Here is a 56,662-nt window from a genome sequence, read left to right on the forward strand (position 1 = left end):
CCGAGGGGGGAGCCGCGATAGCCGGAGATAAAGCCTGCGGTGTCGAGGCCGCTGTCGAGGTCGCGCTGGCGTTGCATCAATGGTAGCCGGACCAGTGCCTGGATCCCTGTCATCAGGGCCTTTCCGGTCTGCTGGACGTACTTGTCTTCCAAGGAGAGTGGTGTGCTCACGGCTAACCTCCAATTGTTCTTGTCGTTGCGACCGCGCCAGGACGTCTCGCATTTTGTTGAACGAATTATTGGTTAGTGTTCATTTTTTGTTGAGTGATAAAAATTACTTATAGGTATCTGAAAATCTAATGCCTTGGTTTTCGCCTGTGCTTTTCGGCAATAGATTTCTGTGTTTCGGCGATACCCCGATTCGTTGTTTCCGGCCCCGCCCTTCCCGTCTACTAGTACTGCGGTCGTGCCGAGAGACCGTCAGCACCGGCTGAAAATAACAACGAGCAAGACGGAGACTGCTGATGTCGAGTGCCAACCTGATCTGGGGCCATTTGCTGCTGGGTATGCTGGCGGCTCTGGCGTGTGGGGGCATGGTCCAGGCGCAGGAGTTCGAAACTGCCAACCCGGACCTGAAGCTGCGCAGGGACAATACTCTGCGCTACAACCTTGGGGTCCGGACTGAAGGGCGTGATAGTGCCCTGGCCAATAACGCCACCTACGATGAGTCCGATTCGAAGTTTGATCGTGGGGGCGTGGTGACCAACCGCGTTGACCTGATGAGCGAATTCGAACTGACCTGCCGGGAGTACCATGGCTTCCGCGTCAGCGGTGCAGCCTGGTATGACCAGGCCTATGCCGATACGGATGTCGAGACGGCCTCCGGTAACGTCTACTACGCCGGCGCGGGGGCTGGCTCGAGTACCTCCAGTTACAGCGGCAGGCACTGCTCCGGATTCACAAAGCGCTATCACCGAGGCTTGAGCGGCGAGCTGCTTGATGCTTTTGCCTTCACCCGCTTCAACCTCGGCGACGTACCGATCAGCGTACGTGCAGGTCGTCATACGGTGTATTGGGGCAATGGGGTGCTGATCGCCGGCCATGCAGTGTCCTATTCGCAGGCCCCGTTGGATGGACGCAAGGCGGTTAGCAGCCCGGGGACCGAGACACGCGAGATATTTCTGCCCCTGGGCAGTTATCCGCCCAGGCCCAGTTCACCGAGAACCTGTCCGTCGCCGCCCAGTATTTCCTCGAGTGGGAGTCGACCCGCGCGCCGGAGAGTGGCACCTATCTCGCTTCTGCCGGCGTCGCTCTTGAGGGCCCTGACCGGATGCCGTTGTTCACCGGCGTCGCCCGACCGATCAACGATCCGGTGACGCCGCGAAACCGCAGCAACTGGGGGGGATGGGCACCTATAGCCTGGATTTCCTGCACTCGGACCTCAGTCTGTTCTACCGCCGGTTCGACGACTACAACCCGTGGGGGCTGCAGGTCGGCAGTGACTTCGCACGCTACGTCTACGCCAGGGACGTTCGACTTTACGGCCTGGGGTGGTCGGTGGGACCGGTATAAGGTGGCGGGTCGGTTGGTGTCGACCTTTCCTATCGGCAAAACGCCCCGCTGGTATCGAGCAACTTCAGTATGGCCGACAACGCGGGAGGCCGTGGTGACACCTGAACATCCCCAATGCACTGGACATGCCCTTGCCCCAGGCCGAAGACATTGTCGCCTTGGCTCTGCAGGAGCTGCCTAACGGTCCGACCCTGGTCCATCCCCAATACGTCGACATTACTGGCTCCGGGCAGGCGCCGGGCCGGGTGCGACGCGAGCACGTGATCGCCAAGAGTGCCGAGGCCGCGGTTTTCATCGGCAACGACTGACACACTTACCACGAGAGTGAACGAGGCCTGCTCATGAAAGGTTTCAACAACGCGGAATTAAAGCGGGGCTGGCACGTGATAATTCTGGTAGTCGTCGGAGTGGCGACAAGCTCTAGTTCGCTGCTGCTGTACAGCTTTGGCGCCATGGTTATACCGCTGGAACGGGCCATGGGGTGGGCGCGCACTGACCTGCAGGCGGCGATCACTGCCCTGTCACTGGGCACCATCGTCGGCGTGCAACTGGCCGGCTGGCTCAACCTGCGCTATGACCTGCGCGCCGTCACGCTGGTTTCGCTGGTCGCGCTAGCCCTGAGTGTCTGCACGCTAGCGCGCATCGGTGGTTTTATCTGGACGCTCTACTTGGGGTTCTTCCTAGTGCCGCTAGCCGGGCTGGGTACCTTGCAGATCACTTGGTCGCATCTGGTCAATCTATGGTTCGAAGAAAATCGCGGGCTTGCCCTGGCAATCATCCTCAGCGGCTCCGGTCTTGCCGCAATCGGTTTGGCTTCTGCTTCGTCTGCTTTCTGGTCGGCCCGTTATTGCTGCTGACGCTGGGGGTGTATCCGCGCTTCAGGCAGGAGTCGGCGGTAGTGCATGGATAATTTTCTGGACAAATTATTAAAATGTGCTCAATTAATTGGCTTCTGAAATCGTGTAGAAAAAATAAGAAGGAGGCTGTATGCGCGCTGCTGTGATTTCCGAACGCAATGTTCCGCCGCTGGTGGGCGATTTCTGTGAACCCGAGCTGCAGGACGGTGCGGTCCTGATCGACGTCGACACTGCCGGTCTCGGCGGCTGGGATGTGCTCGGTGCCTATCGCCTAGGGGTGGAGTACCCCTGCGTGATCCGTGGAGAGGGTGTGGGGCACACCACCGATGGCCGCCGCGTGTATTTTGGTGAGCGCTCGGTAGCGCCGTTTGGTGCCTGGGCCGAGCGTACCCTGGTACCTGCTCCCGAGGTGTGGGAGGTACCGGATGACGTCGACGACAAGACCGCCATCAGTATGGGCATCGCCGCTACCGGGGCCATAGTGCCGTTGGAGAAAGCCGAGATCCAGAAGGGCGAGAAGGTGCTCATCCTTGGTGCCACTGGTACCCTCGGCCAAATAGCTCTACAACTGGCTCGTGGTATGGGGGCGGGTAAGGTGGTGGGTGCCGCACGCGCGGAGCAAGCCCTGTTGGGCCTGAAAACGCGTGGTATCGCTGATGAGGTGGTGACTTTGGGGGAGCGGACGACGTGGCCGCCCTAAAGGACGCCGCCGACGGTGGGTTCGACGTGGTCCTCGATCTGGTCTGTGGCCAACCGATGCTCACCGCCCTGAAGGCCACCAACTGGGGAGCGCGGATCATGACTATCGGTACCGGGGCGGGGCGGCAAGTCAACCTGGACATTGCCGACCTGCTGTTCCGCTCGTTGTCTTGTATCGGCACCGGTCAGCGTCCACCGGCTGAGCGCGAGCAGATCTGGCGGCGTCTTCTGAAGATTGCCAAGGAACAGAATATTTGGATCGACTATATGGACTACACCCTGGACCAGGCCACCGAGGCCTGGGCTGCACAAGTGGCCGGCCCGCACGCGAAGATCACTGCAAGCATCAAACGCTGAGTCGCTTGGGAGCCCGCGGCCTGCATCCCGGCGGTTAAGAAGTCTAATGCTTGCCGGGGTGCGGAGCGGAATGTACTGCTGGTCCGCTAAGAGGGACTGTAATTGCTGCGCTGATGACGGAATTCCTCTGGTGTCATTCCAACCTCCTTGCGAAAGGCTGCGGTGAAAGCAGCAGCATTCTGGAAACCGGCACCATGGGCGACCTGCTTGATCAGCAGATGCCTGTCGGCTAGCAGCACCATGGCTTTGCGGATACGGATTTCCGCCGCGTAACAGCGTAGAGTCTTGCCGGTGGTGTGCTTGAAATACGCCGATAGCTTTCTCACTGGCAGTGAGCAGGCATCTGCTAGGCGATGCAAGGAAGCGTCCTCGGCAGATCCATACTCTAGCATTTCACGTAGTAGTTTCAGCTGACGGGGCGTTAGTTTGCCGCATGCCTCATCGTCGCGATGGCTGCCTAGGAACTCCCGGCGCAGATCCAAGGCGATGCTGGTTAGCAAGCATTCGGTATGCAGCTCACTGGCGAAGCCCGGTGCGACAACTTCTTCGGCCAGGCGTTGCAGTGTGCTTTGCAGGTAGTGACTCTGTAGGTCGAGCATGTTCTCGTCGGTGCGGCCTGCCCAATCCCAACGGTAGGCTGCCAGGTCACCGAGGTCTGCCGGATCGAATAGGCAGATCACGGCTTTTTGCTGGCAGGCGTCATGTTTGAGATGGAACTCGGTACCATGGGGAATGAATAGAAGTTGGCCGAGTGGTTTGAATTCGTGCTGAATGTGGCCGCGGAAGCTACCGAGGTTGTGCGCTTTTTCGTTGCACCCGAAGCCCGAAGGGGTGAGTAGCATGCGTATCAGACAGCCCTTGCGGGTCTCGATCAGTGCAGTTCCGGCGCTAGGCCAGAAGGCATGTTCCTGGCGCACGTCAAAGCCTTTCTTGCAAAGCGATGCTTCTGTCACGAAAGCCCCCGATTGCTCGGATTCGTACTCGCAGTAATTGATCGCGTTCATCTTCAACCTTCAGCAATTCTTGTTATTGGCGCTGAAATGCGAACGGTCGCAGGAGCACCGAGCGCAGGCTCGCTCGGTGGTGCTTTCGTCTAAGCCCGAGTCTACCCAGGGAGATCACGAAGGCGATTCATAAAAATAAGAGGCAGGTATCGGAAAAGCAGATGGCGAGAGGTAAGGACATTTCCATGCGGCAACTCCGTTACTTTGTAGCGGCAGCTGACGCCGGCCAGTTCTCCCAGGCCGCACTCAAGGTGCATGTGTCGCAATCGGCAATCACTGCGGCCGTCCTGCAGCTTGAGGAAACGTTGGGGGCTAGTCTGTTCGAGCGCTTACCTTATGGAGTGGCACTGACTGCCGAGGGGCACAAGTTTGCCCTGCATGCCCGACATATTCTGGATACCCTGCAGGATGCCCTTAGTGAGCCGCTGTTACTCGGTCATTCGATGCAGGGAGTCGTGAGGGTCGGTGCGTCTTACACGGTGCTCGGCTACTTCCTACCGGCACTTCTGGCGCGTTTCAAACGCAGTTACCCTCAGGTGGAAATCGACCTCATTGACATGGACCGTTCGAGCATCGAGGCTGCAGTGGCCGACGGTTGCCTTGACCTGGGTTTGGTGATCACCTCCAATAGTCAGGACCTGTCTCGCTTCGAGCATCATGTACTGATCCGTTCTCGGCGCCAGCTCTGGCTTGCTAGTCAGCATCCTCTAATGACGGCGAGCTCGGTCACTCTCGAGGATGTCGCCGGGCACGCCTATATTCTGGCAACAGTGGACGAGGGTGACGTCTCCACTAACCGTTACTGGGAGGCGCAGGGGCTAGCGCCACAGGTGGCGTTCCGTACCTCTTCGATGGAAGCTCTGCGTGGTCTGGTGGCGCACGGTTTTGGCGTCGCCATCCTGTCCGACATGCTTTATCGCGCCTGGTCCCTGGAGGGCAAGAAAATCGAGGCACGTCCATTGGCCGATGCCATTCCGCCCATGGAACTCGGATTGGTTTGGCGTCCCGACGCCGACCTACCGGAGCCCGCCCAGGCATTCCGGCAGTTCCTGATCATGGCATGTGCTTCCTAAACGCGCTGATAGGCATCGGCCGAGAGGGAATGCACAGCCCACCCCGGCTCGATGAGATCAGGGGCGGTTTCTAGTGCTTGTCCAGTTCGATTTCGATGGCCTGAAGTAGACGCGAATCGTCCGTCGCCACATCCGGGGCGAAGCGGCCAACCACCTGTCCGTCACGGCTGACCAGGAACTTCTCGAAGTTCCACAGTACCGCGGGAATCGGTCCCGCTTCTATGCCATAGCCTTTGAGGCGTTCGCGCATCGGACCTTCGCCTACGGTGTGTGGTTGCGCCTCCGTCAGCAGTCGGTACAGGGGATGGCGGTATTCGCCGGTCACCGCGATCTTGGAGAACAGGGGGAACCGGACGGCGTAGTTCAGTTCGCAGAATGCCTTGATTTCCTCGTCGCTGCCGGGCTCTTGTTCCCTGAAGTCATTGGCTGGGAAGCCCAGGATCTCGAGCCCGGCCGGCCCCTTGTCCTCGTAGAGCTTTTCCAGACCGGCATACTGGGGGGTGAGCCCGCACTTCGAAGCAACGTTCACCACCAGAAGTACCTTGCCCTTGAAGCGCTCGAGCGTCAGGGCATCGCCTTCGATGCTCTTGAGTGGGATGTCGTAGATCGTCTGGGTCATGTTGTTCTGCTCCTTTCGTTTGGGACGGGGAGTCGACTCTTTCAGGCTTGTTCGTTGCGCTTCCGGGCTGTTTCGACGAAATCGCGTTTGAGGGTAGGGAAATAGGCTATCTGCCCACCCATGCCACCGCTGATGTCAATGGACGCGGCGCTGATGAACGAAGCGTACTCGCTGGCCAGGAACAGAGCCATGCCGGCGACGTCCTCGGGCTTGCCGAAGCGACCGAGTGGAACCACCTTGAGCACCATCTCGTTGAACTCCTCGCGGCTTACGCCGGGCGGCATCTCTTTGTAATGGCGCTCCCACTGCCCGGTGTCGATCCAGCCCATGTTCAGACTGTTGACGAGGATGTTGTCTTGCGCCAGGGACATGCCTAATGAGCGCGAGAGGGCGATGCAGGAGGCTCGGTTGATCACCGAGGGGATGCCGTCCGGGGTGGGCACGCTCCCGCGAGAGCGTTGATTTCTATGATCCGTCCCCAGCGTTGAGCACGCATGTATGGAACCACTGCCTGGACGAAACGATAGTGACCCAGCTGCAGGATATTGGCGTGTTCGAGAATGGCCTCTGGTGTCAGGGTGTCCAGGTTGCCGCCCTTGCCCTGACCTGCATTGTTGACCAGGACGTCCACGCCACCCCAGGTCTCGGCGACCTCGGTGACAAATGCTTTGACCCCTGTTGTATTGGTGACATCGACGGCACGAGCAATGACTGCCTGCGCGGTGCTTTCCAGTTCCTGGCCAGCGGTCGTCACAGCTTCCAGGGTACGGGCGCAAATAGCCACTTTCGCGCCTTCGTTGGCAAATGCCTGGGCGATTGCCTTGCCAATGCCTCGTGACGCGCCGGTTATGATGACTCGTTTACCTCTGAGATCGATGTGCATGGAGCCTCCTGCTGTGGCCGATGGCCGGGGGTATCCGATGGATGCCGGCCTGTTGCGCCGCATTAAATCCCAGAGAGCGGGTTTTTTAAAGAAAATATTGAACAAAAAATATGTTTGTGTTTATTTTTGATTCGCCTCTCGCATTCTGCCTGACCCGGTGTCTGTGAAGGTCCCGTATGGGGCCAAACTGCGCGCATTCCGGGAGCGTGGGGCGCCTCTAAGCAGGGACCTCAGTCTGTGCACGTGATTCTGAATATAGAATTGAAATCTGCATATGGAATTATTTGCGCTGATCGGCTAGGGTGCTGATAGGTTTGATGGAACGTTTCTGCGATTGGTGTGCATAAATTGCCAAGGGGCCCCAGGCGAGGCCGATGGGAGTATTAGTACGATTCTGCTCCTAAGTGTTTGAAAATAAAAATAAAAGGATCTGAGATGAACGCGATGGCAATGAAGAGGTCTGGGCGCAAGTCCCTCGTTCTCAGTGGTCTGGCCCTGGCTGTCATGGGGCAGGTCGGTGGTGTGATGGCGATGGACATCGATGTCGGCAATCCCGACCTACGGCTGCGATGGGACAACACTGTGCGGTACAACCTCGGGGTTCGGACCGAGGGTCAGGACCACAAGATCATGAACAACCCGAACTACGACGAGTCCGACGGCAAATTCGACAAGGGCGATGTCGTCACCAATCGCCTGGATTTGCTCAGTGAACTTGACCTCTCCTTCCGCGATCAGTACGGCGCACGCCTGAGCGCCGCGGCCTGGTACGACGATGCCTACCACGATACTGATGTGAAGAGTAACGTCCCGGGCTATTCGACCAGTTACAACCGGGATCGCTACAGTTCCGAAACCAAGCGCTATGCGCTCGGACCCTCCGGTGAAATCCTCGATGCCTTTGTGTGGAGCAACTTCCAGCTGGGGCAGACGCCCATCAACGTAAAGGTCGGCCGGCACACCAATTACTGGGGGAGGGGCTGCTGTTCGGTGCCCATGCTGTGTCCTACTCCCAGGCACCAACCGATGGTATGAAGGCAGTAGTTAGCCCCGGTATCGAGACCAAGGAAGTCTTCCTGCCGATCGGGCAGATTTCCGCGAAAGCCCAGGTCACCGACAACCTTTCCATTGCCGGTCAGTACTTCTACGAGTGGGACAATACCCGCTTCCCTTATGGTGGAACTTACTTCGGCGCAGCAGATCCCTTCTTCGAAGGCCCTGATAGGTTGCCTGCGGCTCCAGGCTTCAACCTCAATCATGCGTCTTCTAAGCGTGGGCGCGATGGTGAGAACTGGGGAGTGATGGCCAAGCTAAATGTCGAGGCTATCGAAACTACCTTTGGTGCTTATTATCGCCAATTCGACGACTACCAACCCTGGCTATCGCCACAGGTTGATGCTGCCCATCGCCAATACCGACTGGTTTATCCGCGTGACGTCAAGCTGGTGGGCGTCAGCGCTTCCCGGGCCATTGGCAGCGCCGCAGTAGGTGCAGAACTGTCCTATCGCAAGGATGGGGCGCTCAATGCTACTGGCGTCAGCTTGCTGGACGATGAGGGGCCACGTGGTGACACCATCCACTTCGTGGCCAACGCCGTGTACGGCGTACCGCGCAACTTCATCGCCGATAACGCAACGCTGGTCACTGAGTTCGCCTACAGCCATCTGGACAAGGTGACGGAGCACAAGGAGCTTTACAAAGGCGAAGGCTACAACTGCGTGGATGTCCAAACCGGCGGCAAGGGTGACAAATCCGATGGCTGCTCTACCCGTGACTACTACGCCGTGGCGGTGAACTACACCCCGCAATATGTCGAGATCCTGCCGTCATGGACTCTTGATGTGCCGCTGACCATTAACTATGGCCTGCACGGTAATGCTGCCAGCGCCGGTGGTGGTAGCGAGGGCGCGCTTTCCTGGTCGGTCGGTGCGAAGATGACCTACCGTCAGGAACACGAATTCAGCCTGCGCTACGCCGACGTATCCGCGCAGGAGAAGAATTCCCTGAATGCCAATGGAGAGCGGATGGTCAATGGCAACGGTAACGTTGGCGGTACCGACCGTGGTTGGTTGGTCTTCACCTACAAAACCTCCTTTTAATAATTCCAAGAACGGAGACTGGTCATGAAACTTCGACTCGCCTTAGCCCTTGCCTTGGGTGGACTCTCTTTGCCGGTACTGGCTGCCGTGAGCCAGCAGGAGGCCGCCGAACTCGGCAAGGACCTGACGCCCTGGGGGCGATCAAAGCTGGTAATGCCGATGGTACCATCCCTGCCTATGAGGGTGGCCTGAAGAAGGCCCCGCCAGGGTTCCAGCCGGACAGCGGATTCTGGGTCGATCCCTTCAAGGATGAGAAGCCCCTGTTCCGCATCACCGCTGCGAATGCCGACAAATACGCAGACAAGCTCAGCGAGGGGCAAAAGGCCCTCCTCAAGCGCAATCCCGAGACCTGGTACATGGACGTCTACCCGAGTCATCGGACAACCGCCTATCCCGACGCCGTGGTCAACGCGACGCTACGCAATGCCACTGGTTGCCAGGTGCAAAAGGATGGCCTAGCGGTCGACCCCGCCTGTCGTGGCGGCCTGCCGTTCCCTATCCCGAAAAACGGCAACGAGGTGATGTGGAACCAGCAGCTGCGCTACAAGATCGGTCCGGGCTATTCCACTACCAGTTCTTCCAACAGTTGGGTGATCGATACCAATGGCCAGGTGACCAAGACTGCCGAGCAGGCGACCTTCGAGGAAACGCCGTTCTACCAGACCAGCCAGACCGATCGTGATCCGATGATGTACGCCAGGGTGTTCTCGCTGAACAACTTCCCGGCGCGGCGGGCGGGGGAGGTGATCGTCCTCAACGATTACCTCGACCCGGAAGCCAAGCCACGTCGTTCCTTCAGCTACACCCCAGGGCAGCGCCGGGTCAAGCTGGCTCCTGAGTTCAACTTCGACACCCCCGTTGCCAGCCAGGGCGGGGTAACTCTGTTCGACGAACTGCAGATGTTTTCCGGCAGCCAGGACCGCTTCGACTACAAGCTGGTAGGCCGCAAGGAAATGTACATTCCCTATAACGCGTACAAGTTCTACTTCGATTGCAAGCAGGACGAGCAATTCCTCAAGAACCACGCCAATCCTGCCTGCGAGCGTTGGGAACTGCACCGTGTCTGGGTGGTCGAGGCAACTCTCAAGCCTGGCATGCGCCACGTCTACAGCAAACGGACCTACTACCTCGATGAAGACACCTTCGGCATCGGCCTGTACGACGCCTGGGACAAGAGCGGTGCGCTGTACCGGGCGATCTTCCTCAGCGGCGTGCAGATTTACGACAAGAACATCCCTTACAACGTGAAGAACGTCGTGTACGACTTCAACAAGGGGATGTGGGCACTGTTGAACGATGCGCTGAAAGGTGGTTATCGCTTCACTGACGAGCCCTATTCGGAGCGTCAGATGAACCCGGAGGCGATCGTCTCCCGCGTCACCCAGCGTTGACTGTGAGCCCGCGCGACATTGCTTGCGTGGGCAGATGACAAGAAATGGGCGCGTCGGTGTGCTTGCTTTGGCCGGACGCGCCCGGTGGTTGAGGAAAATAACAATGACAAGCCCTTGCCGTGACCTGATCCATTCGATGCACTGCCTGCTGACTGGCAGATGGCAAGTTCGCCGGCAGGTGTTGTTGGCTGTGGCTTCGACTCCTCTGTTGCTGTTCGCCCCGTTGTTCGCTGGCGCGGCGACGATTGTCGGGAATGACGTCCTGAGCAAGCCTGCTCCGAAGGTAAGTCCTCATATACGCCCTCCAATTGTTGCTGTGACCCACTCTGGCGAGGCACTGCTCGGTGTCGGTCCACATGGTGTGATCCTACGCTCGGAAGACAATGGCCAGAATTGGAGCCAGGTTCCCAGTCCGGTTTCCAGCGATCTGGTGCAAGTACGCTTCACCGATACGAAGAATGGCTGGATCGTCGGCCACGACGCTTTGCTATTGCACAGTGGCGATGGCGGCCGGAGTTGGCAGATACGCCTGGATGGAAGGCAGGTACTGGTGCTCCTGCGCGAGCACTACTCGCGAGCAGAGAAAGCTGGAGATCAGCAGGCTGGCGACCTGTTGCGTGAAATCGACCTGGCAATGAAAACCTCGGCAACGTCGGATGTCTTGCCCACGCCGTTGCTCGATGTTGCCTTCGATGACAAGGGTAATGGCTTTGTAGTGGGCGCTTTCGGCCTGATGCTGCACAGCACGGATGCCGGCGCCACTTGGGAGCCCTGGATTGAGCGCTCGGATAACGAGCGGCGTATGCACCTCTATGGACTCGCCCAGGACCATGGTCAGTTCTACGCCTGTGGCGAGCAGGGACTGCTGCTGCGCCTGAACCCCGAGTCGCAGCATTTCGTCAAGGTTGAGACGCCCTATGGCGGTACCTTCTTTGGTATCGCCGCTCGTGACGGTCTTCTGCTTGCCTATGGCCTGCGCGGCAACTTGTATGCGAGCCAGGATGATGGCCGGGACTGGCGCAAGGTCGAAACCGGGTTGGACAGTAGTGTGGTGGGGTTGGTTGATGAGGCTGGTTCGCTGGTGCTGGTCAGCCAGAGCGGGCAACTGGCGGTACTGGCCCGAGTTCATTGCTGGTACGGGCCCTTGAGCCGGTACGCTCCAGCGAAGTTTATGCGGCGAGCCGAACTGGCCGAGATGGCCGCTTGCTTGTGGCTACCTACGCCGGCGCACGGGTCGTGCAGATCGCCACAGCGGAATGAGCCTGCGGCTCCCCTCCAGAGAGAACGTAGAAATGGTCGAGCAGAAATACAACAGTGGAATGCCGGTGATCCCTGACCTTCGGGACTTCGACATGACCTCCGGCGGGTTTCTCGAGCGAGTGATCTTCAACAATCGCATCTTGGTGTTGCTGGCATGCCTTGTTGCCACCCTGGTACTGGGCTTCCATGCGACTCGATTGCAGGTTAACGCCAGCTTCGAAAAGATGATTCCTAGCGCCAGCCCGTATATCAAGAATTATCTTGCCTACAAGAGCGAGTTGCCTGGGCTCGGTAACAGCGTGCGGATCGTGGTGGAGAACAAGAAGGGAGACATCTATGACCATGACTACTTGACCGCGCTGCAGAAGGTGAATGACACCCTGTACCTGATTCCCGGGGTCGATCGTTCTTGGATGAAGTCTCTGTGGATGCCGATCGTGCGCTGGAAGGAGGTTACCGAGGAAGGCATCGACGGTGGTGCGGTGATGCCCGCCGATTACAACGGTAGCCAGGCGTCCATTAACAAGCTTCGGCGCAATATCGCGCGCGCAGGCATTCTGGGAAGTTTGGTGGCCAACGACAGTCGCTCCAGCATGATCGTCGCCCCCCTCTTGGAGACCAATCCCCAGACTGGCCAGCCGCTGAACTACCGCGAGTTCTCCCGCCAGTTGGAGACCCAACTACGGTCGATGGAGAACGACTCGGTTGGTATCCATATCGTTGGTTTCAGCAAGCTGGTCGGTGATCTGATCGATGGTCTCTACGCGGTAATGCTGTTCTTCGGCGCGTCGGTGATCATCGCCGCAGTCTTCGTCTACTTCTATACCCGCTGCCTGCGCAGCACTTTGCTGTTGGTTGGCATCGCCGTGGCTGGCGTAATCTGGCTGCTCGGCCTGATGGAGCTACTCGGCTACGAACTGGATCCCTACTCGATCCTGGTGCCGTTTCTGATCTTCGCCATCGGGATTTCCCATGGCACGCAGAAGATGAACGGCATTCTCCAGGACATCGGGCGTGGTACACACAAGTACATTGCTGCCCGCTACACCTTCCGCCGTTTGTTCCTGACCGGGTTGACAGCGTTGCTGTGTAATATCGTCGGCTTCGCCGTCCTGGTGATCATCGATATCCCGGTGATCCGCGACTTGGCCTTGACCACCAGTATCGGTGTGGCTGTGCTGATCTTCACCAAACTGCTGCTGATCCCCGTAGCGCTGTCCTATCTCGGGGTCAGTCAGAAGGCCGCGCGGATCGCCATCGAGAAGGATCGCGCCGGGGAAGCCAACCGCGGTTTCCTCGGCCATATCTGGCACGGTCTTGACCGCTTCACCGAACGTCCCTGGTCGATAGGGGTGATCGCCCTGTCCGTTATCGTTACCGCTGCATGCAGTGTGGTAATGCTTCATCTCAAGGTCGGTGACCTTGACCCTGGGGCGCCGGAGTTGCGCGCTGACTCGCGCTACAATCAGGACAACGCGTTCATCACCGCCAACTATGGCCTGTCCAGCGACCAGTTCGTGGTGATCATGAAGACCAACGAGGACAACTGCCGCCTCTATCAGCCGTTGCAGACTATGGACCGGCTGGCCTGGCAATTGCGTCAGACCGAGGGCGTGCAGACCACCAGTTCGCTGGCCGAGACTGTGCGTTTCTTCACTGCGGGCATGGCCGAAGGCAGCGGCAAGTGGCTGACCATCAGTCGTGACCAGGCGATCACTAATTCCTCGGTAGACTCGGCGATGATCTCCTCGCCGGGGATCACCAACCAGAAGTGCTCGATCACACCGCTGATTGCCTATCTGGCCGATCACAAGGCCGACACGCTCAACCGCGTGCTGCGGGTTGCTGAGGAGTTCGCCAGGCAGAACAACATCAGTACCGGAGAGCAACCGGTCGAGTTCCTCCTTGCCGCCGGTAACGCCGGTATCGAGGCTGCTACAAACATCGAGGTGGAGCGGGGTATCGTCACCATGTACCTGGCGGTGTATGGCGCCACAGCATTACTTTGCCTGCTCACTTTCCGTAGCTGGCGTGCCACGCTGGTAGCGCTGATTCCGTTGCTGATGACAACCATCATCTGCAAGGCCCTGATGGTGTGGCTGGGTATTGGCTTGAAGGTGGCGACCTTGCCGGTCATCGCCGTCGGCGTCGGCGTCGGCGTCGACTATGCCCTGTACCTGCTCAGCGTGCAGTTGGCGGTGCAGGAGCGTGGTGGCAGCCTGACTGTGGCTTATCGGCGCTCCCTAGACTTCACTGGCAGAGTGGTAGCCCTGATCGGTTTGACTATGGCGGCGGGCGTCGTTACCTGGGCCTGGTCACCCATCAAGTTCCAGGCCGACATGGGCATCCTGCTGACCTTCATGTTCCTCTGGAACATGCTCGGCGCTCTTGTGCTCATACCGGCCCTGTCCCATTTCCTGCTCAACCCGAAAGCTCGTCCCGCAGAACCCTTGATGGCTGGCAACACTGTGCCCGGCCCTCTCGGGAAAGGCACGGACGTAAACGTCCACGTTGCTACCGCCCATTGATCAACCCGGCCTACAGGGGCGGATGCTCGGTGGTATGTCTCCGCGCCTGGCCGACGACTAGAGGAAAGTTGCATGTTCGAATTGTTGATGAGCGCCGACATGATGGTGCCGGACCCCGACGGGATGACCGAGAAGCTAGTGGACAAGCTCGGTGTCTATAAGCATGAGCGCTGGCGGCAGGCGTTCGATAACCACCCCTACATCGCGCATTTCCTGCGGGTGCACAAATCCTTGGCGGTGGCGCCTACGCGCATCGAGCCGCAGTGGCACCTCGACAAGCCGAACCCCGGAGACCCGTTGTTCCACGATTTCCTAGAAAGCCTCAAGGACTATCAGGGGCATCATCGGCCGATGATGACCCACTCCATTGTCCTGGCCCTGCACCGCGAGAAGTTCTCTGTGCTGGTAGATAAGTTGATGCGCCGCCGCCTGCCGTTCCGCATGGCGCAGCGCACGCCGGAGATGCCGTTTGATCGCCTATGGCTCGGTGCCACGCCGGAGCAGCCGTATTACCAGCCTTCGGTCGACGGAGGCCTATGCATCGAGATCATGGAGACCGAGCCGCTGCAGATGCCGGCGGAAACCTACGCGCTGCCGCCGGTGCAGCCCCGTGACCTGGCGCCCGGCGGTATGGTGCGGGTGACTGCCCGCGGCTTCCTGGTGCGTGATCTGGACGAGACCTTGCGCAAGGTGTCCGCCAATCTTGACTGGGAGCCCAGCGGTCCGGTGGAGCAACTGCGTGAGGAAGGTTATCGCCGAGCGCGCATGGGCTTTACTGTGGCCAACAGCGCGACTCTCGATGTGCTCGAAGCGACCCACTGGAACACCGATGCCGGTCACTATTTGAACAACTGGGGCCCGGGCCCGTACTACATCCGCATTGGTGTCAACGACTTGGCTGCGAAGGCTGAGGAGTTGCGCGCGCGGGGGACTGCCTTCCAGTGGATCGAGTCGAGCGAAGCTGTTGGTGGTCGGCCACTGATCAAGGTCGACCCGAAGGAACTGGACGGCCAGGTGTTCGAGTTCGAGGAGGTGCTTGTATGACTTCCAGTTCGGAGGTATTGGATCCGCTGGTGATCAATGGAGCTGTTCGCATCGAGCGCGATTCCACCCTGGGTTGGATCGTGCTGACCCGGCCCGGACAGATCAACGCTATTAATGACGATATCCGCATCGGCGTGCCGAAGGCTTTGGCGCAGCTGGAGACCGACCCGCAGGTGCGGGTCATCCTAATTCGCGGCGAGGGTGACCGAGGTTTTTGCGCCGGTGCGGACATCAAGGAAAAACGTGGTGATGAGTCGGCCATACAGGTTCGTCAGCGTATGGAGCATTCCCGCTGGATAGAGTCCCTGGACCGCATCTCCAAGCCAGTGATAGCCGCCATCCATGGCTACTGCATGGGGGGAGGTCTGGAGCTGGCTCTGGCTTGCGATATCCGCTTCGCCGCGCCAAGTGCGGTATTTGCCCTACCGGAAACCGGGCTCGGCCTCATTCCCGGTGGCGGCGGAACCCAGCGCTTGGCGCGAGTCGTTGCTCCGGGGCTAGCCATGGACCTCCTGTTGACTGGTGAGCGGATTAGAGCGGATGAAGCCCGCCGGGTTGGTCTGATCACCCGCCTGGCGAGCGACGAGACCAACTGGCTTGATGAGGTTGCGGCACTCGCCCGGTTGATAGCCACCAAGCCGCCTGCCGCTTCTGCTTACGTCAAACAGGCCGCGCGGGCTGCGTTGGAGCTGGACATCAAGCGCGGACTGGATCTTGAATTAGATCTGTTTGCGCTCCTGGCACCAACCAAGGACCGCCGAGAGGCCGCGCTAGCGTTTGCCGAGCGGCGTGTACCGCGCTTCACCGGTGAATGACGGGAATGAGTTGAAAGTAGTGTGGAGAACAAGGTTATGACCAGTATGGGAAAACTATCTGGACGCGTTGCGATCGTCACTGGCTCCGGTGGCGGACTGGGGGCCGAATGCGCGCGGGTTTTGGCCTCCCATGGGGCCTCCATTGCCGTAGTCGACATCAATGGAGAGGCTGCCGCGGAAGTGGCGGCCTCCTTGATATCTTCTGGTCACGAGGCGCTGGGCATCCGCACCGATGTCTCGTCGGAAGAGGACGTCCACGCCATGGTTGGCCAGGTCAAGGAGCATTTCGGTCGCATTGACGTGCTGCATAACAATGCTGCAGTGCTCAATGCCGGGCAGCGACAGCGCGATCGCGACCTGGCTAATCTCGACATGGACGCTTTCGACCGGGCCATCGCTGTCAACCTACGTGGAGCGGTGCTATGCACCAAACACGTCGTTCCGGTGATGCTGGAGCAAGGTGGCGGCTCGATTATTTTCGCCACCTCCGGTCTGGGTGTGCAGGGGGATATGTCGCTGACAGGCTACGCCACCTCCAAGGCGGCGCTGCTGATGCTGCCTAAGCTGGTTGCTGCGCAGTACGGCAAGCAGGGGGTTCGCGGCAACGCTGTACAGATCGGTCTTGCGCCGCAGCACCCATTGCCTGACGCCCTGCTGGACATCATGCGTGACAACCACTGCACGCCGGAGCTGGGCACCCCTCGGCAGATCGCCGACGTGGTGGCTTTCCTGGCCTCCGACGAGTCCTCGTTCATCACCGGCAGTACCGTGGTGGCCGATGGCGGCTTCAGTAGCCACACTCCGTCACTGGTAGCGGTGCGCAAGCTGTTCGACCAGATGGGGCGCAATAGCATGTGAGCGAAGCGGGCCGGTAGGGGCGGTCAGGCCTCACGCCTGCGTGCTGAAGCTCAATCCGCACCAATCCGAATGGACCCGGGCGAGAAGTGTGGTCGTCAGTGCCCGGAGACGCCAAGCATTCCCCCGACTGGCCACTACCTGCTGTAGCTTGGCAATTTGCTGGCCACCTGGATGAGCAGCCCTTGTAGCTGCCGATAGTCATGCCCTTGCGCCCGCATCGACCGTTCCCTTTAGAAAACTTTTATTCGTGGTCACCGATGTCGATATCGGCGAGGGCTGTGCCTTGCGCCGCAAGAGTCGCTGGAGAATTGTTTGACCGCCGGTAAAACGATGCCCAACCACTGCCGGTTGGTTGTTGCTAGCGTTGCCTTCCCGGTGAAAGGCAGGACCCTAGCCTTCTGCCAAGCAGGTAGTAGTGGTCTGGTGAGAGATTGCCAGAGCCACCAGGCACTTACTCAAAACAGCGATGAACAAGAACAATCAAGCCATGAAAAATGACAACACGGATTTCGATGTAATTATCGTGGGTGGTGGTACCAACGGCCTGTCGGCGGGTTGCTACCTAGGGATGGATGGCAAGAAGGTGTTGGTGCTTGAGGCGCTGGACAAGGTTGGCGGAATGGCCTCATCGGGCTACCTGATTCCCGAGGCGCCGCAACACCTCGTACACCCTTGCGCGATGGATATGATGTCCATGCGCGTTCATGCCCACGTACCCCACGAGCTGCAGCTCGAACGGCATGGGTTCAAGTCGATCGAGCTGTCGCCGGGCTACGTGTACTTGCACCCGGATGGCACCTCGCTGGTGTTCTGGCGTGATCGTCAAAAGACGGCCGCGGAAATCCGCCGTTACAGCACCAGGGACGCTGAGGCATTCCTTGAGTTCATGGCGGTCATCGACCTGTTCCTCGACATCGCTTTGCCGATGATGCGGATCGACCCGGCTCGGACCAACATCATGACCAAGCTGAAGGTCGTAGGTACTGCACTCAAACACCGCAAGCTCAAGCCCGAGCTGATGGCGCTGATGACCGGTTCGGCACACCAGGCCGCGCGGGAGCGCTTCGAGCACCCGGTGACCATCTCTGCCATGTGTGCGCTCACTGGCCTGGCCGGCGACATCAGTGCCGATGGTGGTGGCATCTATTACGCCCTGCTGGGTTTCCTCCATCGCTTCGGTGTTGGTCGGGTGATCGGTGGCATGCAGCAGCTCAGTAACGCCATGCGCGCGCGCCTGGAGGAGCTTGGTGGCCAGGTCCTGACCCTGGCCCGTGTCGAGGAAATCCTCGCCAGCCGGGGCAAGGTTCGGGGTGTACGGTTAGCTGATGGACGTGAGTTCACGGCCCGTGCGGTTGTTGCCGGCTGCCATCCCAAGGTCGCGCTGGAAATGGTCAGCGCCGGAGAAATGCCACGCAACCTGCTGACCCGTATCGCCATGGCACCGGCCAACGCCAGGGGCTCTGGGCCGCTTAAGGTGGACCTGGCACTTGATGGACAGATCGCAGTACCTCGTTTCGAGGCTGCCAGAGGCGATGGTGTCGACCTGCGCAAGGCCTGCCTGATGATAGGTACCGAAGAGGCGGTACTGGAGAACTTCGCCTCTAGCGCCCGGGGAGAAGTGCCGCGCCTGCCCTACATCACCATGGTAGCTCCCAACTCGGTGGATCCTTCGCAGTCGCCGGAGGGACAGGACGTGCTCTATATCTACCCGCCGGTAATGCCGGTCGCTCCTCTTGAAGGGTGGGATGCGCTCAGGGAGCGAGTGGCTGACCAAGTGGTCGAACAACTGTCCGAATACGTCGAGGGTATTCAGGGGCATGTAATTGGGCGCTGGATCGAGGCGGCGCCGGATTTCACTGCACGCTTGAATACAGTGAACGGTTGCGTGGTGCATATCGACACCACGTCCATGCGCTCCAGTGCCATGCGGCCAGCCTATGGCCTCGGTGGAGAGACTCTCCCGGTCGAAGGGTTGTACTTGGGGAGCGCCGGTATCCACCCAGGCGGTGGCGTCAACGGCATGGCCGGGCGGCTGGCGGCCGGCCGGGTGAAGCGCTACTTGGCGCAAGTCGGAAGAAAGTAGCCGATGGCCGTGTAGGTGTCCTCTGGCACGGTCGTTCTAGTGCAGGGCGATGCTGGCGAGGATGAAGTCCGCAGAATGTTGGCGCCAGGTGGTCATGCCTTCCTCTGAGGTGGTGTCCAGGCCGGCCAGCGCCGACATCGAATAGCGGTTGGTGAACCAGCCGGTAGTAACCAGCGCGGCGGTGGCGAGAAACAGCCGGGGGTTGATCCCGGCCTTGAAGTCCCCAGCCTCGGCGCCGCGTCGCAGGATGCCGTCGAGCTTGTCTATCAGCCTTGGCGTCAGCTCCAGGAAGCGGTTGCGCGGTGTCTCGTGGGTGTTGTGGTAGTGGATGCCCTCCAGGGCTAGTGCGCCGAGCAGCGGATCGTGACGATACTGGTCGAAAAAGTGGTTGAGCATTCCCTGCATGGCTTGCATCGGTGGTAGTAAGTCGACATCCAACTCCACCAGCTCGGACATGACGCGCTCGGAGCATTCGTCCAGCACGGCGATGAACAGACCTTCCTTGGAGCCGTAGTAGTGGTAGACCAACTGTTTGGTGATCCCCGCTTCGCGGGCGAGCTCCTCCATGCGCACGCCGGTGAGACCCTTCTTCGCGAATTCCAAGCGGGCTACCTCGATCAGGCGGCGGATCGTGTTGCGTTTTCCGGGTTCATTCTGCACCGCGGTTTTCACCCTGGGCTCCTTATGGCAGCGATGGGCTGACGTACTTCGTTTGACCTTGGGTAAAACGAATCGAGTCGCAGAAAAGAGGCAGCTCGTTAGTATCCCAAGTCGGTGATTCCGAAAGGATACCGCTACTTGCGGCCTGGCGAGCAAGCCGGGGTGTTTCCAAATGAAATATCGCAGCGGGACCCTTACCCCGTGATGCTGATGGCCTGCCACCGTGCCGGCGTCGGTCGACTTCGACAACAACAATTTAGAGTGTTTAATCTCATGAGCACTAATAGCGCTTCTGCCCTTGATCTCAAGGAAAACTACTCCGCAGTCTCCGAAACCTATCGTGGTACCGACCTGGACATCCATGCCGTTTGCCGAGAGCAGCGGTTGAAGTCACCGATCTACGAAGGTGACTTCATCACTCAGTTCGGGGTGCCGACCAATGCGGGTATCCAGCAAGGTACCCGGCCAACTTTCGCGCTGTTTAAGTATCAGGACGTGCTGGCGGTGCTGCGCGACGGGAGCACCTTCACCAACGGCTTCATCGCCGAAGGCCTGGGCGCCTTCTTCGACGGCCTGGTGATCCTGGCCATGGACGGCGAGCCGCACCGAAAGGTGCGTGCCCTGCTGCAACCGGCATTCATGCCGGAGAATGTGAACAAGTGGCGTGGACAGATCGACGAGGTGATTCGCAGGGAGTTTCTTGAGCCGCTGGTATCGAAGAAGAGCGCCGACCTGATGGAGTTCGGCCTGGAGCTGCCGATTCGCATCATGTACGCGCTGATGGGGTTCCCCACAGACGATCCGTCGAAATACAAGCAATACGCTGCCTGGGCACTGGCCATGGTTGGTGGCAATCAGATCGACCCAGCGAAGATGGACGAAGCGCGTAAGCGTGCCGGCATCGCAGTAAAGGGACTTTACGACGCTATCCACGCCGTCGTGGTGCAGCGGCGTGCCGAGGGCAGCCACGGCGACGATGTGGTCGGCCGCCTGCTGCGTGCCGAATTCGAAGGACGCACTCTGGACGATCATGAGGTAGTCACCTTCACCCGTTCGCTATTGCCCGCTGCTGGTGAAACCACCACGCGCATGTTCAGCTCGGTGATGGCCCTGTTGCTCACCACTCCGGGCTTGCTGGAGCGGGTGAAGGCAGATCGCTCACTCGTTCCCAAGTTGATGGACGAAACCGCGCGCTTTGAGCCGGTGGCGACCTTCAAGGTTCGTGAGACAGCAAAGGACGTGGAGTTCCATGGGGTGAAAATTCCCAAGGGCTCCTTCGTTCAATGCATGGTGGTTTCCGCCAACCGCGACGAGGACGCTTTCGAGAACCCTGACGTGTTTGACATCGACCGCAAGCTCAAGCCTTCCTTCGGCTTCGGTTTTGGCCCGCATATGTGCATTGGTCAGTTCATTGCCAAGGTCGAGATCAACTGCTCGATCAACGCCATCCTCGACCTGTTCCCCAATATCCGTCTGGATCCGTCGAAGTCGGTGCCGGTCATCGAGGGTGCACAGTTACGCGGTGCCTCGTCGCTCCCGGTGATCTGGGACTGAGCCTCGCTGCCCCTTTGCCTTGCGTGCCCTCGACAATTACGACAAGAGAGAATCCCCATGAGAACTTTCAAGACGATTCCCGTGCGTGGTGACTTTGGTTTCCAGCAACTGGTCGGCCCGCATCAAGTCAGCGGTGCCTCGATGGGTGGTATCCGGGGTTATTTCGGCTTGCAGTTGAGCAAATCCTCGCCGTTCGGCTCGGTGCGTGACGAGGAGGGCAACATCTATTCATTCGTGCGTTCGCTGATGGCGCCGGGCGGTACGCCGAACCCGACCAAGTTCTTCTACCTGAACAACCATGTCGACGGTATCAACCTGCGCATGGATCACGAGAAGATGGCTCGCCAGGCGTCGACGCCGATGCCGGTGCAGACCCTGGAGGGCGACACCGTGCGCTGGACCAGCCAACCCGGCGAGGCCGGTAATGGTTGGGAAATCACGGCCAACAGTGAACGCCTGAGCTGGCGCGAGGACGGCCTGTTCCAACTGGAAGGACGGCTGCTCGGCCCGGGCCTGCAGTGGTATCTGCCGGGAGTGGAATGGGGCACCTTCTATGTGTCCCAACTCTGGGAACTGGCCGGCATCTGCGAAGGACGGCCGGTGAAGGGGGCGATGGCGCTGGACCAGTTCTACATGGCAGAGGGCGGTGCAATCCACTTCAAGAAGGACCTTGTAGTCAATAACAACAAGCACGTGCTCTGGTGGTCGTTTGTCACTGTCTACAAGGACGGCAGTTGGGACGCCGGTTCCTTCATGGTTGGCCACGATCACCTGGGCTATGCGATCTTCACCAACGATAAAGGTGAGGTGCGTGTGACCACCGATATCGAAGGACAAACCCGGCACAAGGAAGGTAGCTACTTCCTTGAGTCGGCTCGAATTGTGCTCGAAGGTGAGGAGGAGTGGGAGTTTCTTCCCGACACCAGGGGTGAAATGATCGACTTTGTCGGTGGCTTCCCGATCACCGCACAGCAGGAGGGGCGCTGGCGCCGTGTCGGAGACACCCGAGAGCCTTCGCACTGGCTAGGCTGGGGAGAGTCCGACCGGCGCAACGGTTCGGCGCGCAACATGCCGGGCCGGGATATCTGATCTGGCCGCTCGAGCTCCGTGCGGCCCAAGCTCCGCGGGAGTGTTCCGTACAAGAACAGGGGAAACAGCCGATGAGGTTCAAGAACAAGGTGGTGCTGGTCACCGGTGCCGGGCGAGGCATGGGGCGAGCCATCGCGCTGGCGTACGCGAGCGAAGGGGCAAAGGTGATAGTGTCTGCTCGTACGCCACGCCATGGCGAGGAAACCGTCGCGCAGATCGCGGCACTGGGCAGCGAGGCTCACCTGGTCGGTGGTGACATTGCCGACCGCTCGTCGGTCAAGACCATGATTGAGGGTGGTGTGGAGCATTTTGGCGCACTGGACATCCTTGTCCATTGTGCCGCGGATACATCATCCGGGTTGGTCGTCGAGATGACGGACGAGACGTTCGATCATTTGGTGCGCAGCAATATCCAGTCGCTGTTCTGGCTGGCCAAGGATGCGGCACCCCATCTTTCTAAGGCGCAGGACAAGGGCCGGATCGTATTCATCTCCTCTGGCGAGGCCAATCGCAAGTACACGCCAACGCTGATCCCGTACAGTTCCAGCAAGGCGTTCATGAACGCCTTTGCCCGTGGGCTGGCGGTGGAGTTCGGCGCACTGAACATTCTGGTCAACGTGATCGAGCCGGGGCTGATAGGCACCGATCACATGTTCGAGTCCCTGGGGGAAGAGCTACCGCACCGCCTGGCCGAGCGCTTCCCTGTGCCCCGTTTGGGGCAGTCGGCGGATATCGCCGCCGCTGCGTTGTTCCTGACCTCCGACGACGCTTCCTATATCACTGGTACCTCCCTGCTGGTCGACGGCGGCGCCACTATGGTGGCCATGCCCAAGGTCGAAGAAATCCTCAAGGGGCATTGAGCCCGGATTGCGCAGGCTGCCAACGGGCGATTGCGTCAGGAGTCCCTGTATGTCCGATACCTCCAATTCATACTGGCGCTCAGCTTTCGACATTGCTGAGTTCAGGCGTGGCTGGCGCATCCTGCTACTCGGTCTCGTGGGGATCTGCACCAGTATCAGCGCCGGTTTGCTTTATGGCTTCGGCACCCTGGTCATTCCCCTTGAGCAGGCCTTTGGTTGGAGCCGGGGCGAGCTACAAGCGTCTATCACCTTCCTGTTTGCCGGTGTGGCCGTTTCCACCCAACTGGTCGGCCCGCTGTATCACCGTTTCGGCCTGCGGCGGGTGGCGATCGTATCGATCCTGCTGCAGGTGGTCGGCTATGTGGCAATCACGCGGATCGAGCATTCCATCGGTTGGCTGTACCTGGCGTTCTTCTCCATGCCGTTGGTCTGTGCAGGCACTATTGCCATTACCTGGACGCAACTGGTCAACCTGTGGTTCGAGCGCAACCGTGGTTTGGCCTTGGCGGCTATCCTCTGCGGCACTGGGATGATGGCGCTGCTGCTGCCGCCATTACTGGCCGGCCTGATCGCCCGGTTCGGCTGGCAGGCTGGCTTTTTCGCCCTAGCGGCGCTGCCCTTGCTGTTTACCTTGCCTATGGCCTTGGCATGGATGCGTTTGCCAACGGAGGTCGAGTCCATGTCCTCGACGGAGCGTGCGTTGGCTACACAACTGAACGGTTTCAGCTTCCGCCAGGCACTGCGCTCGCCGGTATATTGGAGTTTCAATGTCGCGCTGATCCTATCGGTGTGCCTTACCGTCGGTATGGTCACCAATATAGTGCCCATGTTGCAGAGCAAGGGGCTTTCCGCCCAAGTAGCGAGCCAGATCTTCAGCAGCTTCGGCATTTCCATCATCGCCGGGCGTCTATTGGTAGGCTATCTGCTGGACCGCTACCCTCCGGTCCTGGTCGCAGTGACGAGCCTGGCGCTACCGGCCATCGGTTGCGCGGTCTTTCTGTTCGCTGGTGTGCAGAGTACCGCGCTGCTGGTGTTCGCCACCCTGTGCGTCGGTGTCAGCGCCGGTGCTGAATTCGACCTGGCGGCATTCCTCATAGCGCGTTATTTCGGGCTGCGCGACTACGCGCGTATCTTCGGCCTGCACCTGGCCTTGGTCACAGTCATGTCCGGCTTGATGCCGGTGTTCTTCGGTTATCTCTACGAGGCGTACCAGGGCTATTCGGCGGTGCTGCTGTGCTGCCTGGCCTGTTCCCTCATCGGGCCGTCGATCCTGCTCTGGCTGCGGCCGGCAGCGGTGGTCGCGGTCCAAGCAACGGCATGCCTGAAGCGGTGTGCGAACGTCCGGCGGGCCTGCCCGTCTGCGGATACTAGGAGTAAGCAATGAGTGCGCAAGAAACCATCGAGCATTTCCTGCATGGCCAGATCGATTGCTGGAACAACGGCGACAAGGAGGGGTTCTTCGAGCATTACCGGCGGATGTCGCCCGCTGGCCTGAACATCGAGTACGTTGGCCGTGCTCTGCCGACCGACCCATGGCAGATCCTCGAAGGCATGTGGGAAAACCAGCAGCCGCGTTTTCGCGTGGAGGTCAAGGAAACCATCATCAACGGCGAGGAAGCCGCCTGCCATCATCGCAATGCGTTGCGTGACGGCAATGGCGGTATCGAGACCATCGAGCTGTACCGTTTCCAGGACGGCAGGTTGTGGGTGCGATATTTCATCAAGGCGTGAAGGAAGCCACGGGGCACGCAGGCGCGCGCCCCTGACGCTCAGCCGCGAGCGGCCCGCTCCTGCCTGCGCGCTGCCCGCCAGCCCTGGAACAGGAGCAGCGGCAGGCGTAGGATCACGCCGATGCCGAGCAGCTGGGCGGCCTGCCAGCAGTCTTGCGGGTGGACCAGGATGGTGGTGCTCATGGCACCCATGACCTTGCCCTTGATCACCAGTCGTTGACCCTCGCGAGTGATGGATTTGACGTCCACCATCTCCACGCCTTCCTTGCTGAACATCTTCATGCTGCGCTTGCTCCTGCCTGGGGCTCAGGCCCCGACCAGTTCGTCGAAGTCCAGGCCGGATTCCTCCAGCAGCACCCGCGCCACGTTGCGCCCGGAGGCGGCGGTGACACCGCCGCCGGGGTGGGTGCTGGCGCCGGCCAGGTACAGGCCCGCCACCGGCGACTTGTACTGGGCGTAGCCGGGAGCAGGGCGGTTGCCGGCGATCTGCCAGGAGTAGGAGCCGAAATGCAGGATGTCGGCGCCGATCATGGCGTTGTTGTGGCGTTCGATGTCCAGCGGGGTCATCCACGAGAAGCCGAGGATGTTGTCGTCGTCCATGTTGGTGGTGAGCTTGCGCAGATCATCGAGAAAAGCGTGGGCCACCTCTTTGCCGATCTCGTCCCAGCGCTGGGCGCCGCCCTTGAGGTGGTAGGGGCAGAAGGCGTACATGTTGAGCACGCGACTGCCTTCAGGGGCGCGGGTCTTATCGTAGGTGTCCTGGGTCACGTAGGCGATGAAGTCGCGGCGCGGGATGCCGTACTCCAGGTCGCGGAAGGCGCGGGCGAATTCCTCGGGGTCGGAATGCGAGCGTTCCACCCAGAAGAAGTCGTCCACCGCCGGGCCGACCTTATAGCGCGGTGCCTCGCGCAGGGCGACGTGCATGTTGAACGGCTGGAAGCTGCTGTGCTTGAGGGTGCGGATGCGCTGCTCGAAGCCTTCGGGCAACTCGCAGCCGGGGACCATGGCGGGGAATACCTGCTTGGCATGCAGGGTGGAGATCACGCCCTGGCGAGCGAGGATTTCCTCGCCGCTGTCGAGGATCACGCCGGTCGTCTTGCCGCCGTCAATCTTGAACTGTTTGATCGGCGCCTCAGTGCGCACCTCGCCGCCATGGTGTTCCAGGCAGGCGCGCAGGGCGTCGGCGAAGGCTCCGGAACCGCCGACCGGGATGCCCACGCCGTAGCGGTGCATCAGCGGCAGGATGATGTAGAAGCCGAAGCCGGTGCCGTTGTCGAACGGGTTCATCATCGCCTCGGAAGCGTAGCGGGCCAGGGCGATCTTGACCTTGTCGTTCTCGAACCATTCGCTGATGTAGTCCCAGGCGCTCATCGCCTGGGTGCGCATCAGTTCCTGGCCGACCTGGCTCTGTTCCATCATCAGCGCTTGGTGCGAAGCGCTAGGCGGCGTGTTGAACATGCCCATGACCAGCATGTCGAGGTTCTGGAACACCTGGTAGTTGAAGCGGCGGTAGGCGTCGGCGTCACGCTCGGAAAACTTGGCGATGGCCTGGCAGGTGCGCTCTAGGTCGGTGTAGAACTCCAGGGTGCTGCCGTCGTCGTAGAAGATCGCGGTCATCTTGTCGGGGTTGATGTATTTCAGGCCGAACTTCGCTTTCAGCTCCAGCTCGTCGTTGCGTAGCAGCGGGTTGGCCTGCAGCAGGGTGTGCGCCACCGAGCAGACGTCGTGCTTGAAGCCGGGAATGGTCAGCTCGCGGGTCATGACCCCGCCGCCGACCTTGTCGTTCTTCTCCACCACGCACACGCTGCGCCCGGCCTTGGCCAGGTAGCAGGCGGCGACCAGACCGTTGTGGCCGCCGCCGGCGATGACGATGTCGTAGGTCTTGCTCATCTTCTTGTCCTTTTTCTGTCGATGTTGGTGTTGGATTCACGCGCTCAGTCGTCGGGGTAGCGCTCCACGGGCATGACGCTGGGGCCAAGGATCGGTCCGGCCCGCTCATGGCCCCAAACGCTCAGATGCTCGGGGTTCAGCTCGAAGCCGTCGTGGTGCCAGGGCTCCAATTCATGGATGCACTCAACCGCGAACCCGGACGGGCTGAAGTGGTAGAAGGAAACGTGCGGGTCCTGACAGTGCTGGCCGAGGGTCATCTGCATCGGCAGCTCGCGCTGGCGCACGATGTCGTAGGTCTTGCCGAGATCGCTCAGGCTCTTGACGAACAGGCCGATGTGCTGCACCCCCTTCATGCCGGGGGCATGGCCGAAGGCGATGTCGTGGCTGGTCTTGTCGTTCAGCTTGGCCCGGAAGAAGCCGGTACGGCCCTTGCCGGCGCCCGCGCCGTACCAGTGGAAGCCCATCAGCTCGATGAAGAAGGCTTCCAGTTCGGGACCGTAGTCCGGCGTCATCAGGACGATATGGCCGACGCCGCGCTCGTCGGCGACGAAACCGCCGTGGGGGCGACCGGGAACGAACGAGCGCGGCGTCCACTTCTGTCCGTAGAAGAGTTCGTGCTGGTAGCCCGCCGGGCAGCGGAAGCGCACCAGTTCGCGCACTCCGCGTATCTCGCGCAAGGCGTCATCGCCGATTTCCAGGGCCACCCCGGTTGCGCGAAAGCGCGCCACTGCGGCGTCGAAGGCCTGCCGTCCGCGGGCTTCCCAGCCGATATAGGCGATGTGGTCGATGGGGCCGGGGTGAAAGGCGATGCGGTGACGGCGGTCGTCGCTGCGCAGGTACAGTGAGTCGGGGTCGCCCGCCGGGGCGTTGCCCAGCCCCAGGCCGAGCACCTGCGGTGCGTACTCGCGCCAGGCGTCCAGGTTCGGGCTTTCGAAGCCCAGGTAGCCAATGCCGATGATGTCCATGCTGGCCTCGTGTCGTGGTCTTGAACCGTCCCCTCCCGGCCTTTGCCCGGGAGGGGCGCCATGGCCTTTCCTACAACGCGGTCTGGGCGTCCGCCTGGGCGAACATCGCGTTGATGTCGCCGGAGGTCACCGGCTGGCCTTTCTCGCGCTTGGGCGCGGCTCCGCCCATGCCCAGTGCCGGCTCGATATTGACGTGCGTGGCCTGGGCGCGCAGCGCGCCGACGGTGCAATTCTCCCGACCGAGCAGGGGGAACGGGTCGTAGGAGAACTCACGCATGGCGTTGAGGTGGGTGACCTTGTGGATGGTCGCCTCGGGCAGCTTGCGCAGGCTTTCCCAGGCCACTTCCGGCGAATTCGGCCAGGTGCAGTCGGAGTGCGGGTAGTCGCATTCCCAGGTGACCATGTTCTCACCCACGTCCGGCAGGTTGCGCAGGCCGAAATCGTCCTCGATGAAGCAGGTGATTATGTGCTTGCGGAAGATGTCGCTGGGCTTCTTGCCGCCGAAGTCGGCGTTGGTCCAGGCGTGGTGGTGGCGATGGGTGAAGTCGGCGCGTTCCAGCAGGTAGGGGATCCAGCCGATGCCGCCTTCGGACAGGGCCATGCGCAGGTTGGGGAACTTCTTCCACATCGGCGCCCAGATCCAGTCGGCGGCCGAGTTGGCGATGGAGATCGGCATGGAGGTGATCCAGGCATCGATCGGCGACAGCTCGGATGCGTGCTCGGCCTTGATGCCGGTGCCGATGTGGCAGCAGATCACCACGTTGTTGTCGGAGCAGGCTTTCCACAGTGGGTCCCAGTAGTCGCTGTGGATCGACGGGAAGCCGTGCAGCGCTGGGTTGTCGGACAGCGACAGGGCATGCACGCCGAGTTTGGCCAGACGCTCGACTTCGGCGGCGGCGGCCTGCATGTCCCACCAGGGCACCAGCATCAGCGGGATGAAACGTCCCGGCGCGACGTTGCACCAGTCGTGCAGGTGCCAGTCGTTGTAGGCCTGGATGGCCGCCAGGGACACGGCGCGGTCCGGGTGGTTCTGGAAGCGCTGGCCGGCGAAGCCGGGGAAGGTGGGGAAGCAGATCGAGCCGAGGATGCCGTTGGCGCTCATGTCATCGACGCGGGCCTTGATGTCCCAGGTGCCGCGGCGCATGTGCTCGTAGCCCAGCGGCTCCATACCGTATTCCTCCTTGGGCCGGCCGACCACCGAGTTGAGGCCCATGTAGCCCGTGGCCTGGCCTTCGAATACCCAGACATCACGGCCGCCGTGCTGCTCGACGCGCGGCTGGCGGCCCTTGAAGCGTGCCGGCATGTGGCGGTCGAAGGCGCCGGCCGGTTCGATGGCGTGGTCGTCCACGCTGACGAGGATCATGTCTTCGAGTTGCATTGTCGTTCTCCGTGGTTGGCCGCAGCGGCTGCGGCCTATACTTCTGTCGGGTCGATCAAAGGAAAATGCCGAGGTTCGGGGTGCCGATCACCGCCTGGTCCAGCAGGATTTCGCGCCGCGCCAGTTTCAGTTGGCCGTTCTCGCGGCGCAGGATGTCGTGGCGTTCGCAGGGGATCAGGTCGAAGTCGTCGAAGTCGAAGCGGCTGCGGGTCACCAGCAGGTAGCTCAGTACCTTGTATTCGTCGGCCTTGTCGGTGCCGAACACGCGGACGTTGCTGACCAGGCGCCGGGTGCGCGAGGGCGGGTCCTCGCCCCAGGCGCTGCGGGTGTCGGTGATGCGCATGATGCGCACCATCAGCGAGCCATGGCTCTCATGCAGGTGCTGGACGTTGCGCACCACGGTCTGCTGTTGCTGGCGGTTGGGACGGGTGAGGCGCGCCGGGGCGTTGTACTCGATATCCAGGGTCAGGGTTTCGCTCCACTGTTTGAGTTGCAGGGTGTCCAGCAACTCCGCTTCGTCGTAGAGGAAGTCGACGATTTCGCTATGCAGCGGGCTGCCGCTGGAGATGCGCTTGCTGCGATCGGTCGGCGGCAGGGGCGTGGGGGCGAGCAGGGTCTGTAGGTCGTTCATGGCGATCTCCGTGAGGCTGTGCGTGCCATCGGCTGCGCTGCGCAGCCGGGCAGGGTGTACGAGGATTGGGGGTCAGGCCGTCATCAGCGCGTGCCAGTATTTCCACCACTGCCACTGGGTATCGTCCTTGGTGAAGCCCTCGCCGACATAACCGGGGCCGGGCCAGTCGGCAGGCTTGGTGTCGTCTTCGTACAAGGCCTGATACTTGAGGGTGATGTCCTCGCTCATCGCTCCCTTGGCCGCCAGGGTCATGTGTGGCCAGGTGTCGGAGTCGTCCTGTTCGACCATGCCGGAGGTGCCGAGCAGTTGGATCGACTGGCGCAGCATGCGCGCCTTGATTTCCGGCGGGGTGTCCTTCTCGGCGAGGATCCAGTTGACGAATTCCAGCTTGTCCGGCCCCTTGGGGATATAGGCGTGCAGGGCCATGGCGCCGAGCACGGTGCCGTCCGGCTGAGGCAGGTAGATGAACTCGAACAGGCCATTGGGGAAGAAGTTGCCCACCTGCGGCGGGCGCCAGCTCATGACGTGCAACTGCTCGGGGCTGAAGCGCTTGAGCAGCTCCGGGACCATTTCCCGGGTGATGCCCGGTGGTGGCAGTAGGGTGAGTTTTTCCTCGGCGCTCATGGTGGACGGGTCGCGTCCGGTGAGGCGCTGGATCTTGCGGTCCAGTTCGATGCAGCGCATGGTATGGCCGTGTTCGGTCCAGACTTCGACGCCGTACATTTCCGGGCTGAGGTCGCCGCCCTTGCCTTCGGCATCCGGCTTCTTCGCATAGGGGCCGACCTCGCCCAGCCAGCGGTGCAGGGTCAGGGTGTGGAAACCGTCCGAGGCGGATTGCTCGCAGGCGGTCTTCCAGTTGGCGCGGATGATGAAGCGCTGTGGTGGGCCGAGCACTTCCATGCCGGCGGTGGTGCGGCACCAGAGCGTGTCGAAATACCATTTGGCATCGCCGAGGAAGTCCTCGAAGGACTGGCCGTCGATGTTCCAGGTGGCGAAGATTAGGCCGCCATAGACGGACACGCGGGCCTTGTGCAGGCCGAGTTCGGCCTTCGTGCGCATCTTGCCGTGCATGCACTCCTTTTCCACCGGCGCGGCGATGAAGTCGCCGTTGGGGCGGAAGGTCCAGCCATGGTAGATGCACACATGGGCGGCGGCGTTGCCGCCATCGACGGTGGAGATCTTCATGCCTCGGTGCGGGCAGACGTTCAGCGAGACATGGATCTGCTCGTCGCTGGAGCGGGCGACGATCACCGAGTCAGAGCCCATGTCGCGGACGACGAAGTCGCCCTTGTTCGGAATCTCGGTTTCGTGGCCAAGGAAGACCCAGGTCCTGGCGAAGATTTTCTTCATTTCAAGGGTATAAAGCTCGGGGTCGGACAGCGTCCGCATCTTCACTTCATGTTTTTCCAGGTCGATCAGGTCCGAAATCCTCGTGCCGTCGCTCAGCGCCGGGTTGGTAGTGCTGGTCATAGTCGGTCTTCGCTCTTGTTGTTTAATATGAACAAAAAATAGTTTTTTGTTCATTTGCGAGCCGATTATCTGCCCCGTGGAGGGCTTTTTAATTGATCTGAGTCAACGGCTGCTCAGGGCCGGAAACCACCGGTCAGGCACGTTGCTGCTCCCGTTGGGCAGCCTTTCAGATCTATGGAATGGGGCTTGTGGAGTAGGGTGTGGCGGGTTTGCCGGCGGCCGGGGCGCTGGTTGCAGAATGCAGGTATCGATTTGTATGGGCAATATTATTGAAATTGTTCAGTTATGCTTCGACCGCCAGCGCCCCACTCTTCACTGGCCGGGGCGCTGGCGCAGGTACAGCACCAGGGTAAGGCCGAGGGTCGAGAGCAGGGCTGAGCAGAAGAAAATCCATGGCAGACCGAAATGCGCGGCCACCAGGCCCATCAGTGGGCCGGCCAGCCCTACGGCCAGGTCGAAGAACAGCGACAGTGTGCTCAGGGCCGAATTACGGTTGCTCTCCGGCGTGCGCGCCAGGGTTTCCACCCCCAGCCCCGGATAGACCCAGGACACCCCCAGGCCGGTCAGCGCCGAGCCGAGGATCGCCACCAGGGGCGTAGGTGCCAGCCAAACGAGCAGCAGCCCAAGGGTTTGTACCGTCAGGCAGAGCGCGACCACCCGGTAGCCGCCGAAGCGTGGCAGCGCGTTGGGCGATGCCAGCCGGGCGCAGATGAAGGCGATGCCGAAGGCGCTCAGGCAATAGGCCGCGTTGTTCCAGCCCCGGCTGTCGAAGTACAGGGCGACGAAGGCGGTCAGGCTGCCGAAGCCCACCGAGCTGCAGGCGATGGCCAGGCCGTTGGGCAGCACGGCGAGGAACACGCAGTGGAATGGCAGGCGTATGCCCGGCAGCAACGGGGCCGGCGGTCGGCTCCGGGCGAACAGCAGGGGCAGCAAGCCGAGCAGGGTGATGCCGATACCGATGCCGGCAAGCCCCAGCTGGTCCCGTACTAGAACGCCGAGCGGCGCGCCGAGGGCGGTTCCGCCATAGGCGGCGATGCCATTCCAGGACATCACCTGTGCGGTACGTGTCGTGCCATGCAGGCCAATGGCCCAGGTGCAGCAGGGTGTCGAGATCAGAGCCGAAGAGATGCCCTGGAGGATGCGCCCGGTGAGCAGCAGCGCCAGGCCGGCCCCCGGGGGCAGCGGCAGGATGATCGCCAGAGCCGTCAGCAGGCCGCTGCCGGTCAGCACGGCTAGTCCGGTCATCACCGTGCGTTTGGCGCCATGGGTGTCGGCAAGCAGGCCAGCCAGTGGGCGCGACAGCAGGGTCGTCAGGTACTGCATGCCGATCACCAGGCCAACCATGGCGCTGCTGAATCCGAGGGTATTCAGGACATGGCCGGGCAACACGGCAAGGGGGAGTCCGTTGGCGATGTAGGAGGCGAAGTTGAAGCAGACGATCGAGACGATCGACAGGCCGGTGGAAAGCGATTGGCTACGGGCGTTCATCAGGTGTCGCCTTGAGCGGACGGCAGTCGGTGCAGGCTCGTTCGGCAGGGAGCGGGATTGGCCGTGGCGCTGGCCGAAGCCGCGCCCTGCGGTGGGCGCGGCGGCGGTCGTTCAGTCGCGGTTGGCGGCTTCCCAGGCCTTGAGCTCGAAGCCTTCGGCGGCGGCCTCGGCGGCGCTCAGCTGCGGCGGGCGGGAGAGAATCTTGCGCGCGGCCATGTGGTCGCCCGGTCGGTTGCAGGATTCCACCGCGATCAATTGGTCGTCGCGGAAACACAGCACAGAGAGCTGCTGGGTTTCCGTCGAGCCGAGGGTCACTGTGCTGTCGTAGCCGGTGGAAAGCCCGGCGATCTGCAGCTTGAGGTTGCCCTGATCGGTCCAGAACCAGGGCAGTGCGGCGTAGGGTGCCGATTTGCCAAGCAGTCGCGTTGCCACGTTGCGCGCCTGGTCGACGGCGTTCTGTACGGATTCCAGGCGGGTCGGTTGTTCGCCGTTCTGCAGGCAAGGGAAGCAGGCGACGTCACCGATGGCGGAGATGTGCGGATCGGAGGTCAGCAGGTTGGCGTCAACGCGGATGCCGTTTTCGATGGTTAGGCCAGCCTCGCTGGCCAGTTGGGTGTTGGGGATCACGCCAATACCGAAGACCACCAGGTCGGCCGGCAGCAGGCGTCCATCCGAAGTCTGCACACCACTGACTCGGCCGGCATTGCCTTCGATCCGGGTCAGGCCCTGGCGGAAATCGAACTTTACCCCCCAGGCCTCATGTGCTTGGCGGAACAACTGGGACATCTCCGCTGAGACGGCGCGTGCCATCGGGCGGTCGCCGAGCTCCAAGACGTGCACGCTGGCACCCTGTTCGGCGGCCACTGCGGCGAACTCCAGGCCGATGAAGCCGGCACCGACTACCACAACGTTGCGGATTTCCTTCACCAGCGGGGCTAGGGCGTCGGCATCCTGTTTGGTCTTGACGCCGAATACGCCCTGCAGTTCGGCACCGGGGACCGGCAGTGGGCGGTTATGGGCTCCGGTGGCGAGGACCAGATGATCGTAGGAGACCGCCTCGCCGGAGGCTAGCAGAACCCGACGGTTCTGCCTGTCGATGGCGGTAGCTTGGTCGTGGCGAAGGTCGATGCGCTGGGTGGTGAAAAACTCGGCTGGACGGAATAGAAGAGCGTTCTCGTTGATCTTGCCAAGCAGGTAGGCCTTAGACAGCGGTGGCCGCTGGTACGGGAGGCCCGGCTCGTCACCGATCAGAGTGATAGTGCCGTCATATCCTTCTTGGCGCAGCGAGGCCGCGATCTGAAAACCGGCCTGTCCGGCGCCGACGATGACTACTGAGGCAAGTGACATAAGGACCTCTTCTTCAGAATTGCGATGCAGGCAGGTGCAGCACTAGGCCGTCGAGTTCTTCGCTGATGAATACCTGGCAGGTCAGGCGGCTGTTGTCGCGGCGCTCGAAGGCGCAGTCGAGCATGTCGTTTTCGGTGCTCTCCGGCGCAGGCAAACGTGCCAGCCAGGCTTCGTCGACATAGGCATGGCAGGTGGCGCAGGCACAGGCACCACCGCAATCTGCCGGGATGCCGGGTATCGAAGCGAAGGTGGCGGCCTGCATTACCGATTGGCCGATATCCCCGATCACCTTGTGCTCGGTGCCGTTGTGCTCAATGAAGGTCAGTGTGGGCATGGTCTTCTCCTTGGGTGTCGGGTCAGGGGTGGGACGCGATCGGCGTCGAGACGAAGCGGGGAGCGCTGCCCAGAGTCAGTAGCAACAGGGGGCCGATCAAGCTGCAGGCAAGGGAATAGACCAGCATTGCCGAATAGCCTCCGGTGCGGCTGAGAAGGAAGGCGAACAACAGTGGCGCGAGGGCTGATGCCACGGTATTCAGACCCTGGTGTACACCGAACAGGCGGCCGTACTCGCGCAGGCCGAAGTAGCGTGCGACCAGGAAGGCGGCGATGTCGAACTCGGCACCGGCGCCGAAACCCACCAGCACGGCGGCCAGCAGTAGCGGAGCGAACTCTGTGGTGCCGCCGAGGTAGACCAGGCAGCCGATGGCCGGCAACGCCAGGCTGATGGCGGCCACCATTGGTGGCCAGAGGCGGTCGAGCAGGTAGCCGATGAGCATGCGGCCAAAGATCAGGGCAATGCCGAAGCCACTGAAGATCAGGTTTGCCTCTGCGGCTGGCAGGCCTTTGGTCTGCAACATGGGGACGGTGCTGGTGACCATGCCGACGATAGAGGAAATCACAAGCGCCAGGGCCAGGTTGCAGGTCCAGAACTTGGTCGAGTACATGCCTTCACGGAAGCTCAGGCCGGGCAGTTCTAGCAGGGTACTGGTGTCGCCCTGCGCGCGTTGGCCGGCTCTGTCGGAAAGCTTGAACCAAAGCAGGGTCAGCGGTAATAGCAGCAGCAAGTTGAGCAGGGCGAGAAGAACGAAGGCTGCGCGCCAGTCCCATTGCTCGATGCTCCAGGACATCAGGCGCGGGACGACCGCCGCGGTCAAGCCGGTACCGGACAGGCCGATAGCCAGGGCCAGCCCGCGATTGCGGTCGTACCAGAGGCTGAGTAACTGGGTCCAGGTTACCGCCAGCGCTCCCATGCCGATCAAAGGCAGGACAGCGAAAGCTAGGTATAGCGACCAGATCGACCCGTTCAGCTGAGTGGTGCCTAGGTAGCCCAGAGACAGCAGGATCAGCGAGATGACTGTCACCTGCTTCATGCCGTAGCGCAAGTTGAACCAGCCAACCAGCTGCAGCGAGATTACTGCGCCACCGAAGAGGAAAGTGATCGCCGCCTGAAGTTCGCTCTTGTTCCACCCGAATGCCGCTTCCAGCGGCACTACCAGGGTACCGAACCCGTAGAGCAGGGCAGCATTGATGCTGACAGCAACCCCAACCACGGACAGTAGCAGGATGCGCCATCCCCGTTTGAACTCGGTGAAGTCAATAGCCGCTTCGTTTCGGGCGGTAGGCATGGTTTGGCGTCCTTTATTGGTTTTGTAGGGCCGGGGTCTCGAGCAGGCAAGGCGTCTTATTTGATGTTATGTACATAAACGTGAATACTGTGCAAATAGTATGGCGGGGCAGCGTGCCTGTCCAGCTATCTTCCATAACAACAAGAACGGTGAGTGCCATGATGTTTCTGAGAGGGCTTTCGATCGGCGCCAAGCTTCTCGTGCTGCCAGGGTTGTTCGTGCTGTCACTACTGATCGTGTCGGGGATGGCCTATAGGGGGCTGCTCAAGCAGCAGGCAGTGATTGAGGAAATCGACCACCTGCGTTTCCATCAGTATCGCCAGGTGCTCGAAACCTCCTCGGCTTCGCAAGCGGCGATGGTGGGCGCCTATGCTGTGGTAGTGCGAATCCTCGAGTCGAATGGCTCGGCCTCCAGGGAGGAGCTCGAGTCCTATCTCGAGGATATGCAGGACAGTATCGATGACATGCATACAGGGATGGGCAAGCTGGCTCAGGAGACCCGCCTGGGCGGCGAGGAGAAAACCCTCTATCGAGCCGTGGAAGAGCAGGCTGGGGTGGTCGGTGAAGGCTTGTCTGACTTCAAACGCACGGCCGTTGACGATCAGTTGCAGGCGGCGGCGTTGCTGGGGCGAATGCGTGCCGAATACAACGGTTTGCAGGGGCAGTTCAACCGGTTGCTGGGGTTGCAGGCGGAGTTGACCTCCAATGCCTTCATCGAGGCTGGCGATCTGCAGCGGCAGTTGTCCAGGATGCTGATTGTTGTCCTCGTTGCGGCTAGCGCTCTAGCTCTGTTTGTCAGTCTGCTGCTGCGTCGACAGATTGTTCGAGCCATTCGGGAAATTGAGCAAGCTTCCGTTAGGTTGCGCGATGGCGACCTGACCCTCCGTGTGCGGGTAATGGGGCGTGACGAGATAGCCCATACTGCGCAGGCTTTCAACGAGCTGATTGACAGTTTCCAGCAGGCAATGTGGCAGGTCACCAATGTGGCAATTTCGGTTGGCACTTCAGCGGAACAGTTGGTGGAGGCCTCCGCACAGGTGGCTGAGAGCTCCACTGCGCAGGTCGATGCTGTGGCCTCGGTATCGCTCATTATCGGGCAGATGAGCGACGGTATAGCGACTATTTCCAGTCATGCGGAAAGCTTGCGCAGTTCGGCGGAGGCGAGCCTGCACGGGGCGGAGAATGGTCATCTGGCGCTGTCACGCTTGCTCGAGAATATCGACAGCGTGCGTCACGCGTTCTCAGAAATACGGGGATCGGTAAGCGACTTCGTGGAAAGCACCACGGCCATCACTGCGAGCATTACTCAGGTCAAGGACCTGTCGGCCCAAACAAACCTGCTGGCCCTCAATGCGGCTATCGAAGCCGCGCGCGCCGGCGAAAGTGGGCGTGGATTCAGCGTGGTGGCGGACGAGGTGCGCAGTCTGGCGCAGCGTTCCGCCCTAGCGGCCAACTCGATCAACGAGCTGACCTCGAAGTTGGAAGGGCAGTCTGAGGTGGTGGACGAAGCCTTGCGTGCTGGCACTGTGGCGCTGGAGGACAGCAGCAGGCTGCTGGCTGACCTGGAGTCCACGTTACAGCAGGCGGCGGAATTGGTGGGGGATTCCACTCGTGGCGTGGAACAGATTGCCGATGCGGTCCGCGTGCAGAATGTCGGTGGACGGGACGTGGCTCTGAATGTCGAGCGCATTGCGCGCATGGCTGGAGAGGGGGATGCGATTGCTCATAGTGTCTCCAGTGCCGTTATTTCGTTGCGAGGGCTCTCCGAGGAGTTGACCCTGGCGGTAGGTCGCTTCCGCTTTCAGGGAGAGTCGGAGGCGGCCGACTGCACCTTGGTCTGATCCTGTGCGGGAGCATCGATTGCGTTTGCCTTTCTGTTACCGGCGGATCGGCGGTAGTTAGCCGGTTTTGAGCGGTCTGGGGGGATAGGTCGCAGCTATTCGAGGCGAGATGACTTTGGTTTTTGGAAGCGTACTGGGCTTTTATTTACAAATTTAAGAAAAGTGTTCATTATTTTTGCGCCTGCTTGGATAAGGAGAATAAGATGAGTTCCGACAAGGCCCGATTCGAGGTTGTGGTCGAGCGCAGCCGCTGCTGTGGCTACGGTCTTTGTGCTGCGATCTGTCCCAGCATCTACAAGCTGGATGCCGATGGTTTGGTTTACGTCGATAACAAGGCTGTTCCCGTCGAACTGGAAGACGAGGCACGAGAGGGCGCCGAAGCTTGCCCGGCCGAAGCCATCTGGCTCGAAGAGATCAAGCCTGAGGGGCAATAGCGGTATCCGATCTGAGAAAATCAGAACAAGAAATGGAGAATGCAATGACTGGGCGTCTTGAAGGTAAGGTCGCGCTGATCACCGGAACTGGCGGTGGCCAGGGTAGGGCGGCGGCGCTGCGCTTCGCCCGTGAGGGCGCTATCGTCGTGGGCTGCGACCTCAATGGTGCAGCACACGAGGAAACCGCCGCTCTGCTGAGCGCCCAGGGACTTCGTCTGCATGGTCGAGCGCCCGTCGACCTCGGTGACTATGAGCAGGCCAGGGCCTGGGTCGAGGCGGCTGTGGTTGAGCATGGTGGCATTGATATCCTGTACAACAACGCATCGGCGGCACGCTTCGGCAAGGTCAATGAACTGTCTGTCGAGGATTGGCATTACACCATTCGCAACGAGATCGACCTGCTGTTTTATACCACTAAGTACGCCTGGGGCCATCTGGCTGCGCGGCGTGGAGTCATTATCAATGTTTCTTCCACGGCAGCCTGGGGTGGCTCCAAGGTCGCGGGAATTTCCGCACATGCCGCAGCGAAGGGGGCGGTTGTGTCCTTTACTCGGCAACTGGCTGTCGAAGGGGCTCCCCTGGGGATTCGCGCCGTTAGTCTCAGCCCTGGCTTCGTCGCTACCCCAGGGACCTTGGAGTTTCTGGAAAATCCGGTGGCGCGAGCGGCGCTTCTCGATGGTGTCCTGATGGACCGCCCTGGCGAACCCGAGGAAGTGGTCGCCCTGGCCCTATTCCTGGCATCCGGCGAGGCCTCCTTCGTGACCGGATCTGATTTCGTCATCGATGGCGGTCTGCTGGCTATCTAGCTAGGCATAGCCGTTCCTCCCAAGACATTCGAACAAGAAGGTGAAGGCATGGATATCATCGGCATCGGCTACATGGGGTTCGAGACCGCGAGCCTTGACGCCTGGCGCGAATATGGCCCGCAGGTCATGGGTTTCGGCATTGGCAAGTCGCCGGACAGCGATCTGGCGTCGTTGTATTTCAGGATCGACGACCGGCGGCACCGCTTTGCCTTTCACCCTGGCAAGGTGGATCGCCTTGCCTATATCGGTTGGGAGGCGGTCGGACGTATGGCTTTCGAGGCTGGTCTGAGGAAGCTCGAGGCTGCGGGAGTGGAGTTCGTGAGAGGCGATACGGCGTTCTGCGAGCTACGTGGAGTGCGTGAAGTAGTACGTTTCCGCGACCCGGTGGGCTACCAGTACGAACTGTTCTACGGACAGAAGTGGACGCCACGCTCTTTCATTCCCGGTCGTCCGCATACCGGCTTCCTGGCCGATGAACGTGGTGCTGGGCACGTAGTGGTGATCACTCCGGAATACACTCCGGAGTTGGAGCATTTCCTGCTCGATGTGATGGGTTTCCACTGGTACGGAGCCGGCGCCGGCAAGGGCCGAACCGGCTTCTTCCGCGCCAAGCTGAACAACCATACCAGCCACGACATCGCCTACGGCCACGGTCCAGGGCGCATGGGGGTGCAGCATGTCGGCCTGTTCGTGCGCAATGTGCGTGATGTGGGTGAAACCTACGATATCGTGCGCAAGCGCGAACTGCCGATGATGATGACCCTTGGCCAGCACAGCCAGGATCCGCATCTGTCCTTCTACCACTTCACACCGTCCGGCTTTGCCTTCGAGACCATAGCTGAGATTGAGCCGTGGCAGGGCGATCCCTATGAGCTCAACCCCGAGACCCTGAGTTTATGGGGCCATGAGATGGTTGGTCCGATCCTTGGACCGAGCGTGCGTACCCCCGAGGAAGTGCTGGACGCCGAGTACCTAGCCGGCAAGAAGCGCTGAGCATGCGCCTGGCGAGGGTTGAGGTAGCCGGTGAGGTATTCTGGGCATTGCTCGATTCGGATCTGCAGCGCCTTCGCCGCATTCGCGAGCCATTCGCTGCCTGGGCGCAGGTGATCGGGCAGGGGGGATGATCAACCTGGGACTCGATGATGACTGCCTTGCGCTGTCGGCGTGCCGCTTGCTGCCGCCCTTGGAGCCGGGGGCGCGTGTTTTTGGCGTGGGCTTGAACTATCGCAGCCATCTTGAGCGTCTTGGCAGTTCGCCTCCGGCTCATCCGCTGGCCTACTTGAAGCCGGATTCCGCGCTGGTTGGCGCGTACGACGAAATAGCCTATCCGGCCCTGACCGGACAGCTCGACTATGAGGTCGAGTTGGTCGCTGTGGTTGCCCGGCCGCTAGGCGAGGAAGCGCTGGCCAGTGCTTGTCTACTCGGCTACACGGTCGGCAATGACGTCAGTGCGCGGGACGCGGGGAGGCGTATCGGTCGCCTCGACCTGCTAACTCAGAAAGCCATGGATCGCACTACACCGATCGGTCCCTGGATCGTCACTCTCGACGAATTGGGCGGCACCGGACAGCCTGAGTTGGAGATGGGCCTAGAGGTCAACGGTGAACCGCGTCAGCGGGACAATACTCGGCAGATGATCTTCCCGGTGGACGAATTGCTCGATTATCTTGATGCGCGTATTAGCTTGCGGCCGGGCGACCTGGTGTTCACCGGCTCGACTCACGGTGTGGGCATGGAGGATGGTCGCTTCCTTGCGCCGGGTGATTTGGTCGAGGCGCGCATCGACGGGATCGGCGAGCTGCGCAACCGTGTTGGTCCCCGGCGTATACTGTCTGCTGCGCGAAGTGCCGGGCGGCTGGGCAGGCCTGACGGCGAATGAGTATGGACAGGCAGGCCAACTCTGCTTTGGCAGTGGCGGAACACTCCTCGTTTTGGGCGCCGTTGCGTCATGGCCTGTTCGTCGGCCTTTGGCTGGCCTGTGCGGTCGCCAACCTGGCGATCTGGATGCAGACCGTGGGGGCAGCCTGGATCATGACCCAGCTATCAGCATCACCCCTGATGGTTTCCCTGGTACAGACGGCCATTACCCTGCCTGTCTTCCTGTTCGCTTTGCCGGGCGGGGTGCTCGCTGACCGCATGGATCCACGCCGTTTGTTGCTTCTCACCCAGGCGGTCATCTTGGTGGCGGCCGCAGCGCTCTGCCTGCTGGATTGGGGGGAACTGCTGGAGGCCTGGTCGCTGCTGCTGTTCACGTTCCTGCTGGGGGTCGGTAGCGCCTTGGGTATGGCGGCCTGGATGGTGACGGTGGTCGGAGTCATTCCACGTGAGCAGGTGCCGGCGGCGGTCTCTCTCAATGGTATTTCCGTTAATGCCACTCGGGCCCTGGGGCCGGCTCTGGCCGGCGCACTGATCGTCTGGTGGACCAGCGCCGCAGTATTCCTGGTCATCGCACTATGCATGGCTGCAGTGCTCGTATTCATCTTCCGTCTGCCGGCTCGCGTCCATGCCGACGGCTTGCCACCTGAAACCTTAGTCGGCGGCATGCGCAGCGGCCTGCGCTACATCCGCCACTCGACGGTTCTGTCTAGCGCGCTCAAGCGGGTATTCGTGTTCACCAGTTGCGCCAGCGCGTTATGGGCACTGATGCCGCTGGTAGCCAAGGAGGAGCTGCGCATGGACGCCGGTGGCTATGGGCTGCTGATGGCGTTTATGGGGGCTGGGGCGGTCCTCGCTGCGCTCGGTCTGACCAGCATCTATCGCCGTTTTGCCCTGCGGCGGTTGATCGACGCCGGGGCGCTCGCCTTTGCTGTGGCGACCCTGGCGGCGGCGCTGTCGCGCAGCCAGGTGGTGATCTGTGCCACGCTCCTGCTGGCCGGCATGGGCTGGATGGCGGTGAACGCGACCATTTCCACCGTGGTACAGACTTATGCTGCGAACTGGGTGCGAGCCCGTGTCGCCTCGGTTTACCTCCTGGTGCTGATGGGCTCAATGGCCCTTGGTGGCGCCCTGTGGGGGCTCTCGCGCAATATCTGGGGTTGCAGCAAAGTCTGCTGCTATCGGCATCGAGCATCTTCCTGGGCTTGTTCCTGACTCGTGGTGGGGCGATCGAGATGGGCCGCGAAGCTGACTTCGCCGATGCCCAGCAAACGGACAAGCCGATGCTGGTCACTGAGGGCGTCGCCCACGGCGACGGGCCGGTGTGCATCGAAGTCGGCTACCGGGTGGATGCTGCCGGGCGTGAGGCGTTTCTGCGTGTGGTCTATGCCGTCGGCCAGACGCGACGGCGTAATGGTGCGCGGAATTGGTGCCTGTACCGTGATCTGGAGGAGTCCAACCGCTACGTCGAGCGCTTCATCGTCGAGTCGTGGCTGGATTACCTGCGCCAGTGCGGACGCATGACCCAGGGGGACGAAGCGCAGGCAGTACCACTTTCGCCTTTTCGCGAGGGCCGATCGACCCGACGCTATGTCAATCAAGCACCGGTAGAGGGCTTCTAGAAATCTCTATATTAAATTTGCTAGTCAATAGTGTTCTCGTTATAGAATTGATCGATAGAAAATAATAGAGAGCACGCCTATGGAAAGCCCAGAGCTCACGGAGGTTGGCAATAGTCGCAAGGGCTCCAGCGTCACGGTGAAACCGGTCGCCAACGCGATTCGCATACTCCGTCATTTGAGCCAGAGCGGGGCGCCGGAGCGTTCGGTGGACATTGCTCGGCGCCTGTCGATCAACCCCAGCACCTGCTTCAACATCCTGCGTACCTTGGCCATGGAGGATGTGATCGATTTCAACCCGATGTCCAAGCGCTATTCGGCCGGCCTGGGATTGGCCCGCCTAGTTGGGCAACTGGTTACCCAAGGGCAGCGTGTGCAATTGGTTAAGCCGCTGCTGCAGGAGTTCGCCGCGCGCATGCAGGTAACTATCACCCTTTGGCGGCGCATGGGGGAGGATCGCATCGTCATCGTTAGCTCGGCGGCCAGTCCTGCCGATGTGCGCATTGACATGGCCGAGGGGCAGCGCTTTCCGATGCTGATGGGGGCCAGCGGTCGGCTGTTCTCGACCCAGCTGGACCTGGACACGCCGGCATTCGAGGATATCTACCATCGGATACGCTGGGCGCGCCACTTGCCAATCGAGACCTATCGCGAGGAAGTTCACCTAGCCGCGGAACGGGGTTGGGCGGTGGACGATGGGTATTTCTCGGTTGGCATCCAGGCGGTCGCTGCGCCGGTGTATTCCCCTGAGGGCGCAATCGATTTCACTGTCTCCGCCGTGATGTTCCGCGGCCAGCGAGACGACGAGGGGGTTGGTGAACTGGCCGCCGAGCTCATCGAGTTCTGTACCTCACTGGCGGGTATTCTGTTCTGATCTCTTGGCTGGTGACCGCGTCAGTCGCAGGCCAGCAGCAGGCTGCCGCCCAATGGGCCGCCGCCGGCGGCCACCACAGAGAGGGAATGTGGTGCAGTCTGGCGTCCTTCCGCGCGTCCCCATAACTGCAGACAGGCTTCGTGGACATAGCCCAGGCCGTGGGTGCGTCCACCGGACAGTTGGCCACCGTTGGTATTGAGTGGCAGCCCGCCGTCCAGGGCGATCCTCGCACCGCCTTCAACAAAGGCGCCGCTTTGTCCCACCGGGCACAGACCCAGGGCTTCCAGCCAGATCATGGTGAGGATCGAAAAGCCGTCGTAGAGTTGAGCCGAGCCGACATCAGCTGGCGTGTAGTCGGTGCGCGCCCACATCATCCGGGCAACGTCGAAGGCTGCCATCTCAGTCAGCGAGATCTGATCCCAGGACCACGGTTGGTTCAGCGCGGCCCCGATGGCCTCTATACGAATAGGAGCATTGCGCGTGTCCCGCGCAGCATCGCGGCGCGATAGGACGATGGCGGTGGATGCATCGCAGTGCACATCACAGTCGTACATGCGCAGGGGGGTGGAAATCATCCGCGAGTGCAGGTAATCGTCCATCGTCATCGGCGTGCGGTAGATGGCCTTGGGATTACGTGCAGCATTGCGTCGGCAGGTCAATGCGATCTGCGCGAGTTGTTCGGGGCGGGTGCCGTATTCGTGGAAATGGCGCTGCGCATAAAGTGCCATCAGGTTGATGCCGGACATGACATTGAAGGGCGTCAGCCATTGCCAAGCGTAGCTACTATCGCGCCCTTGGGTCTTGTTGGTCAGCGCTCCTGCCTGCCTGTTGTGCAGGCGCGCCGTGGCCTCGGTGATGGTTCGGAATACCAGGACGTGGCGGCAAAGACCGGCGGCGATGGCCATTGCCCCGTTGATCACCCCGGCCAGAGGGCCAGGCCCCTCGTAGCCGGCGCCAAACCAGTTGACGTTCAACCCTAGGGCGCTTTTCAGGGCGCTGGGGCCGACTGGCGAGAAGGGATCGCCATTGTTGTTGTCGCCCGGCCAGCAGGCGACGCCATCGATGTCATGGCGCTCAAGGCCTGCATCGGCAATTGCTTCCAGGCAGGCATCGAGGGTCAGGTGCATAGCTGACTTGCTAGACGGCCGGGCCACCTCGGACTGGCCGATGCCGGTGATAGCGACCTCTTTTTCGTAGCGATGAGGGGGCATCATTGATCCTTCTCAAACAGAGGGAGCCAGACATCCTCGATGTGGAGGAAGCTGACCCGTACCAGCATGTCGATCCGCACTTGGAGCGGGTCCATCCCAATTACATTGCTGACGAAACGCAGGCCCTGCTGCTCGACCAGCTCGATAATGGCGACGACGTAGGGTACTTCCAGGTCGGCGACCCAAGGCTGGTAGTTGAGGGTGTAGCTCAGCACCTTGCCTCTTCCTGACACCGCGCGAGGTGCGACCTCCCGGCTCGCGCAGCGGGGGCAGATTGGCCCGGGCGGGTGGAAATAGTGTGCGCAGCCCTGACAATGGTGGATCAACAGCTGGTCGTGCTCGCCACCCTGCCAGAAGGCGCGGTTGTCGGCGTTGAGGGCGGGCAGTTTTCTGGTCATTCGCGGAACCTGCGAGCACTGGCTTGGATGTATGTGCTCTAATAATTGCACATATTTTCTAGAAGTGTCATATATTTATGCCGGGTTATACGCTAACCACATAGCTCGCTATCTAACAACAAGAGGATCCTTTTGCCATGTCCCGGCCTTTGCAAGACAAGACAATCATCGTCACCGGCGGGTTCGGTGCTCTCGGCGGGGCCGTTGGTCGCCTGCTGCTGGAGCGCGGTGCGCAGGTTGCTCTGCTCGATCGCGCCGAAATTCCAGCTAGTCTGGGCGATGTTTCTGGGGTTCTGCCCTTGGGCGGCGTCGACCTGACCTCTACCGAGTCGGCGCGGCTTGCCGTGGCCCGGGTGGTGGAGCGCTTCGGACACCTCGACGGCCTAATCAACGTCGCTGGTGGGTTCGCCTGGGAATCCTTCGAGGATGGCGCTCTGGATACGTGGGATCGCCTGTATCAGATCAACCTTCGTACGGCTCTGGTGAGCAGCCAGGCTGCGCTGCCCTATTTGCTTGCTGCCGAGTCCGGACGCATCGTGAACATTGGCGCTCTGGCGTCCCTGAAGGCGGGCCTGGGCATGGGCGCGTATGCCGCCTCCAAATCCGGGGTGGCACGCCTCACTGAAACACTGGCTGAAGAGCTCAAAGATCGTGGGGTCACCGTCAATGCGGTACTGCCAAGCATCATCGACACTCCAGCGAATCGCGCAGACATGCCGGACTCCGATGCCAGTCGCTGGGTAACGCCGGAGGCTTTGGCCAGAGTAATTGCATTCCTGCTCTCGGACGATGCCACACCCATTACGGGAGCCTGCCTGCCTGTGGCTGGTCGGGTATGACGCCCGTGGCCTTCTGCTGCTCTTCGACTGGAGTACAAAAGTCATGAGATTGGTAACCTTTACCGACGGCAACGGGTTTGCGCGTGCCGGGGCCTTGCTGGAGAACGACCAGATCGTCCTGGACCTACAGGCCGCCTGCCAGGCCCGATACGGAAGCGAGCGTCCCGAGTTGGTCAGCGTGCTGGCGCTGGTCGAGGCCGGGGAGGAGGGCTTGGCTCTTGCCCGTTCGATGGTGGAGCAGGTTCCTGCAAGAGCCGTGCGTGCCCGGGCGGCGGTGAAGCTGCACGCACCGATTCAGCCACCGCCGCAGATGCGCGATTGCTCCTGTTTCGAGCTACACCTGCGGCAGAGCTTTGCCGCAGCACGCCGGGCCCGTGCACTGCGAACGCCAGACCCGGAGGCTACGCTCAAGGCGATGAATACGCGTGCCGACGAGCGCGTCATCGAAACCTTCAACCGCCAACCCATCTACTACAAATGCAACCGCTTCGCGGTCATCGGTATTGACGACGAATTCCAGTGGCCGAGCTTCAGCAAGGCGCTGGACTTCGAGCTGGAGTTCGGTTGCTACATCGGCAAGCGTGGTAAGGACATCAGTCGCGATGCGGCCCGCTCGCACATCGTCGGTTACACCATCTTCAACGACATGAGCGCCCGCGACGCCCAGGCTGCGGAGATGCCCGGCATGCTCGGCCCTGCCAAGAGCAAGGACTTCGACACGGCGAACATCATGGGGCCATGCCTGGTGACGGCTGATGAGTTGGGCGACCCCTACGATCTGGAGATGGTCGCGAAGGTGAACGGCGAGGAGTGGGGGCGTGGCAACACTCGTGAGATGCGCTGGTCCTTCGAGGACGTCATCGCCCATGTGTCGCGTTCGGAAACGCTCTATCCCGGGGAGTTCCTCGGCTCCGGCACGGTCGGCAACGGCTGTGGCCTGGAGCAGTTGCGCTATCTGAAGTCTGGCGATTTGGTCGAACTGGCGGTGGAGGGTATTGGTGTGCTGCGCACCCGGGTGGGGCGCGCGGAGCAAGGGGGGGCTGATATGTCTCAAGCCGCAGCTCTGTTGGCACGTGATATCCCAGAGCGTTGCTTTGCGCTTTATGTGTACATTTTGGTTAAAAGTGTCTTATATTCTGCCGAGGCTTTCATTCGCCGTAGTGCCCTGATCAGGAGGCAATCATGCTAACAAGAACAAGCCCTGTATTGTCCGACGGAACCAAGGTTTCCGACCTTATCTTCCCCGATACCCGCGAAGTACAGATGCGCGTGCTGTCGGACCGCGAGATCTACGAGCTGGAGATGGAGAAGATCTTCGGCAAGATCTGGGTGTTCCTCGGCCATGAGTCCGAGATTCCCAACTCCGGCGACTTCGTTGTGCGCGACATGGGCTCCGACTCAGTGATCGTCGCCCGTGGAAAGGATGGCGAGGTTTATGTAAACCTCAACGTCTGCCCCCACCGCGGCATGCGCATCAGCACCGCCGACTGCGGCAATACGCAAATCCACAAGTGCATCTACCACGGCTGGGCGTTCCGTCCCAACGGTGACTTCATCGGCTCGCCGGTGGAGCGCGAATGTATGCATGGCAAGATGTTACCCAAGGAGGCGCTTGGCCTGAAGAAGGCTCGGGTCACGCTCTATGGCGGGTTGATCTTCGCCACCTGGAACGTCGATGGTCCCTCCTTCGATGAGTTCCTCGGCGATGCCAAGTGGTACTATGACATGCTGTTCTGCCGTTCTGACAAGGGCATGGAAGTGCTCGGTCCGCCGCAGCGTTTCATTGTCAATGCCAACTGGAAGACTGCTGGTGAGCAGTCCGCCGCCGATGGCTTCCATACCTTGACACTGCACCGCTGGCTGGGCGAGGTCGGTAACTATGCGAAGAAAGGCGACGGTGAAGGTGAAGGCGCCGACCTCAGTCCGGAGATGATCGGTGTGGAGGTCAGTTCGCCGCACGGCCATGCTCTTCGCTGCATTGACCTAGCCCGCAAAATCAAACGCCTTACCGGTCTCGACCCTGCGGAACTGTCGGTGCAGGAGAAGCTGAACGCCTTGCCGCCGGCCGGGATGACGCGTGAAATGGTTGAGCAGTTGGCGCGCAATCTCAGTGAGGAGCAGCTTGAGGTACTGACTAGCATGCCACCGCAGGTTGGTGGGATGTTCCCGAACATACTGTTCGGGTTCGTCTATATCCCGCAGCCGGATGGATCGGTGGTTGGCTCCATGACCATGCACGCATACGTGCCTCAGGGGCCCGACAAGCTCGAGTTCGTCAACTGGATCTTCGCCGAGAAGGACGCACCAGCAGAACTGCGCGAGAAGATGCTCAGGCAGACTATCCAGCTATTCGGTACCTCCGGGATGGTCGAGCAGGATGACTCCGATACCTGGCCGCACATGACCCTGGCTGCCAAGGGGGCGATGGGCCGCCAGATGACCCTCAAGTACCAAGCCTGCTATGAGACCGGCGCGCCTGCGGGCTGGCCAGGGCCGGGCATCGTCAACGAGGGCTTCACCAAGGACGACACCCAGTGGCATTGGTGGTTGTACTGGCATGAACTGATGACGGCGGAGAGCTGATCGTCGCGTCGTTCCAGGCAAAACCACACATTTCAGGAGTTACACATGGCCCAAGTACAAGAGCGCGGCGTCGATCAGATCCAGCCGGGGTCGCCCGTCGGTATCAAGCGCGTCCCGGTAGGTTCGGATATCTACAACCAGGTGGTGACCTTCCTCTATGAGGAGGCGACCCTGTTGGATCAGATCCGTCTGCAGGAATGGGGTGCACGCTTGGCTCCAGACCTCGTCTATACCGTACCGCTTCGCCACACCCGCCTGCAGTCGGAATTGTCCACCACCATCGTGCGTACCGTGCAGCATTACCATGACGACTACCGTTCGATCATGGGGCGAATTCTGCGGCTGTCCGGCAAGAGCGCGTGGGCGGAGGATCCGCCCTCGCGCACCCGGCGCCTGGTGACCAACGTCTTCGTCGAGGAGACCGAAAAGTCCAACGAGTTCGTGGTGACCAGTTACTTGCTGTTGACCCGCAATCGCTTCAAGGACCACCATGTCGACATCATAAGTGGTGAGCGCCGGGATGTGTTGCGTTTGACTGATGAGGGCTTCAAGCTGGCGTGCCGCGAGGTCATTCTTGATCAGGCCGTGTTGGGCACGCCGAACCTCGCCGTGTTCCTCTGACGACCCTACCATGGCGCTCCCTTCTTTGAAGGGAGGCCTAATTCCGTTGTGGGCCTCGGTGCCGGGGCGAGTTATACCGGTACAGGTTTTTTTCATGTTGGCCCTCTCTTGGTGGGCGTGCTGACGTTTTCGGAGCGCACGTTATCTGCCGAAGCCAGCGTCATGTTGTGTCGGAGTTTTGTTTCATCCGGTTTGGCTCACCCCCTTCCCCTAAGGGGAAGGGGGCTGGTGAGTTGGCATCAGTGGCTGGCTGGTTATTCTCCGGCCAGCCAGTCTTGGTCGCCCGAGCATAGATGTGCTGCCGTGTCGCTGAAATCCCAAGTTGAACCCTTGATCCGTAGGGCTTGCGCAGCCCGTGCCGGTTGCTGGCTATAGCAGAGACTGGTGCTGGATGCATGGACCTGGGAGTCCAGTGGATGCTGGCGGCCCAGTGAAATCTGGGTGCACCTGCGTAGCAATAGCGCAGCTTCCGCATCTTCTTCGGGAAGATGGCTAAGGGCCCAGCGAGCCATTCCTTCGCGCAGATTTACCCCGCAGTAGGGCGCTGGCCCTTCGATGATCGAGCCTCGTACCTCCCAGCTCAGCAGGAGCCTCCCATCACGAAGCAGTACCGGTGTCGTGCGTTCGTTGACGCGGTCCGGTACTTGGACATCGTAGCATCGGCGGAGCGTTCCGCGGGCCGCATTGGCGATGGCCAGGCCGGCAAGGTCTAGCAGGTGTGTGCATTGATGCTGGGCATCGGTCTGCCGGGTCACTGTATGGGCGATATGGCTGAGTGGCATGCCGATCAGTTGCTCCAACTGATCGGTTGCTTGTGGGCAGGCGGAGTAGGGGTAGCGCAAGGCCTCCCCGCCAATCTCCCGTACGATGCCGTCACTATGGTGTAGCCAGACGCGGAAGTGATGGAAGTCGTCCTCAAGAGTAGCCCGTATCTCTCGCATGGCATCCTGTGGCGTAGAGACGATTTCCACTCGGCGGCGGAACATGCTGGTCATCGTTTTTTCCTTGCGCTGGTTTCCGCAGGTGCCTGATCTTGCGGATTGAAGTATATTTGAACAGTATACGCAAAAGTGTTCATCTAAAAACAAGAAGGAATTCGTTATGAAGCTATTGCAAGAGCAGATAGCGCTGGTAACTGGCGCTGGTGGCGGTATTGGTCGCGGCGTGGCGTTGAGCTTTGCCAAGGCCGGCGCCGCGGTAGTGATAGCCGAGCTGGACGAGGCCTCTGGCAAGGCTGTGGAGGGCGAGTTGCTGGCGCTTGGCGCGCGCGCGGTTTTCATCAGAACCGACGTGACCAGCAAGGTGGATATTGAGGCGGCTATCCAGGTGGCAGTGGAGCGTTTCGGAGGGCTGGATATTCTGGTCAACAATGCGTTCGCCCCCACGCCCAATGTGCTACTGGAGGAGAAGACCGACGAGATGCTGGCTCGGACCCTCGACTCCACCTTGTGGGCCGCTTGGTGGTCGATGAAGGCTGCACTGCCGCACATGCGCGTGCGCGGCGGCGGCAAGATCATCAACTTCTACTCCATCGACACCGAGGTCGGTGCTTGGCTGCATGGCGACTACAACGCAGCGAAGGCTGGTGTCGTCGGTTTGACCCGCAGTGCGGCCTCGGAGTGGGGGCGTTTCAACATCCGCGTGAACGCCATTGCGCCTACCGCCATGGGGGCAACCTTCCATAAGCTGGCGGCGGAGAGCCCGGGGTTTGCCGAGCGTTCCGCCGCTCTACGCCCGTTGGGGCGTTGCGGGGAGCCGGAGGAAGATATTGGGCCAGTAGTGGTATTTCTGGCTTCTGAGATGTCGCGCTTCGTCACCGGCGAGACTCTCCATGTCGATGGCGGGCTGCACCTCCCTGGCTACAATTCCCGACCGGCCACCGTACCTGTGCGCGAATACTGACGGGAGGCATCGAGCGCGGCTATTGCCACCGCGCTTTCTTCTGTAACACGGGGCGAGGTCGCAAGATCAGGGTGAGGTGCACACTAGTTCCATCGCGAGGAAGGATAGCGAGCCCCGGCCAGTCAGAAAGTGAGGCCGGGGCTGCATGGCGGGTCAGCGCTTGGCGATCTTGATATCAGTGTCTTCCAGGTCCCAGGTGTCGGCTGTCTTGCCTTCGTCGCGCAGCTCATACTTCAGCACGCGGCCCTGGGGGTTCTTCGGCAGGTTGGTGCGGAACTCGATGTAGCGGGGCAGGGCGTAATAAGGGACTGACTCGACAGCCCAGTGGAACAGCTCTTCCGGAGTCAGGCAGGCCCCTTCATGTAGCACTGCGGTCACCTTGACGTCGTCCTCGCCCTTGTCGGACGGCACGGCATGCACGGCAACCTCGGCCAGGGCCGGGTGCACAGCGAAGGCGGCTTCCATCTCGAAGCTGGAGATATTTTCGCCACGGCGGCGCAGGTAATCCTTCTTGCGATCGACGAAATAGAAGAAGCCTTCGTCGTCGAACTTGCCGACGTCGCCGGTGTGGAACCACATGTTGCGCATCAGCTTCAGGGTATCTGCGGGGCGATTCCAGTAGCCCTGGAACATGATGTCCGGACGTAATGGGCGGACGACGATTTCGCCGGGAGTGTTGGCGGGCAGTTCTTGGTCGTTGTCATCGACGATCCGCACGTCGAAGTCTGGGATGCGTTTGCCGGACGAGCCAGGCGCTGCGTATTCGCCGGCGGCCAGAGAAGTGACTACGCAAGCCTCGGTGAGGCCATAGCCATTTCCGCCGACCAGTTTGCTGCCGAAGCGTTCGCGCCAGATTTTCTTGGTTTCCTCGGTATAGGGGTTGCCGCGAGCAGTATGGATCTGACCATAGCAGCGTTTCATCGCCTCGTTGTCAGGGGCCTGAGCTAGCAGGCCACCCATTCCGCCGAGGATGGAGGCAATAGTAGCGCCGGAACGCTCGACTTCCTGCCAAAAGTTGGAGACCGAGAAGCGCGGTAGGATCGCTGCCCGTGCACCAACGAGGATGCTGGCGATGATGCTGACGCACAGGGCGTTCATGTGGAACAGCGGCAGGGGCGTGATGGTTACGTCGTTTTCGTTGGCCGGACCGGCTCGCAGCTGTAGGCGCGCCAGATTGCACATGAAGTTGTAACTGATCATGCAGCCCTTTGAGGGGCCGGTGGTGCCAGAGGTATAGATCAGACAAGCCAGGTCGGAAGCTTCCGGTTTGACGCTCAGAGGGGTGTCGTCGTTGCCACGGTGTTCGTCCAAGGCGGCGATAGGAATGCGGCAGTTCTTGGGAGCAATGAAGTCACCGCGACAGAGAATCCGGGTGACGTTAGTGAGCTGCTCGGCCAGCGGAGTGATGCGTGTCAGGTAGTCCGCTTCGCAGATGACCAGATGGGTTCCGGTGTCAGCGATCTGGTGACGGAGGAACTCGCCTTTGAGCGCGGTGTTGATCGGAACGCTAACTGCACGCAGCTTGTTGATCGCCAGCCAGCACACGACAGCGTCGATGTTGTTGTCCAGCATTGTCAGCACGGTCTCGCCTGGTAGCACGCCGAGGTTCGAGAGCGCATGGGCCATGCGGGTGGAAATCGAGTCGACTTCAGAATATGTGTATAACTTTCCGCTGAAATCCAATAGGACTCGGTCTGGATGCTTTGCTACCGCTCGTTCAAGCGCTGCGATAACAGTGTCTCGTTCCCCCATGGACCAGGTGTCCGGATGGCCAGTGCCGCTCATGTCTCGATCTCCTTAGGGCCTGCCCTGGTGCGGGCAAGCGATTTTATTTTGAAGAGAGAATGCCATTCTAGATTCAAATTTTACAGATGTCTTCAGTTAAAATTTGAACAGGTTTTGCTGATACTGCCTATATCTTGTGGTAGTGTTGCTCTTATTTAGCCGCTGAGAATCCTTGTCAATGACTTCGAAAGCCACCAGATCGAGCAAGGGCGCGAGTGACAAGCTCGCCAGAAAGAATGCCAGTCCTGCGGAGAAGCCTGCTACCGTCACGAAAAGGCCTGTTCAGAAAAATGGTGTTGCCTCGTCGGTGAATGGCAAGGTAAGGCCCAATAAGCGCTCCGAGGAGACCGTTACGAATATCCTGTCTGCCACCGAGGAGGTGGTGCTGCGCTCCGGCGCAGATCGGATATCGATCCTGGATGTTTGCCAGGTGGCTGGGGTGTCCCGGGGGACGTTCTATCGCTACTTCTCCTCCCAGGAGGACTTGCTGGATACCTTCTCCCGCCACAAACGGGACAGCTTCCATGAGTCGCTGGCCTTGGCGCTGGGGGATATTGCCGACCCCGACGCGCGTTTGAATGCGCTGATTACCTACCTCGATAATTACCTTGAGCAGAGCCGCGCCCGACGCTTGCTCGTGGTGGCGCCTGACTATGCCCTGGGTTTCTTCCGACGGATATTCCATGATTCCATCGTGCGCTTTCAGGATCTGCTGGGGATCGTGTTCGATGAGTGGGATGCCCGGCTAGGCATCAAGATCGACCGGGAGCTGGTCTGCGAAATGATCATTCGCTATGTCCTGAGCGAAGTGCTCGTGCCCGAGGGGGTTAGTCGTCGTCTCTTGCCGGTACGTGTACGGAAACTCGTCGTTGCCTTGACTGTCGGCTCCACCTCGCGCTCTCGCCGCTGATCGACCTTGCCGCCACCCTCTGCTAGGGGGTGGCTGGCTCCTTCCTCTCTCCCGTCCTCTCTGCTTTAGCCCCGCCCTCACTCAGTCGCACCCTTCCCATCCGATCTCGTCTCCCCCCTTTTTTTTTCCTTACCCATTCCTCCTGGGGCTGTTCTGCTACCGCTCGTCTCGAGAGGTTGGAGTCGGGGTTGTGTCTTGTGATCTTAAAAATAAATTGAACAGTTTTTTGATTTATGATCAATTTAAAATTATGCTTCACCATGAAAGCGGGCCTGACGCGCATGTTGAGTGATGTGTACCCGGCTAGGCCGGGTACGCCACGAGCGTTGCGCTACATAAACACAAAAAATGCCACTCTGAGGTATCCAGACTATGCTCATCGATCTTCACGCCCACGCGCCCCATCCCGACTACTACGACCAGCATCCCTACTGGGGACCGGCCTTCGAGCTGCAACCCGATGGCGACATCAAGCTGCGAGTGGGAGACTGGATACTGACCCTGGGTGCTCCGGAGCGTAAGAAGGCGCTGCGCGAGGCGCATGCTCGTGGCGAAACGCTGAACGTGGCGGAATACATGGCGAAATGGCGTGACCCGAGCCATCGCCTCGCTGCGATGGATGCGGCGGGTCAGGCTGCCCAGGTGCTCTCGGTGCCGAGCCATTGCTACATGTACTGGACGGAAGCCGAGTTCGCCGTGCCCTTTGCTCGCCGGGTCAATGATGCGCTGGCGAGCTACTGCTCTGCAGCGCCCAATCGCTTGATGTTCTGGGCACACGCGCCACTGAATGTACCGCACGAGGCGGCCAAGGAAATCCGTCGTGCCTGCACCGTACTGGGCGCCAAGGGCCTGGTTGCCGGTGGTTCCAACTTTGGCGGGCTGGAATACGACTCACCCGAGCTGGATCCCGTGTGGGAGACACTGTGCGACCTCGACCTGCCGATTTTCGTGCATGGCTACAACCAGTCCGTAACCTGGGGTAAGGACGCCAATACCGATCGCTATGAGACGACCGCGATCGTGGGTATGAACTATGACGAAACCAAGTGCTTCTGGTACCTGATCAATGGCGGTGTGCTGGATCGCTTCCCGAACCTGAAGGTCTACATCACTCATGGTGGTGGCTTCGTGCCCTATCAGTTGGGGCGCATGGCGCAGACCAACCCCAATCTCGACGTCTATCACAACAAGAAGCCATTCCTGGATTATCTGTCCAACTTCTATTTCGACGTGGAGTTGCACGAGCTCCCCATGCGTCAGGCCATGCTGGACGTCATTGGTGCTGATCGAGTGGTGTACGGCTCCAACTTCGGCGGCAGTGATGCGGTGCGCCATGACCTGACGGAAGGGCTGCGCCTATCCGACGAGGATCTGCAGAAGATCCGCTGGAAAAACGCCTGTGATCTCCTGCACCTGGATCCGACCAAATTGGGCAAGGTGGGTGCCTGATGAAGCTGGCGCGCTGTTCCTATTTCCAAACGGGGCCCTTCTGGGCTGTCGTTGACCCTGAGCGCGACGAGGTCCATGCCATCGATGGGGAATTTTCCCAGTGGGCCCCCGCATTGGCCAGGGGGGCAGGTATCAGTGCCCTGCGCCTTTCTGGACCGTCGCTACCGCTGTCTAAGATGTGCCTCCTACCTCCGATCGAACCGGTCAACCGGGTGGTGGTGGCGGGTGCAAACTATGCCAAGCACCTGGCTGATGACTTCGGCCTCGCCAGCCCTCCACAGCCGGTGGCCTTCCTCAAAGCCTACGGTGCGCTGATCGGCGCGAAAGACCCGATTCGCTATCCACCCCTGACCGAGGAGCTAGACCACGAGGTCGAATTGGTGGCGGTGATCGGTAATTCCGAGATAGACCTGGATGACCCGCTGGCCAGCGTTCTGGGCTACACCGTTGGCAACGACGTCAGCGCACGGGACCTGCAGCGCAGTGGTCCGGCGGGTATCGGCATGGACCTGTTTGCGGCCAAGAGTCAGGACTGTACCACCGGGCTTGGGCCCTGGATCGTCACCAAGGACGAGTTTCCAGTCGGCTCACCTGAGCTGCGCCTAATCCTTAAGGTCAACGGCGAGATTCGACAAGACGGCTCGACCGCGGAGATGACCTGGGATGTCGGCCAGCTGATTCGTTTCGTCCAGCAGCGATCCAGCTTTGCCTGTGGTGACGTGCTGTTCACCGGTTCGCCGGCCGGTGTCGGCATGGGAACTGGCCGATTCCTCAATCCCGGGGATGTCGTCGAGGCAACCATCGAGGGCATAGGCACATTGTGCAACGTAGTGGGCAAGAAGTCCCGCGACTGAATCGAGAGCGAAGCATGAGCACTGATAAACAAGAAAAGATCGTGGTAGTGGGGGCTGGTCTGATGGGGACCGGTATTGCGCACGGGTTCGCCAGTTCCGGCTATCCCACCGTGCTGGTGGATACCAACCCTGAGTCGTTGTCCCGCGCCAGGGGCAATATCGGCAAGATCCTCGAGGATGGTGTATCGCTTGGCAAAGTCTCCGCTGAGTCGGCGCAGGCATCCTTGGCGCGCCTGTCCACCAGCGGCGACCTGGCCGAGGCCGCGCAGGGGGCCGATTGGCTGGTGGAAACGGTTTCCGAGCGACTGGATGTGAAGAGGGCGGTGGTTGCCCAGGCCGAGCCGCTGCTCGCCCCCGGCGCAATCATCGCCACCAATACCTCGGCGCTGAGTGTGACCGAGATCGCCGCCGCCCTAGCCAGCCCCGAGCGGGTCATCGGCATGCATTTCTTCAATCCGGTGCACAAGATGAAGCTGGTGGAGCTGGTTCGCGGTCTGGCGACCAGTGACGAGGCGCTGGTGCGTACTCGTGAGCTGTGCGGTGCAATGGGTAAGACCTCGATCGTTGTCAACGAGTCGCCTGGCCTGACCACCAGCCGGATGTCCGCATTGCTCGGCAACGAGGCGATGTACATGCTCCAGGAGGGTACGGCCAGTGCTGAGGATATCGACACGGCTCTGCGTCTGGGTTTCAACCACCCCATGGGGCCTTTGGAGCTGGGTGACCTGACCGGCTGGGATACCCGATTGTCTGTCTTGCGCTACCTGCATCAGACCTTGGGCGAGAAGTTCCGGCCGTGCCCTCTGATTATCAAGATGGTCGCCGCCGGGCGCTTCGGCCGCAAGACCGGGCATGGCGTCTATCGCTATGAAGAGGGCACGCGGGTGCCGGGC

The 56,662-nt window shown here is 60.8% G+C and carries 48 protein-coding genes and 7 pseudogenes (2 of these 55 running past the window's edge); 35 read left to right on the top strand and 20 right to left on the bottom strand.

Going from position 1 to position 56,662, the window contains the following annotated elements; genetic code table 11:
- A pseudogene (locus PKO50_RS07815) lies at window positions 1–170 on the bottom strand (indolepyruvate ferredoxin oxidoreductase family protein) (it extends 3,396 nt beyond the left edge of the window).
- A gap of 362 nt (window positions 171–532) precedes the next feature.
- On the opposite strand from PKO50_RS07815, the pseudogene PKO50_RS34070 reads away from it, so the two are divergent.
- The 5 genes and pseudogenes from PKO50_RS34070 to PKO50_RS07835 all read left to right on the top strand — a co-directional run.
- Window positions 533–1,051: pseudogene (locus tag PKO50_RS34070) on the top strand (DUF1302 family protein); the annotation flags it as partial.
- Between the two features lie 113 nt (window positions 1,052–1,164).
- Window positions 1,165–1,692 carry a hypothetical protein gene (locus PKO50_RS34075; protein WP_346770515.1) on the top strand — a complete coding sequence of 176 codons (528 nt, stop codon included), beginning with the start codon at window positions 1,165–1,167 and terminating at the stop codon, window positions 1,690–1,692.
- Entirely contained in the window at window positions 1,643–1,819 is a 177-nt protein-coding gene (locus tag PKO50_RS07825) for a hypothetical protein (RefSeq protein WP_158546392.1), read from the top strand. The genes PKO50_RS34075 and PKO50_RS07825 overlap by 50 nt, the downstream gene beginning before the upstream one ends.
- Before the next feature lie 33 nt (window positions 1,820–1,852).
- Window positions 1,853–2,368 carry an MFS transporter gene (locus tag PKO50_RS07830; RefSeq protein WP_237143056.1) on the top strand — a complete coding sequence of 172 codons (516 nt, stop codon included), beginning with the start codon at window positions 1,853–1,855 and terminating at the stop codon, window positions 2,366–2,368.
- Between the two features lie 130 nt (window positions 2,369–2,498).
- Window positions 2,499–3,424, top strand: a pseudogene (locus tag PKO50_RS07835) (zinc-binding dehydrogenase).
- 86 nt (window positions 3,425–3,510) lie between these two features.
- Here the strand turns inward: PKO50_RS07835 and PKO50_RS07840 are convergent.
- Complete coding sequence (locus PKO50_RS07840) at window positions 3,511–4,428, bottom strand: helix-turn-helix transcriptional regulator (RefSeq protein WP_116424776.1); 918 nt, start codon at window positions 4,426–4,428, stop codon at window positions 3,511–3,513.
- A gap of 161 nt (window positions 4,429–4,589) precedes the next feature.
- On the opposite strand from PKO50_RS07840, the gene PKO50_RS07845 reads away from it, so the two are divergent.
- The gene (locus tag PKO50_RS07845; protein ID WP_058490471.1) at window positions 4,590–5,501 is read left to right on the top strand and encodes a LysR family transcriptional regulator; all 912 of its coding nucleotides are present in this window, start codon (window positions 4,590–4,592) and stop codon (window positions 5,499–5,501) included.
- 70 nt (window positions 5,502–5,571) lie between these two features.
- On the opposite strand, the gene PKO50_RS07850 is transcribed toward PKO50_RS07845, so the two are convergent.
- Genes PKO50_RS07850 through PKO50_RS07860 form a run of 3 tightly spaced genes read right to left on the bottom strand, consistent with a single transcriptional unit; the run spans window position 5,572 to window position 7,003 of the window.
- Window positions 5,572–6,120: a glutathione peroxidase gene (locus PKO50_RS07850; protein ID WP_058490469.1), complete on the bottom strand. Its 549-nt coding sequence runs from the start codon at window positions 6,118–6,120 to the stop codon at window positions 5,572–5,574.
- Window positions 6,121–6,161: 41 nt separating this feature from the next.
- Window positions 6,162–6,536, bottom strand: a complete 375-nt coding sequence (locus PKO50_RS07855) for an SDR family oxidoreductase (RefSeq protein ID WP_275629293.1) — start codon at window positions 6,534–6,536, stop codon at window positions 6,162–6,164.
- Window positions 6,533–7,003, bottom strand: coding sequence for an SDR family NAD(P)-dependent oxidoreductase (locus PKO50_RS07860; protein WP_275629294.1), 471 nt, complete (start codon window positions 7,001–7,003; stop codon window positions 6,533–6,535). The genes PKO50_RS07855 and PKO50_RS07860 overlap by 4 nt, the downstream gene beginning before the upstream one ends.
- Before the next feature lie 450 nt (window positions 7,004–7,453).
- On the opposite strand from PKO50_RS07860, the pseudogene PKO50_RS07865 reads away from it, so the two are divergent.
- The 8 genes and pseudogenes from PKO50_RS07865 (at window position 7,454) to PKO50_RS07900 (ending at window position 19,081) form a co-directional block, all read left to right on the top strand.
- Window positions 7,454–9,102: pseudogene (locus tag PKO50_RS07865) on the top strand (DUF1302 family protein).
- A gap of 24 nt (window positions 9,103–9,126) precedes the next feature.
- A pseudogene (locus PKO50_RS07870) lies at window positions 9,127–10,493 on the top strand (DUF1329 domain-containing protein).
- 103 nt (window positions 10,494–10,596) lie between these two features.
- Complete coding sequence (locus PKO50_RS07875) at window positions 10,597–11,829, top strand: YCF48-related protein (RefSeq protein WP_275629295.1); 1,233 nt, start codon at window positions 10,597–10,599, stop codon at window positions 11,827–11,829.
- Window positions 11,786–14,281 carry an MMPL family transporter gene (locus tag PKO50_RS07880; RefSeq protein WP_058490463.1) on the top strand — a complete coding sequence of 832 codons (2,496 nt, stop codon included), beginning with the start codon at window positions 11,786–11,788 and terminating at the stop codon, window positions 14,279–14,281. Before PKO50_RS07875 ends, PKO50_RS07880 begins: the two co-directional genes overlap by 44 nt.
- A gap of 72 nt (window positions 14,282–14,353) precedes the next feature.
- Entirely contained in the window at window positions 14,354–15,325 is a 972-nt protein-coding gene (locus tag PKO50_RS07885; RefSeq protein ID WP_058490457.1) for a hypothetical protein, read from the top strand.
- On the top strand, window positions 15,322–16,140 hold the full coding sequence (locus PKO50_RS07890) for an enoyl-CoA hydratase/isomerase family protein (RefSeq protein ID WP_058490455.1): 819 nt from the start codon (window positions 15,322–15,324) through the stop codon (window positions 16,138–16,140). Before PKO50_RS07885 ends, PKO50_RS07890 begins: the two co-directional genes overlap by 4 nt.
- A gap of 36 nt (window positions 16,141–16,176) precedes the next feature.
- Window positions 16,177–16,998, top strand: a complete 822-nt coding sequence (locus PKO50_RS07895) for an SDR family oxidoreductase (protein ID WP_061562288.1) — start codon at window positions 16,177–16,179, stop codon at window positions 16,996–16,998.
- Between the two features lie 466 nt (window positions 16,999–17,464).
- Window positions 17,465–19,081 (top strand): NAD(P)/FAD-dependent oxidoreductase, encoded by a 1,617-nt coding sequence (locus PKO50_RS07900; RefSeq protein WP_058490451.1) that lies wholly within the window; start codon window positions 17,465–17,467, stop codon window positions 19,079–19,081.
- A 36-nt stretch (window positions 19,082–19,117) separates the two neighbouring features.
- On the opposite strand, the gene PKO50_RS07905 is transcribed toward PKO50_RS07900, so the two are convergent.
- The gene (locus PKO50_RS07905) at window positions 19,118–19,753 is read right to left on the bottom strand and encodes a TetR/AcrR family transcriptional regulator (protein ID WP_058490449.1); all 636 of its coding nucleotides are present in this window, start codon (window positions 19,751–19,753) and stop codon (window positions 19,118–19,120) included.
- Between the two features lie 261 nt (window positions 19,754–20,014).
- Between PKO50_RS07905 and PKO50_RS07910 the strand changes: the two genes are divergently transcribed.
- The 5 genes from PKO50_RS07910 (at window position 20,015) to PKO50_RS07930 (ending at window position 24,975) form a co-directional block, all read left to right on the top strand.
- Window positions 20,015–21,295 carry a cytochrome P450 gene (locus PKO50_RS07910; protein ID WP_058490447.1) on the top strand — a complete coding sequence of 427 codons (1,281 nt, stop codon included), beginning with the start codon at window positions 20,015–20,017 and terminating at the stop codon, window positions 21,293–21,295.
- Between the two features lie 57 nt (window positions 21,296–21,352).
- Entirely contained in the window at window positions 21,353–22,384 is a 1,032-nt protein-coding gene (locus PKO50_RS07915; protein WP_058490445.1) for a hypothetical protein, read from the top strand.
- A 71-nt stretch (window positions 22,385–22,455) separates the two neighbouring features.
- On the top strand, window positions 22,456–23,244 hold the full coding sequence (locus tag PKO50_RS07920) for an SDR family NAD(P)-dependent oxidoreductase (protein WP_058490443.1): 789 nt from the start codon (window positions 22,456–22,458) through the stop codon (window positions 23,242–23,244).
- 49 nt (window positions 23,245–23,293) lie between these two features.
- Window positions 23,294–24,628 carry an MFS transporter gene (locus PKO50_RS07925; RefSeq protein WP_058490441.1) on the top strand — a complete coding sequence of 445 codons (1,335 nt, stop codon included), beginning with the start codon at window positions 23,294–23,296 and terminating at the stop codon, window positions 24,626–24,628.
- On the top strand, window positions 24,625–24,975 hold the full coding sequence (locus tag PKO50_RS07930) for a nuclear transport factor 2 family protein (protein ID WP_058490438.1): 351 nt from the start codon (window positions 24,625–24,627) through the stop codon (window positions 24,973–24,975). Before PKO50_RS07925 ends, PKO50_RS07930 begins: the two co-directional genes overlap by 4 nt.
- 38 nt (window positions 24,976–25,013) lie before the next feature.
- Here PKO50_RS07930 and PKO50_RS07935 read toward each other — a convergent pair whose 3' ends face one another.
- The 10 genes from PKO50_RS07935 to PKO50_RS07980 form a co-directional block, all read right to left on the bottom strand.
- On the bottom strand, window positions 25,014–25,256 hold the full coding sequence (locus tag PKO50_RS07935; protein ID WP_058490436.1) for a hypothetical protein: 243 nt from the start codon (window positions 25,254–25,256) through the stop codon (window positions 25,014–25,016).
- A gap of 24 nt (window positions 25,257–25,280) precedes the next feature.
- Window positions 25,281–26,864: an NAD(P)/FAD-dependent oxidoreductase gene (locus PKO50_RS07940; RefSeq protein WP_058490435.1), complete on the bottom strand. Its 1,584-nt coding sequence runs from the start codon at window positions 26,862–26,864 to the stop codon at window positions 25,281–25,283.
- Between the two features lie 44 nt (window positions 26,865–26,908).
- Window positions 26,909–27,829, bottom strand: coding sequence for a VOC family protein (locus PKO50_RS07945; protein ID WP_058490433.1), 921 nt, complete (start codon window positions 27,827–27,829; stop codon window positions 26,909–26,911).
- 70 nt (window positions 27,830–27,899) lie between these two features.
- Entirely contained in the window at window positions 27,900–29,207 is a 1,308-nt protein-coding gene (locus PKO50_RS07950; RefSeq protein ID WP_058490431.1) for an amidohydrolase family protein, read from the bottom strand.
- 55 nt (window positions 29,208–29,262) lie between these two features.
- Entirely contained in the window at window positions 29,263–29,838 is a 576-nt protein-coding gene (locus PKO50_RS07955) for a 3-phenylpropionate/cinnamic acid dioxygenase subunit beta (RefSeq protein WP_058490429.1), read from the bottom strand.
- A 72-nt stretch (window positions 29,839–29,910) separates the two neighbouring features.
- Entirely contained in the window at window positions 29,911–31,308 is a 1,398-nt protein-coding gene (locus tag PKO50_RS07960; protein ID WP_058490427.1) for an aromatic ring-hydroxylating dioxygenase subunit alpha, read from the bottom strand.
- Between the two features lie 312 nt (window positions 31,309–31,620).
- Window positions 31,621–32,796 carry an MFS transporter gene (locus tag PKO50_RS07965; protein WP_058490425.1) on the bottom strand — a complete coding sequence of 392 codons (1,176 nt, stop codon included), beginning with the start codon at window positions 32,794–32,796 and terminating at the stop codon, window positions 31,621–31,623.
- A 111-nt stretch (window positions 32,797–32,907) separates the two neighbouring features.
- On the bottom strand, window positions 32,908–34,143 hold the full coding sequence (locus PKO50_RS07970; RefSeq protein ID WP_058490424.1) for an FAD-dependent oxidoreductase: 1,236 nt from the start codon (window positions 34,141–34,143) through the stop codon (window positions 32,908–32,910).
- 13 nt (window positions 34,144–34,156) lie between these two features.
- Window positions 34,157–34,477: a 2Fe-2S iron-sulfur cluster-binding protein gene (locus PKO50_RS07975; RefSeq protein WP_058490423.1), complete on the bottom strand. Its 321-nt coding sequence runs from the start codon at window positions 34,475–34,477 to the stop codon at window positions 34,157–34,159.
- A gap of 22 nt (window positions 34,478–34,499) precedes the next feature.
- Entirely contained in the window at window positions 34,500–35,768 is a 1,269-nt protein-coding gene (locus PKO50_RS07980) for an MFS transporter (protein ID WP_058490422.1), read from the bottom strand.
- A 158-nt stretch (window positions 35,769–35,926) separates the two neighbouring features.
- Between PKO50_RS07980 and PKO50_RS07985 the strand changes: the two genes are divergently transcribed.
- The 7 genes and pseudogenes from PKO50_RS07985 (at window position 35,927) to PKO50_RS08015 (ending at window position 43,217) form a co-directional block, all read left to right on the top strand.
- Window positions 35,927–37,609: a methyl-accepting chemotaxis protein gene (locus tag PKO50_RS07985; protein WP_058490421.1), complete on the top strand. Its 1,683-nt coding sequence runs from the start codon at window positions 35,927–35,929 to the stop codon at window positions 37,607–37,609.
- 203 nt (window positions 37,610–37,812) lie between these two features.
- A complete protein-coding gene (locus tag PKO50_RS07990; protein ID WP_058490419.1) occupies window positions 37,813–38,043 on the top strand; it encodes a ferredoxin in 231 nt (76 codons plus the stop codon).
- 44 nt (window positions 38,044–38,087) lie between these two features.
- On the top strand, window positions 38,088–38,849 hold the full coding sequence (locus PKO50_RS07995; protein WP_058490417.1) for an SDR family NAD(P)-dependent oxidoreductase: 762 nt from the start codon (window positions 38,088–38,090) through the stop codon (window positions 38,847–38,849).
- A gap of 48 nt (window positions 38,850–38,897) precedes the next feature.
- Complete coding sequence (locus PKO50_RS08000; RefSeq protein ID WP_058490415.1) at window positions 38,898–39,842, top strand: VOC family protein; 945 nt, start codon at window positions 38,898–38,900, stop codon at window positions 39,840–39,842.
- Window positions 39,843–39,844: 2 nt separating this feature from the next.
- Window positions 39,845–40,728 (top strand): annotated as a pseudogene (locus PKO50_RS08005) (fumarylacetoacetate hydrolase family protein).
- Window positions 40,725–42,346 (top strand): annotated as a pseudogene (locus PKO50_RS08010) (MFS transporter). The pseudogenes PKO50_RS08005 and PKO50_RS08010 overlap by 4 nt, the downstream one beginning before the upstream one ends.
- Window positions 42,347–42,425: 79 nt before the next feature.
- Window positions 42,426–43,217 (top strand): IclR family transcriptional regulator C-terminal domain-containing protein, encoded by a 792-nt coding sequence (locus PKO50_RS08015; RefSeq protein ID WP_058490410.1) that lies wholly within the window; start codon window positions 42,426–42,428, stop codon window positions 43,215–43,217.
- Between the two features lie 20 nt (window positions 43,218–43,237).
- On the opposite strand, the gene PKO50_RS08020 is transcribed toward PKO50_RS08015, so the two are convergent.
- Window positions 43,238–44,428, bottom strand: a complete 1,191-nt coding sequence (locus PKO50_RS08020; RefSeq protein ID WP_058490407.1) for a thiolase family protein — start codon at window positions 44,426–44,428, stop codon at window positions 43,238–43,240.
- On the bottom strand, window positions 44,428–44,826 hold the full coding sequence (locus tag PKO50_RS08025) for an OB-fold domain-containing protein (RefSeq protein ID WP_058490405.1): 399 nt from the start codon (window positions 44,824–44,826) through the stop codon (window positions 44,428–44,430). Before PKO50_RS08025 ends, PKO50_RS08020 begins: the two co-directional genes overlap by 1 nt.
- Before the next feature lie 137 nt (window positions 44,827–44,963).
- Here PKO50_RS08025 and PKO50_RS08030 point away from each other — a divergent pair, with 137 nt between their 5' ends.
- Genes PKO50_RS08030 through PKO50_RS08045 form a run of 4 tightly spaced genes read left to right on the top strand, consistent with a single transcriptional unit; the run spans window position 44,964 to window position 48,869 of the window.
- Window positions 44,964–45,665: an SDR family NAD(P)-dependent oxidoreductase gene (locus PKO50_RS08030; protein WP_058490403.1), complete on the top strand. Its 702-nt coding sequence runs from the start codon at window positions 44,964–44,966 to the stop codon at window positions 45,663–45,665.
- 43 nt (window positions 45,666–45,708) lie between these two features.
- A complete protein-coding gene (locus PKO50_RS08035) occupies window positions 45,709–46,854 on the top strand; it encodes a fumarylacetoacetate hydrolase family protein (RefSeq protein WP_275629296.1) in 1,146 nt (381 codons plus the stop codon).
- Window positions 46,848–48,248, top strand: a complete 1,401-nt coding sequence (locus PKO50_RS08040; RefSeq protein ID WP_058490397.1) for an aromatic ring-hydroxylating dioxygenase subunit alpha — start codon at window positions 46,848–46,850, stop codon at window positions 48,246–48,248. Before PKO50_RS08035 ends, PKO50_RS08040 begins: the two co-directional genes overlap by 7 nt.
- Before the next feature lie 45 nt (window positions 48,249–48,293).
- Entirely contained in the window at window positions 48,294–48,869 is a 576-nt protein-coding gene (locus PKO50_RS08045) for an aromatic-ring-hydroxylating dioxygenase subunit beta (protein ID WP_058490396.1), read from the top strand.
- 254 nt (window positions 48,870–49,123) lie between these two features.
- Here PKO50_RS08045 and PKO50_RS08050 read toward each other — a convergent pair whose 3' ends face one another.
- Window positions 49,124–49,864, bottom strand: a complete 741-nt coding sequence (locus PKO50_RS08050) for a DUF2889 domain-containing protein (RefSeq protein ID WP_058490395.1) — start codon at window positions 49,862–49,864, stop codon at window positions 49,124–49,126.
- A 106-nt stretch (window positions 49,865–49,970) separates the two neighbouring features.
- On the opposite strand from PKO50_RS08050, the gene PKO50_RS08055 reads away from it, so the two are divergent.
- Window positions 49,971–50,771, top strand: a complete 801-nt coding sequence (locus PKO50_RS08055; protein WP_058490394.1) for an SDR family oxidoreductase — start codon at window positions 49,971–49,973, stop codon at window positions 50,769–50,771.
- Between the two features lie 153 nt (window positions 50,772–50,924).
- Here PKO50_RS08055 and PKO50_RS08060 read toward each other — a convergent pair whose 3' ends face one another.
- Entirely contained in the window at window positions 50,925–52,556 is a 1,632-nt protein-coding gene (locus PKO50_RS08060; RefSeq protein ID WP_058490392.1) for an ATP-dependent acyl-CoA ligase, read from the bottom strand.
- Between the two features lie 178 nt (window positions 52,557–52,734).
- Here PKO50_RS08060 and PKO50_RS08065 point away from each other — a divergent pair, with 178 nt between their 5' ends.
- The 4 genes from PKO50_RS08065 to PKO50_RS08080 form a co-directional block, all read left to right on the top strand.
- Complete coding sequence (locus tag PKO50_RS08065) at window positions 52,735–53,466, top strand: TetR/AcrR family transcriptional regulator (protein ID WP_058490387.1); 732 nt, start codon at window positions 52,735–52,737, stop codon at window positions 53,464–53,466.
- A gap of 372 nt (window positions 53,467–53,838) precedes the next feature.
- On the top strand, window positions 53,839–54,915 hold the full coding sequence (locus PKO50_RS08070) for an amidohydrolase family protein (protein ID WP_058490386.1): 1,077 nt from the start codon (window positions 53,839–53,841) through the stop codon (window positions 54,913–54,915).
- Window positions 54,915–55,769, top strand: a complete 855-nt coding sequence (locus PKO50_RS08075; RefSeq protein WP_058490385.1) for a fumarylacetoacetate hydrolase family protein — start codon at window positions 54,915–54,917, stop codon at window positions 55,767–55,769. The genes PKO50_RS08070 and PKO50_RS08075 overlap by 1 nt, the downstream gene beginning before the upstream one ends.
- 14 nt (window positions 55,770–55,783) lie before the next feature.
- Window positions 55,784–56,662, top strand: the 5' portion of a protein-coding gene (locus PKO50_RS08080; RefSeq protein ID WP_058490384.1) for a 3-hydroxyacyl-CoA dehydrogenase. 27 nt of this gene lie beyond the right edge of the window; 879 of the gene's 906 nt are visible here — the first part of the coding sequence; the start codon lies at window positions 55,784–55,786; its stop codon lies beyond the right edge, outside the window.

Source organism: Pseudomonas sp. 273 (assembly GCF_029201425.1).
In the GTDB taxonomy this organism is placed as follows: Bacteria; Pseudomonadota; Gammaproteobacteria; order Pseudomonadales; family Pseudomonadaceae; genus Pseudomonas; species Pseudomonas delhiensis.

What these genes read in the sequence shown, in the direction of transcription:
- PKO50_RS07940 (WP_058490435.1), bottom strand. Translation starts at nt 26,864, where the DNA reads ATGAGCAAGACCTACGACATCGTCATCGCCGGCGGCGGCCACAACGGT.
- PKO50_RS08025 (WP_058490405.1), bottom strand. Translation starts at nt 44,826, where the DNA reads ATGACCAGAAAACTGCCCGCCCTCAACGCCGACAACCGCGCCTTCTGG.
- PKO50_RS07935 (WP_058490436.1), bottom strand. Translation starts at nt 25,256, where the DNA reads ATGAAGATGTTCAGCAAGGAAGGCGTGGAGATGGTGGACGTCAAATCC.
- PKO50_RS07860 (WP_275629294.1), bottom strand. Translation starts at nt 7,003, where the DNA reads ATGCACATCGATCTCAGAGGTAAACGAGTCATCATAACCGGCGCGTCA.
- PKO50_RS07885 (WP_058490457.1), top strand. Translation starts at nt 14,354, where the DNA reads ATGTTCGAATTGTTGATGAGCGCCGACATGATGGTGCCGGACCCCGAC.
- PKO50_RS08075 (WP_058490385.1), top strand. Translation starts at nt 54,915, where the DNA reads ATGAAGCTGGCGCGCTGTTCCTATTTCCAAACGGGGCCCTTCTGGGCT.
- PKO50_RS07875 (WP_275629295.1), top strand. Translation starts at nt 10,597, where the DNA reads ATGACAAGCCCTTGCCGTGACCTGATCCATTCGATGCACTGCCTGCTG.
- PKO50_RS08045 (WP_058490396.1), top strand. Translation starts at nt 48,294, where the DNA reads ATGGCCCAAGTACAAGAGCGCGGCGTCGATCAGATCCAGCCGGGGTCG.
- PKO50_RS07930 (WP_058490438.1), top strand. Translation starts at nt 24,625, where the DNA reads ATGAGTGCGCAAGAAACCATCGAGCATTTCCTGCATGGCCAGATCGAT.
- PKO50_RS07900 (WP_058490451.1), top strand. Translation starts at nt 17,465, where the DNA reads ATGAACAAGAACAATCAAGCCATGAAAAATGACAACACGGATTTCGAT.
- PKO50_RS07915 (WP_058490445.1), top strand. Translation starts at nt 21,353, where the DNA reads ATGAGAACTTTCAAGACGATTCCCGTGCGTGGTGACTTTGGTTTCCAG.
- PKO50_RS07925 (WP_058490441.1), top strand. Translation starts at nt 23,294, where the DNA reads ATGTCCGATACCTCCAATTCATACTGGCGCTCAGCTTTCGACATTGCT.
- PKO50_RS07975 (WP_058490423.1), bottom strand. Translation starts at nt 34,477, where the DNA reads ATGCCCACACTGACCTTCATTGAGCACAACGGCACCGAGCACAAGGTG.
- PKO50_RS07880 (WP_058490463.1), top strand. Translation starts at nt 11,786, where the DNA reads ATGGTCGAGCAGAAATACAACAGTGGAATGCCGGTGATCCCTGACCTT.
- PKO50_RS08015 (WP_058490410.1), top strand. Translation starts at nt 42,426, where the DNA reads ATGGAAAGCCCAGAGCTCACGGAGGTTGGCAATAGTCGCAAGGGCTCC.
- PKO50_RS08035 (WP_275629296.1), top strand. Translation starts at nt 45,709, where the DNA reads ATGAGATTGGTAACCTTTACCGACGGCAACGGGTTTGCGCGTGCCGGG.
- PKO50_RS08060 (WP_058490392.1), bottom strand. Translation starts at nt 52,556, where the DNA reads ATGAGCGGCACTGGCCATCCGGACACCTGGTCCATGGGGGAACGAGAC.
- PKO50_RS07920 (WP_058490443.1), top strand. Translation starts at nt 22,456, where the DNA reads ATGAGGTTCAAGAACAAGGTGGTGCTGGTCACCGGTGCCGGGCGAGGC.
- PKO50_RS08000 (WP_058490415.1), top strand. Translation starts at nt 38,898, where the DNA reads ATGGATATCATCGGCATCGGCTACATGGGGTTCGAGACCGCGAGCCTT.
- PKO50_RS07850 (WP_058490469.1), bottom strand. Translation starts at nt 6,120, where the DNA reads ATGACCCAGACGATCTACGACATCCCACTCAAGAGCATCGAAGGCGAT.
- PKO50_RS08050 (WP_058490395.1), bottom strand. Translation starts at nt 49,864, where the DNA reads ATGACCAGCATGTTCCGCCGCCGAGTGGAAATCGTCTCTACGCCACAG.
- PKO50_RS07970 (WP_058490424.1), bottom strand. Translation starts at nt 34,143, where the DNA reads ATGTCACTTGCCTCAGTAGTCATCGTCGGCGCCGGACAGGCCGGTTTT.
- PKO50_RS08040 (WP_058490397.1), top strand. Translation starts at nt 46,848, where the DNA reads ATGCTAACAAGAACAAGCCCTGTATTGTCCGACGGAACCAAGGTTTCC.
- PKO50_RS07995 (WP_058490417.1), top strand. Translation starts at nt 38,088, where the DNA reads ATGACTGGGCGTCTTGAAGGTAAGGTCGCGCTGATCACCGGAACTGGC.
- PKO50_RS08070 (WP_058490386.1), top strand. Translation starts at nt 53,839, where the DNA reads ATGCTCATCGATCTTCACGCCCACGCGCCCCATCCCGACTACTACGAC.
- PKO50_RS07960 (WP_058490427.1), bottom strand. Translation starts at nt 31,308, where the DNA reads ATGACCAGCACTACCAACCCGGCGCTGAGCGACGGCACGAGGATTTCG.
- PKO50_RS07955 (WP_058490429.1), bottom strand. Translation starts at nt 29,838, where the DNA reads ATGAACGACCTACAGACCCTGCTCGCCCCCACGCCCCTGCCGCCGACC.
- PKO50_RS07890 (WP_058490455.1), top strand. Translation starts at nt 15,322, where the DNA reads ATGACTTCCAGTTCGGAGGTATTGGATCCGCTGGTGATCAATGGAGCT.
- PKO50_RS07895 (WP_061562288.1), top strand. Translation starts at nt 16,177, where the DNA reads ATGACCAGTATGGGAAAACTATCTGGACGCGTTGCGATCGTCACTGGC.
- PKO50_RS08020 (WP_058490407.1), bottom strand. Translation starts at nt 44,428, where the DNA reads ATGCCCCCTCATCGCTACGAAAAAGAGGTCGCTATCACCGGCATCGGC.
- PKO50_RS07840 (WP_116424776.1), bottom strand. Translation starts at nt 4,428, where the DNA reads ATGAACGCGATCAATTACTGCGAGTACGAATCCGAGCAATCGGGGGCT.
- PKO50_RS07985 (WP_058490421.1), top strand. Translation starts at nt 35,927, where the DNA reads ATGATGTTTCTGAGAGGGCTTTCGATCGGCGCCAAGCTTCTCGTGCTG.
- PKO50_RS07950 (WP_058490431.1), bottom strand. Translation starts at nt 29,207, where the DNA reads ATGCAACTCGAAGACATGATCCTCGTCAGCGTGGACGACCACGCCATC.
- PKO50_RS07990 (WP_058490419.1), top strand. Translation starts at nt 37,813, where the DNA reads ATGAGTTCCGACAAGGCCCGATTCGAGGTTGTGGTCGAGCGCAGCCGC.
- PKO50_RS07945 (WP_058490433.1), bottom strand. Translation starts at nt 27,829, where the DNA reads ATGGACATCATCGGCATTGGCTACCTGGGCTTCGAAAGCCCGAACCTG.
- PKO50_RS07910 (WP_058490447.1), top strand. Translation starts at nt 20,015, where the DNA reads ATGAGCACTAATAGCGCTTCTGCCCTTGATCTCAAGGAAAACTACTCC.
- PKO50_RS07965 (WP_058490425.1), bottom strand. Translation starts at nt 32,796, where the DNA reads ATGAACGCCCGTAGCCAATCGCTTTCCACCGGCCTGTCGATCGTCTCG.
- PKO50_RS07830 (WP_237143056.1), top strand. Translation starts at nt 1,853, where the DNA reads ATGAAAGGTTTCAACAACGCGGAATTAAAGCGGGGCTGGCACGTGATA.
- PKO50_RS07980 (WP_058490422.1), bottom strand. Translation starts at nt 35,768, where the DNA reads ATGCCTACCGCCCGAAACGAAGCGGCTATTGACTTCACCGAGTTCAAA.
- PKO50_RS07845 (WP_058490471.1), top strand. Translation starts at nt 4,590, where the DNA reads ATGGCGAGAGGTAAGGACATTTCCATGCGGCAACTCCGTTACTTTGTA.
- PKO50_RS08065 (WP_058490387.1), top strand. Translation starts at nt 52,735, where the DNA reads ATGACTTCGAAAGCCACCAGATCGAGCAAGGGCGCGAGTGACAAGCTC.
- PKO50_RS08030 (WP_058490403.1), top strand. Translation starts at nt 44,964, where the DNA reads ATGTCCCGGCCTTTGCAAGACAAGACAATCATCGTCACCGGCGGGTTC.
- PKO50_RS08055 (WP_058490394.1), top strand. Translation starts at nt 49,971, where the DNA reads ATGAAGCTATTGCAAGAGCAGATAGCGCTGGTAACTGGCGCTGGTGGC.